This is a genomic window from Butyrivibrio sp. LB2008 (assembly GCF_000621565.1).
Lineage (GTDB): Bacteria > Bacillota > Clostridia > Lachnospirales > Lachnospiraceae > Butyrivibrio.
Window position 1 is genome coordinate 1 of the sequence record NZ_JHXZ01000024.1, and the last position, 40,402, is coordinate 40,402.

Sequence of the window (40,402 nt, forward strand, 5' to 3'; positions counted from 1 at the left end):
GGTCCCTATCCGGCGCGGGCGTAGGATATCTGAGAGGAGCTGTCCTTAGTACGAGAGGACCGGGATGGACGGACCGCTGGTGTATCAGCTGCATCGCCAGATGCATAAGGCTGGGTAGCCACGTCCGGACGGGATAAACGCTGAAGGCATCTAAGCGTGAAGCCCCCCTCAAGATGAGATATCCCTGCTTCGGCAGTAAGACCCCTTGTAGAGTACGAGGTTTGATAGGCACAAGGTGTAAGCATGGTAACATGTTCAGCTGATGTGTACTAATAGGTCGAGGGCTTATCCATAAAGTGGTATAGAAGAATCTGGAGAAAGATAGTTCAGTGTTCGGTTTTGAAGGTACAAATCCTTCAATAATTTGGCCCGGTGGCTCAGCTGGTTAGAGCGCCGCCCTGTCACGGCGGAGGTCAGGGGTTCGAACCCCCTTCGGGTCGCTCAAACTGAATATGGTTTGATTATAGAAAGAACGGGATCTTAGCTCAGCTGGGAGAGCATCTGCCTTACAAGCAGAGGGTCACAGGTTCGAGCCCTGTAGGTCCCATTTTTCTTCTTACACAATTCGTGTGTGTAAGCCGATGTGGCTCAATTGGCAGAGCAGCTGATTTGTAATCAGCAGGTTAACGGTTCGAGTCCGCTCATCGGCTCTATATGGATGGCTTCCCGAGTGGCCAAAGGGGACAGACTGTAAATCTGCTGCAAATTGCTTCGGTGGTTCGAATCCACCGCCATCCATTTTGTGCAGAGCACTTAACGAGTGTACGAGTTTAGTGCGAGCCATGGGTGAACACTTAATGAGGTATTTTCGAATTTAGTGTGAATCCCAATTTAATATGATTCGTACGAGGTACGGATTTTATAATGACGCGGGGTGGAGCAGTCTGGAAGCTCGTCGGGCTCATAACCCGAAGGTCATAGGTTCAAATCCTGTCCCCGCTACTACATGCCTAGATAGCTCAGTTGGTAGAGCAGAGGACTGAAAATCCTCGTGTCGTTGGTTCGATTCCGACTCTAGGCATCTTTTTTATTAATCTTATATGCTTTGAACATTGCTCAGTGGACAGATTGTTTACTGAGTTTTTTTGTGTATTTTAGGAGATTTTATTTTTTTTTAGTTTATTTGTGCTAAGATAAGTATTATTGCTATACGAGTTATATGTAAAGCAATGTTGGAGTTGTAATATTTTTTGAGGAAGTAATATGTTTCACCTTAACGAAAACGATAAGAAAGCAATTAAAACAGTTTTAGATATAAAAGAATATAACGAGGAGAACTTTGATCCGGCTATATTGGATCAGTTGGAGAATGATCCGAAGATCCTTTCTTTACTTAAAGAACATGGAGGTAAGCTGCTCAGCGATTCGAGATATTTGCAATTAACAAAGTTCATACAGCATGGTGACGTAACAGTTTATCAGCATTGTATCCATGTGGCGTTATGTGCGCTCAAATTTGATGCAAGATTCAATACAGGAGCTGATCTTGGGGCACTTGTTAGAGGCGCTCTTTTGCACGATTATTTTTTGTATGATTGGCATGACGGAAGTGCACCGGGGAATATTCATCCTAAGCTTCACGGATTCTATCATCCCGGAATTGCTCTTAAAAATGCAGTGAAAGATTTCAATCTCTCTTTAAGAGAGAAAGATATAATTAAAAAGCATATGTGGCCGCTTACAATTAATCCGCCCAGATGCAGAGAGGCATGGATAGTTTGTGTTGCGGACAAATATGCTTCTACACTTGAGACACTCAAGTTGAAGAAGGGAATTATCGCAATCGACTATGCAGAATCTTTATAATAAGCTCATAGAGCTTTCGGAGAGCCGGCAGTATCCGTTTCATATGCCGGGACATAAGAGAAATACAGACAGCACCCCTTTAAAGGGTGCTTTTCAATGTGATATAACTGAAATTGATGATTTTGATAATCTTCATGATGAAGAAGGGATAATACTTGAGGCTGAAGAGCGTGCCAATAGACTATACGGTGCGCACAGAACCTATTTTAGCGTAAACGGCAGTACGGCCGGAGTTCTTGCAGCAGTTTCGGCTTCTGTCAAAAGCGGTGGAACAATTCTTGCTGCCAGAGGCAGTCACAAATCTTTTTATCATGCAGCATTTCTGAGAAATCTTAATATCAAATATCTTCCCAATAAAACAGATAATGAATTAAAGATTCCCGGTGTATATTCGAAGGACGATGTGGAAAACTATCTAGATGACAGCGTTGAAGCAGTATTTATCACATCACCGACATATGAGGGAAAGTGCTCTGATATTGCAGGTATAGCGCGTATTTGTCATGAAAGGAATATTCCGCTTATCGTGGATGCCGCTCATGGTGCGCATTTTGGCTTTGGAAAAGAATATGATAAAGAGCAGGAGTACAGTTCTGTTCCGCAAAATGCTGTAAAGCAAGGAGCAGACATAGTTATCCACAGTATCCACAAAACGCTTCCCTCTATGACACAGACAGCACTTATCCACATTTCTGATTATAAAGGGCTTGCAGATGAGGTAAAAAAATATCTTAGGATTTATCAGACAAGCAGCCCGTCATATGTTTTGATGGCATCAATTGATCTTTGTATGGAGGAACTTGAGAAAAACTCAGATTCTTTTATAAAAAATCTTTTGGATTACAGAAATGCAATTTCCGTAAAGACAAGTGGTTTACATAATATTGCAATTGCAGGAGCAGATATCATCGACGATCCTGCCAAAGTCGTGATTTTTGACCGAACGGGGACAATGACAGGAAAGCAGATATATGGTATACTTCGTGAAGAATATAGTCTTCAATTGGAAATGGCGGGAGAAAAAATCGCTCTTGCCATTTTGTCAGGATGGGATTCGGAAGAAGGTATCGACAGGCTTATACAAGCAGTCTCAGAGATTGATGAAAAAATTCAAGAAACCAAGATAAATACAGAAACATCAGTAAATAATATAACCGATGGAAAAAAATCTGCAGAATATCCCTTAGCCGATTTGAAATTAAGTGAAGCATGGGATAAAACTTCCGAGGAAACTTTGCTTCAAGAAGCAAATGGGAAAATATCCGGAGATTTTATTAATCTTTATCCACCGGGAATACCGCTTATAGTGCCCGGAGAGGTGTTTTCAGAGGAACTTATTGAGGAAATATGTGGATATCTGGATGAAGATTTAAATGTTCAAGGCGTTGTATCAAAGCCCGGTGGGACGGGTTACTTCGTGCGAACTTTAAAATAAAAATATGGCGAACAAAGATTGGATAAAAGAAAGGAATTACATGCGAAGAACTAAGATAATCTGTACAATAGGACCGGCAAGTGAGAATGAAGATAAGTTAAGAGAGATAATGCTGGCAGGAATGAACGTGGCCCGTTTTAATTTTTCACACGGATCACATGAAGAACATAAGAGAAAGTATGACAGAATAAAGAAGCTTCGCGAGGAACTTAATCTTCCCATAGCAGTTATGCTTGATACAAAAGGACCAGAGATAAGACTTAAAGATTTTGCAAACGGTAAGGAAGAGCTTGTTGCAGGACAGAAGTTTACTCTGACTTCCAGAGATATACAGGGAACAAAGGACGAAGTTTCCATAACATATAAAGAGCTTACATCTGATTGTAAGGAAGGAATGACAATCCTCCTTGATGACGGACTTATCGAGCTAAAGGTTGATGAAGTTACCAAAGAAGACATCGTCTGCACCGTGGTTAACGGAGGACCTATTTCTGACAAGAAAGGTGTCAATGTGCCCGGAGCAAATCTTACTATGCCGTATCTTAGTGAGCAGGACAGAAGCGATATAGAGTTTGGTTGCGATCAGGGATTTGATTTTGTTGCGGCTTCTTTTGTAAGGACAAAAGAGGATGTTCTTGATGTCAGAAAAATTCTGGAAGACAAGAACAGCTGCATGAAGATAATTGCAAAGATTGAGAGTACACAGGGTATCAACAATCTTGAAGAGATCATAGATACAGCAGACGGAATCATGGTTGCAAGAGGCGACATGGGTGTTGAAGTTCCGTTTGAGGATGTTCCCGTTATTCAGAAAGAGATGATAAAGCTCGCTGAATCAAAGGGTAAATATGTTATAACAGCTACACAGATGCTGGATTCAATGATCCATCATCCAAGACCGACAAGAGCGGAAGTAACTGACGTTGCCAATGCGATTTATGACGGAACAACAGCCATAATGCTTTCAGGAGAGACTGCTTCGGGAGATTATCCTGTTGAGGCCGTAAAGACAATGGCGAGAATTGCCGAGCGTACCGAGCAGGACATTGATTACGTTGGAAGACTCAGGAAAAAAGATTATGCACCTACAGATTCAACAACAGCGATCTCACATGCAACATGTAATATCGCGACTGAAGTTAATGCAGATGCCATTCTTACAGTATCAATGTCAGGATTTACCGCAGCAATGGTATCAAGATATAAGCCAAGCTGCAGAATAATCGCATGCACCACAAAGCCTACAGTATGCAGACAGACTAACCTTATGTGGGGAGTAACACCTCTTCATATCAGACAGGAAGACACAACGGATGAGCTTTTCAAGGAAGCCATCAATTCCGCAAAGAACGCAGGACTTCTCAAGGAAGGTGACAAAGTAGTTCTCACAGCGGGTGTACCTCTCGGAATACCCGGAAGAACCAACATGATACGAGTAGAGGAGCTCTGATGGGAAGAATATTTCTTTTAATGGGAAAAAGCTCATCGGGAAAAGATACTATCTACCGTGAACTTATTAAGACAAAAGAACTGGGCCTGAAAAAGATAGTTTCCTACACGACAAGACCAATGCGTGAGGGAGAAACCGACGGTGTGCAATATCTTTTCAAAAATGAAGAAGAATACAAGCTGCTCAGAGCAGATAATAAGATAATCGAAGAAAGAGCCTATGACACTAAATGTGGTATATGGCGATATTTCACGGCCGACGACGGTCAGATTGATCTGAATGACGGTAATTATCTGATAATCGGGACGCTTGAATCCTACTGCTATATCAGAGATTATTTTGGAAAAGATAATGTGGTTCCTATTTACATAGACACCGATTCGGGAATCAGATTAAAGCGCGCCATGCATCGTGAGGAGAAGCAGGAAAATCCCAGATACGATGAGATGTGCAGGAGATTTCTTGCAGACGAAGAAGATTTTAGCGATGCAAAGCTGTCAGAAGCACAGATAGACAAGCGTTTTGAGAATAATGCTGAGATTGAAGACTGTATTAAGGAAATTACTGAATACATAGCGCAAAAAATACGATAAAATATATGTAGAAGTATTGTAGTGTGCTGAAACAACGTGACAGCACAACGGATTAAGAGGTGCGCGGCATGGATATTAAGGTAAACAATATCAGTCAGACAACTCAGATGACAGGGCCGGAACAGCCTAAAGAGGCAAACGGCGATTTTAAGTTTATGCTTACTTCCAAGCTCGAAGATACAGGGCTTGCGGAGCGGCTTAATCTTATGCTGCAGGATATTGTTCAACAGGGCGAGAGAATTGCGAAACGCAACGACATCAAAGACATGCAGCGTTACAGGATTCTTATAAAAGATTTTATGAATGAAGTAGTGTCAAGATCGCATGCTTTTTCACGAGAAAACTTTCTGGACAGAAGGGGACGTCATCGCGTGTACGGGATAATCAGACAGGTAGATGATGAACTGGATGCCCTGGCAAAAGAACTTGTTAAGGATGAAAAAGATAACATTGGCATACTTGCAAAAATAGGACAGATACAGGGGTTGTTGCTGGATATATTTACTTAAAGAGGAGTGAAAATGGCGGATTTTTCCGAGATCATCGATCAGGGGCAGTTAAAAGAACACATGCAGAATGCTCTTTTGGCTGATAAAATATCTCATGCATATATAATATCCGGAGAAGTCGGCTCGGGAAAAGAATTTGTTGCGCGAATATTTGCCAAGGCACTTCAGTGTGAGAGCAGGGAAGAACGCGGCGAGTACCTGGAAGCGTGCAATTCGTGCCCATCTTGCGTAAAAGCTCTTAGCGACAGCCATCCCGATATAATAACAATAACTCATGAAAAGCCGGGAAGCATAGGCGTAGACGACATCAGACAGAAACTTCGCGACGATGTTGTCATAAAACCTTATGAGAGCAAACATAAGATATATATTATCCCGGAAGGTGAGAAAATGACACCGGCAGCCCAGAATGCGCTTCTTAAGACGCTTGAAGAGCCGCCGTCATACATAGTCATAATCATTCTGACAAGCAATATCAATGCTTTTCTTCAGACAATCATAAGCAGATGCATAGTACTTCCGATGAAGCCCGCGCAGGATGATGCCATCAAGAAATACCTGATGGAAGAGTGTCAGGTGGTGGATTACAAGGCAATGCTCTGCGCCTCTTTTGCGAGAGGAAATGTTGGAAAAGCGCTTGAGCTTGCGTCAAACGAGCGTTTCGAAAACCTCAAAGAATCTGCAATTGAACTAATAGCAAAGTTAGAGCGGCTTGAGATTCACGATATAATGGACAGGCTGCATACTATGCTTGCGCCTTCGGAAGAAGAGGTAAAGACAGCCAAAAAAGGAATCGATCAGAAGAACTTTGAAGACTTTATGGACATTTTGGCATTTCTGTTCAGGGATATGCTTGTCTACAAGGCCACTGAGAATCCTGATCACTTGATTTTCACTGATAAGTTGTCGTATATTAGAAGTGTTACTGTTAACATTTCATATGAACAATTAAACGAAATAATAAAAACAATGGAGCAAGCGAAAAATCGTATAAACTCCAATGTTAATATAGATCTTGTACTTGAGCTTATGCTCATTACAATTAAGGGGTACATTTATGACAAGAGTAATCGGCGTTAGATTCAGAACAGCCGGAAAGATATATTTCTTTTCACCGGGGAAGTACGTGATTAAAAAGGGTGATCACGTAATCGTAGAAACAGCCCGAGGAGTTGAGTACGGAACAGTAGTCGGAGAGCCGAAGGAAGTGGAAGACAGCGAAGTTGTCAAGCCGCTCAAATCAGTGCTCAGAACAGCAAGTACTAAGGACGACGAGCAGGAAAAGGCCAACAGGGTAAAAGAAAAAGAGGCATTCAAGATATGTCTTGAGAAGATCAAGAAACATAATCTTGAGATGAAACTCATAGACGCTGAATACACTTTTGATAATAACAAGATTCTTTTCTATTTCACTGCGGACGGCAGAATAGATTTCAGAGAATTGGTAAAAGATCTTGCGGCTGTATTCAAAACAAGAATAGAGCTCAGACAGATCGGCGTCAGAGATGAGACCAAGATTATCGGTGGATACGGTATTTGTGGAAGAACACTTTGCTGCCATACATACCTTTCAGACTTTGTGCCCGTTTCTATCAAGATGGCCAAGGAGCAGAGCCTTTCTCTCAATCCAACCAAGATTTCCGGAGTTTGCGGAAGACTTATGTGCTGTCTTAAGAACGAAGAGGACGTATACGAAGAGCTCAACCGCATGATGCCCGGAGTCGGTGACTTCTGTAAGACAAAGGACGGCTACGAGGGCGAGGTTGCCAGCGTGAATATCCTTCGTCAGACAATCAAACTTCTCGTTGATGTTGATGATGAGAAGGAAGTACACGACTACAAGCTTGATGAGATCGAGTATACCAAGAAGAGACAGAAGAGAAAGAACAACATGAAAGATAAACTCAGCGAAGATGCTGATGTTAAAGAGCTTGAGAAGCTTGAGCGTATAGAGAAGCAGGAAGGAAAGTCAAAACTTGGGGAAAATTGATATTAAACCCGGAGAAAGACTGGATGATCTTCAGAGGAACGGCTATAAGATAATACAGGATCCCGAAAGATTTTGCTTTGGGATGGACGCGGTACTTTTATCGGGATTTGCGGATGCGCCCGAGAACGGCAGAGTGCTTGACCTTGGAACGGGAACAGGCATTATACCGATACTGATGGCTGCCAAAACGAAAGCAAGTGAACTTATAGGACTAGAGATTCAGACTGAAAGCGCCGAGATGGCGAACAGAAGTGTTGAACTAAACGACCTCCGAGATCGGGTAAAAATAATTCAAGGCGATATTAAAGAGGCAGGTCAGTTATTCGGAGCTGCTTCTTTTGATGTAGTGACAAGTAATCCGCCATACATGATAGGCGGGCACGGACTTCAGAATCCGGACGGGCCTAAGGCGATAGCAAGGCACGAAGTACTTTGTGAGTTAAAAGATGTCGTTGCAGCCGCAGCTAAGTGCCTTAAGCCGGGAGGCAAGTTCTACATGGTACACAGACCGTTCAGACTTGCCGAGATCATGGTCACAATGCATGAATACAAACTTGAACCTAAGAGAATGCAGATGGTTCATCCCTTTGTGGATAAAGAGCCAAGCATGGTGCTCATTGAAGGAGTCAGAGGCGGCAAATCCAGGATAAAAGTGGAAAAGCCCTTGATAATATATGAGAAACAGGGCAAGTATACCAAGGATATTTACGACATCTACGGATATTGATACAGGAATAAAAGGAATTACAGATGAGCGGAACACTATATCTGTGTGCAACTCCGATTGGAAATCTCGATGATATGACTTTCAGGGTTTTGGACACACTTAAGCAGGTTGATCTCATTGCGGCAGAGGATACGAGGAACAGCATAAAACTGCTGAATCACTTTGACATCCATACCGAAATGACAAGCTATCACGAGTACAACAAATATGACAAGGCGCAGTACCTTATAGAACAAATGCAGCAGGGAAAAGACATTGCGCTTATAACGGACGCAGGAACGCCCGCGATATCCGATCCCGGCGAAGTACTTGTTGCCGAGTGCCACAAAGCAGGAGTGCCAGTCACTTCTCTTCCGGGACCGGCTGCATGTATAACGGCACTCACACTTTCGGGACTAAGTACCAGAAGATTTTGTTTTGAAGGTTTTTTGCCCTCATCGGATGATAAAAAAGCCAGAAAAAGAATTCTCGAAGACCTCAAGACCGAGAGCAGGACAATCATATTGTACGAAGCGCCGCATCACTTAAGAGCGGTTCTGGATGACTTGTACGAAACGCTTGGGGACAGGAAGGTCAGCATTTGCAGGGAACTTACCAAAAAGTTTGAAGAAGTTAATGTGACTACACTTGAACAGGCGATAGCTTTTTATAAAGCGAACGAACCAAGAGGCGAGTATGTGCTTGTTCTTGAGGGCAAAAGCCTTGAAGAGCAGGAAGAAGAAAAAAGACAGAGCTGGAAAGAAATGAGCATCGAAGACCACATGAAATACTATGAAGATGAGGGATTTTCTCATAAAGATGCCATGAAAAAAGTTGCTGCCGACAGAGGTGTTGGGAAACGCGAGATATATCAAGCTCTTTTGGAAAAATAATCTGAAAAAACGGCTAGCATTTTTCAATTGACTTTGTTTTTTTTGTGCTAAATTCTTGTTAAAAGATAGACTTTGTAGTATAAAAGAAGTATCGGTCATAATTTGTTTTCTTTTCATGAGACGATTGAAAAGAGAGTACAATTTATTACATAAGATCAAAAATAAAAGAAGAGAGGTCAATCAGATGGCAGAGATTAATTTAAGTCAGTATGGTATCACAGGAACAACTGAGATAGTTCATAACCCTTCATACGAGTGCTTATATGAAGAGGAGTTAAAGCCTGAACTTACAGGTTATGAGAAAGGTCAGGACACAGAGCTTGGCGCTGTTAACGTTATGACAGGTATCTACACAGGACGTTCACCTAAAGATAAATATATCGTTATGGATGAGAACTCTAAGGACACTGTATGGTGGACAACTGAGGAGTATCCTAACGACAACCACCCTATGACAGAAGAGACATGGGCTAAGGTTAAAGAGATCGCAAAGAACGAGCTTTGCAATAAGAGACTTTTCGTTGTTGACGCATTCTGCGGTGCTAACAAGGATACTCGTATGGCAGTTCGTTTCATCGTTGAGGTTGCTTGGCAGGCTCACTTCATTAAGAACATGTTCATCCAGCCTACAGATGAAGAGCTTGCAGATTTCAAGCCTGATTTCGTAGTTTACAACGCTTCACTTGCAAAGGTTGAGGATTACAAGGCACTTGGACTTAACTCAGAGACATGTGTAGCATTCAATATCACAAGCCGTGAGCAGGTTATCATCAACACATGGTACGGCGGGGAGATGAAGAAGGGTATGTTCTCAATGATGAACTACTACCTTCCTCTTAAGGGCATGGCTTCTATGCACTGCTCAGCTAACACAGACATGGAAGGTAAGAACACAGCTATCTTCTTCGGTCTTTCAGGAACAGGTAAGACAACACTTTCAACAGATCCTAAGAGACTCCTCATCGGTGATGACGAGCACGGTTGGGATGACAACGGTGTATTCAACTTCGAAGGTGGTTGCTACGCTAAGGTTATCGGACTTGATAAGGATTCTGAGCCTGATATCTACAACGCTATCAAGAGAGATGCTCTTCTTGAGAACGTAACAGTAGCTGCTGACGGAAAGATTGATTTCGAAGATAAGAGCGTAACAGAGAATACTCGTGTATCTTATCCTATCAACCACATCGACAACATCGTACAGAAGGTTAACAAAGTATCTGCAGGTCCTGATGCGAAGAACGTTATCTTCCTTTCAGCTGACGCTTTCGGAGTACTTCCTCCTGTATCAATCCTTACACCTGAGCAGACTCAGTACTACTTCCTTTCAGGTTTCACAGCTAAGCTTGCAGGAACAGAGAGAGGAATCACAGAGCCTACACCTACATTCTCAGCTTGCTTCGGACAGGCATTCCTTGAGCTTCATCCTACAAAGTACGCTCAGGAGCTCGTTAAGAAGATGCAGAAGAGCGGAGCTAAGGCTTACCTCGTAAACACAGGATGGAATGGAACAGGTAAGAGAATCTCTATTAAGGATACTCGTGGAATCATCGATGCAATCCTTAATGGTGATGTAAACAAGGCTGAGACAAAGAAGATCCCGATCTTCGATTTCGAAGTTCCTACATCACTTCCCGGAGTTGATCCTGCAATCCTTGATCCCAGAGATACATATGCTAACGCTTCTGAGTGGGAAGAGAAGGCAAAGGATCTTGCACAGAGATTCAACAAGAACTTCAAGAAGTACGAAGGAAATGCAGACGGCAAGGCACTTGTTGCTGCAGGCCCTCAGCTTTAATCTGAAGCTTAAATACAGACATACAGAAAAGGCGCTGAGTTTTTCTCAGCGTCTTTTTTTTGATAGGAACCAATATGATATGCGTCATAGGTAATGAGAATAAAAAAGCTATGGTTTGGATGATAGAATATCAATCTCTAAACCATAGCTTTTATCTTTAAATCTTATTTGTTCTTGGACTCGTGCTCAAGAGAAGCCTTGATAAATCCTGAGAAAAGAGGATGTGGTCTGTTGGGACGAGACTTAAGCTCGGGATGAGCCTGAGTTGCGATGTGGAAATCATTCTCAGGAAGCTCGATCATCTCAACAATACGTCCGTCGGGTGACAAACCGCAAAGTTTCATACCGTTGTTTACAAGTACGCTTCTGTAATCGTTGTTTACTTCGTATCTGTGACGATGACGCTCTGTGATATTCTCTGAACCAAAGAGTTCATAAGCCATTGAATCCTTATCAAGTACGCAAGGATATGAACCGAGACGAAGTGTTCCGCCGATATCCTCGACACCGTTCTGATCGGGAAGAAGCGCGATCATAGGATGTGTTGTATTGGGATCGAACTCAATTGAGTGAGCATCGTTGTAGCCGATAACATCTCTTGCAAATTCAATGATGGCAAGCTGCATTCCAAGGCAGAGGCCGAGGAATGGAACATTGTTCTCACGTGCATATTTGATAGCGTGGATCATACCCTCGATACCACGGTCACCGAAACCACCGGGAACGATGATACCGTCAACATCTGAAAGAATTGAAGCAACATTATCTTCTGTAACTTCTTCTGAATCAACCCATTTGATATCAACAGCGGTCTGATTGGAGATACCGCCGTGCTTAAGAGCTTCTACAACACTGATATATGCGTCGTGGAGCTGTGTATATTTGCCGACAAGTGCAATCTTAACTTCATGACTGAGTGAGTAAAGCGTATCAACCATTGCCTTCCAATCTGTAAGATCGGGTTCGGGACAATCTAGGTTAAGGCATTCACATGCAACGTGTGCAAGGTGCTCTTTTTCCATAGCAAGCGGAGCTTCATAGAGATACTCAAGATCGAGGTTCTGAAGTACGTGGTTGCTCGGAACGTTACAGAAGAGCGCGATCTTGTCTTTGGTATCCTGGTCAAGTGCGATTTCTGAACGGCATACGATCACATCGGGCTGGAGACCCATTCCCTGCATAGTCTTAACTGCTGACTGTGTGGGCTTTGTCTTGATCTCCTGAGAAACACGAAGATAAGGGATAAGAGAAACAAGGATAAGCATTGCGTTCTCGTGACCTACTTCATGCTGGAACTGTCTGATAGCCTCAAGGAAAGGCTGACTTTCGATATCTCCGACTGTTCCACCGACTTCGATGATCGCGATATGTGTCTCATCATCTGTGAAGTTCCTGTAGAACTTACTCTTTATCTCATTGGTAATATGAGGGATTACCTGTACGGTGCGTCCGCCGTAGTCGCCGCGACGCTCCTTCTGAAGTACGGACCAGTAAATCTTACCGGTTGTAACGTTAGAGTTTTTATCAAGATTCTCGTCAATAAATCTTTCATAGTGACCAAGATCGAGGTCAGTTTCAGTACCGTCTTCCGTAACAAAAACTTCACCGTGCTGAACGGGGTTCATTGTACCGGGGTCGATGTTGATATAGGGATCAAACTTCTGCATCGTAACCTTGTAGCCACGCGCCTTCAAAAGCCTTCCCAAAGAAGCAGCGGTTATCCCCTTTCCTAGACCTGACACAACTCCGCCTGTCACAAAAATATACTTTACAGCCATTTCAAATATTCCTCCTGATCTTTTGACGAGATAAAAATTTTAATAAACAAAACAAGTTACTATTATATAATTTCATCGACCTAAAATCTATACATAACCGGAAATAATTTAATAAAACTTTCAGAATCAGCAATTGAAATAATAAATTGTACACTATATAATGGTTAAATGTGAGGGCAAAAACCCACAAGATGTCGACTTTTCAGAAAATTAGGTCGATTGAAAAAATATTACTACATTAGTATAGCATATTGAAATAAGGAATAAATAGAATGGACAACAATCAAAATCAGAGAAATAACAACCCTATGGGTGGAGGAGGACCTAACTCACCCAGGCGACAGAATATTATTTTGTTGCTCGTTGCGGCACTCGTCACAATGGTCTGCATGACATATTTTCTCAAGGCTTTTTCTCCGGAATCCAATAAAGAGATATCATATTCCGAGTTTATCAACATGGTAAGCGAGGGCAAAGTTGAGAAGATAGTTATCGAATATGACAGAATCAATATTTTCCCCAAGGAAGAAGAGGATAAGGATCAGCACGGCCTTGGCTATGCATATTGGGCAGGTGCGGATCAGGTAACTTACTTTACAGGTAAGGCTGAGGAAGATACCGACCTGACAAAGAGAATGCTTGATGCCGGAGTTCAGGTAAGCAGCAAAGTTCCCGACAATTCAGGACTTATACTCACATTTATTCTTCAGTATGTGGCACCTATCCTCATACTTTGGTTCATCCTTTCAATGATCTTCAGAAGAATGGGAAGAGGCGGCGGTCCGCTCGGAGTAGGTAAGAGCAACGCCAAAGTTTATGTACAGAAGGAAACAGGCGTAACATTTAAGGATGTTGCGGGTGAAGACGAAGCCAAGGAATCACTTGTAGAAGTTGTAGACTTCCTTCACAATCCGTCCAAATATGCCAAGATTGGAGCTAAGCTTCCCAAGGGAGCACTTCTTGTAGGACCTCCCGGAACAGGTAAGACACTTCTTGCCAAGGCTGTTGCAGGTGAGGCACATGTTCCTTTCTATTCACTTGCAGGTTCCGACTTTATCGAGCTTTATGTCGGTGTCGGTGCAAGCCGTGTGAGAGACCTTTTCAGCGAGGCGAGCAAAAATGCGCCTTGTATCATATTTATAGATGAGATCGATGCGATCGGCAGAAGCCGTGACAGTAAGTACGGCGGCGGAAACGAAGAGAGAGAGCAGACACTCAACCAGCTCCTTTCAGAGATGGATGGATTCGATTCTTCCAAGGGTGTACTTATCCTCGGAGCAACAAACAGACCTGAGATCCTTGATAAAGCTCTTTTGAGACCCGGTCGTTTCGACAGAAGAATCATCGTTGATAAGCCCGATCTTAAGGGAAGAGAAGAAATCCTCAAGGTTCATTCCAAGGACGTTAAGATGGATGAGACCGTTGATCTCAAGGAACTTGCTCTTGCGACAGGCGGAGCTGTCGGATCGGATCTTGCAAACATGATCAACGAGGCTGCCATCAATGCGGTTAAGGCCGGCAGAGAATTTGTTTGCCAGAAAGACCTTATGGAAGCCTTTGAGCAGGTTGTCGCAGGAAAAGAGAAGAAGGATTCAATCCTCAGCAAAGAAGAGCGTAAGGTTGTAAGTTACCACGAAGTCGGTCACGCTCTTGTAAGTGCGGTTCTTTCTAATACAGAGCCTGTACAGAAGATTACTATCGTTCCCAGAACAAAGGGATCACTTGGATATGTACTTCATCTTCCTGAGGATGAGAAAAATCTCAGAACGAAAGATGAGCTTATAGAACAGATTATTGTTTCACTCGGTGGACGTGCAGCGGAAGAACTTGTATTTAACACAGTAACAACAGGCGCAGGTCAGGATATTGAGGACGCTACTTCAATTGCAAGAAGTATGATCACACTCTACGGTATGAGTGACAGATTCGGACTTATGCAGCTTGAGTCGATACAGAACAGATATCTTGACGGAAACAGAGTTCTTCAGTGCAGTGACGAGACCGCTACACAGATTGATGAAGAAATTAAGGCTCTTCTTGCAGAGTGCTATGCTAAGTCTAAAGAGATCCTCAGCGAGCATCTTGATACACTCGATAAGATTGCAGAGTTCCTTATTGAGAAAGAGACTATTACAGGAAAAGAATTCATTAAGATATACAGAGAGGCTGAGGGCTTGCCTGAACCTGAAGAAGGCGATGAACCTGCAATGAGAAAGCGTATCTATGCTACAAGGCCTGAATCTGTAATGATCGGTGAAAATGTTCCTTTAAGAGAGAATAAGAAGAACGATTCTTCTGATTCTAAAGATTCTGCAAAAGAAGCTGAAGATGCCAAGGGCATAACTCTTTCAAAAGAAGCCGATGCAAAAGAGACTGAGTCGAAAGAGGCTGAAGTAAAAGAAACTCCCGCACCTGAAGATGAGCAGGAGAACAAGGACGAAAAGGCTACCGAAGAGAAGACTTCCGGCGGAAGATTTTCACATGTTCCCGATAATTTTGATACAAAATAAATGAATGTCCCCCGCTTTTACAGCCGGTGCCAATCAGATGGTATCAGCAGAGAAAGCGGGGGTTTTTGCATTAACGGATTGTCGTATTATCCCGTGTATATTATAATGTTAATGCGCTGTCAGTGTGAAATAGTCAGTGCTGTAATTACATCAGACAACATTTCGCGGTAATACAGACACAGAAAACATAAGGTAGAGCAAGAATGAATTATAAAGTTTGTATAAGTACAGATAAAGGAATAGTGAAACAGGTCAATCAGGATGCCACAATGGTCAAGGTTGCCAGCACCGCCAGTCACGGAAGGATCGTGATGGGAGTTCTGTGTGACGGAATGGGAGGATTGTCCCATGGTGAAGTTGCAAGTGCAACGGCGATTGAAGGCTTCGCAAATTGGTTTGTTACAGATCTTCCGAGAGCTCTAACAAGAGAGAATTCAACAGAGCGCCTTGATACAGTAGAGAAACCGGACATAATGACAGAAATAGAGCACCATTGGATATCTCTCGTCAGAGACATTAATTTAGACATATTGAGATACGGTGATGATAATAGATGCAGACTTGGTACCACAATAGTTGCTTTTATAGAAGTTGGTGGCGACTATCTGATCATGAATGTGGGAGACTCCAGAGTATACAGCGTGGAGAATAATCAGCTCAATCTTTTGACCCATGATCAGAGTGTGGTGCAGGATATGATAGACAAGGGACTCATGACCGAAGATGAAGCGGAGAAGAGCCCTCAGAAGAGCATACTTCTGCAGTGCGTAGGTGCGTCAGACAGAGTGGATCCGCAGTTTGTAAGGGGCAAGGTTTATCCGGGAACATCGATAATTATGTGTTCAGACGGATTTTGGAGAAAACTCTCTGTGGAAGAGATAGTAAACAAGATCGTTACGAGCAGAGCTTTATCTGAAGAGGAAATGAAGAAGGAGCTGGACAATATGGTGGATTTATTGAAGCAAAGAGGAGAGACTGATAATATTTCCGCAATACATATTGCCATAGAGTAAGGAAACATATGTTAGAAATAGGAAGCATTGTCGGCGGCAAGTATAAAGTACTGAATATAATCGGTCAGGGTGGTATGAGTACCGTTTACCTGGCTATGAATGAGCGCGCAAACAAGCAGTGGGCAATTAAAGAGGTCAGAAAAGACGCAGTTACCAATTACCGCGTCGTAAGACAGAGCCTTATTACAGAGACTGATCTGTTAAAAGAGCTCTCTCATCCGTATCTTCCGAGTATTGTCGATGTTATAGATGAGGACGGAAGATTCCTTATTGTAATGGACTACATCGAAGGAAATACATTGGAGAAAGCGCTCAGACTTCTTGGACCTCAGCCGCAGGAATACGTAATTGAATGGGGCATACAGCTCTGTGATGTACTTGGTTATCTTCATACCAGAAGACCGCCCATCATATACAGAGATCTAAAGCCCGGAAATATCATGCTTCGTCCCAACGGAACAATAACACTTATTGACTTTGGTACGGCAAGAGAATATAAGGAAGCAAATACAGGAGATACATCGTACCTCGGAACAAGGGGCTATGCAGCGCCTGAGCAGTTCGGCGGAATGGGACAGACGGACGCAAGGACGGATATATATTGCCTTGGAACGACACTTTATCACCTTGTAACGGGACATAACCCCGGAGAACCGCCTTTTGAACTGTATCCCATAAGATATTGGAATCCACAGCTTTCACCGGGACTTGAATATATTATTGCCAAATGCGTTCAGAACAATCCCGATGACAGATACAGCTCCTGTGCGGAAGTAATGTACGATCTCCAGAATTATAAGGAACTCGACAGAGGATACAAGAAGACAGCGAAGATAAGTATTGCGCTGTTCGTTGCTGTTGTTGTGCTGTTTATCACATTTCTTTCATCGGCGGTATCTTTCAAGGTAAAAGCAAATACGATCCAGAAAGAGAATTATAAGCACTTTATTACAGAGGCAGCAAGCGCACCGGATGATCTGACAGCAGTTGATATGTATACAAAGGCAATCCTGATGGAGCCTCAGAATAAGCAGGCATATTTGGATCTTTTGAATAACTACATTCTTGTAGATGAGAATCTGACAAAAGAAGAAGATTCTCAATTAAGAGCAATAATGATAACACCAACTTCCGACGGAACGGTTGAAGAGAGCCTTGCAAAGAACAAAGAAGCATATGCAGAGATCGCATATAGGATTGGAGTTGCTTACTTTTACTGCTATGAAGGCGAGGGAAATAAACCCATGTCATCAAAGTGGTTTACTATTGCGGCAGAAAGCGGGAAACTTCCTGAGGGTCAGCAACAAAGAGCAGAGAGACTCGGAAAGATTGCCGGTTATTATGCAACTATGGATAATATAGGCAAAGACGGAAGCTCCATAATAAGTGCCCGGGAATTCTGGGATGACCTTGTTGCGGTTGCATACGGAGATATTGCGGCGGTTGATAATGAAACAACGGCGCTTATAATCTACAAAGAGGTTGCTGTTCAGATATATAACAGAGCGGGTAAGTTCCTGAAAGCCGGTGTAACCTATGATGAAATAAATAATGAAATAAATTATATATTAAAGAACATAGATCAAATTGTTAATAACTATGAGCTTACAGACAGGACCAGAGACCTTGTTAACGCGAATCAGAGACAATTTGCCCAAGCTAAGACAGCGCTTGATACCGCTGCCGGAAAATAAAAGACGGTACAAAAAATGAACGATATAGAATTATATAATTTAATGGCTATCATATCCGCGGCAGTTGCGTTTATAATGCTCGTGCTCGCAATTGTCATGTGGATAAAGCTTGATATTAGGCATTATATTGCGGTGCTTACGGGAACCGAAGCCAGAAAGAGAATAGAGAATATCAGGAAATCATCCGAAGCAGGTAGTGTCCATGCCGATGTATACAGCAGGAACAACAAGGCCAAGCTTTCATGGAATACAACCGAAGGTCTTGCCAGAGTTGCGCAGATGGAGATTTCCGATGAAGACGGAACCGTTGTACTTGCGCCGACAGGTACAATACAGCGGGAAGGCACTACTGTGCTTGAGAGTAGTCAGGACTACGCAACAACAGTATTAAATGCAATAAAAGACTCAGAATTTGTTGTTGAAAGAGAAATAGTTAACAGAGGCGATGAGCGATTTTGACGTCAAAGAAGAACTAAAGAAACTGCCGGGGAAACCCGGCGTTTATATAATGCGTGATTCCAACGATACCATAATGTATGTGGGAAAGGCGGTGAACTTGCACAACCGTGTCAGGTCTTATTTTCGTGCAAACATCGGAAGAGGCCCGCAGATAGACAGAATGGTTGAGCAGATAGCACGCTTTGAGTATATAGTTACAGATTCCGAACTGGAAGCTCTTGTTCTTGAGAACAATCTTATCAAAGAGCACTGTCCCAGATACAATACCCTTTTAAAAGATGACAAAACTTATCCTTATATAAAAGTAACGGTCTTTGAAGATTATCCGAGAGTTCTTTTTTCAAGACTTATGAAAAAAGACAAGTCGAGATATTTCGGACCGTTTACAAGTGCGGCAGCAGTAAAGGATACCATAGATCTGATAAATAAGCTCTACGGGCTCAGAACCTGTAACCGCGTCCTTCCAAGGGATATAGGACTTGAAAGACCTTGCCTTAATTATCATATGAAGCAGTGCAGCGGCCCCTGTACCGGAAATATCACCAAGGAAGAGTACAGAGAGCGGGTTGATAAGGCGCTTGAGTTCCTAAACGGCAATTACGGGCTCATAATAAAAGAACTGGAGCAAAAGATGAATGATGCTTCAGAAGAGCTGGATTTTGAATCTGCGGCGAAATACAGAGACCTTCTTGCAAGTGTTCGGGTAGTAGCGCAGAAACAGAAAATGACAGACTCGTCAATGGAAGATAAGGATATAGTAGCCATTGCTTCCGATGAAAACGATGCGGTGGTACAGGTCTTTTTCGTAAGAGACGGAAGACTAATAGGAAGAGAACATTTCTATATGACTCACGTGTCGGAAAATCCCGAAAGTGAGATACTCCTTAATTTCGTAAAGCAGTTCTATGCCGGAACTCCTTTTATTCCACGGGAACTGGTGCTTCCCGAGGCTATCGAGGACATGGAGATAATACAGCAGTGGCTCAGTGAGAGGAAAGGCAGCAGAGTATACATTACCGTTCCGGAGAGAGGACAGAAAGAAAAGCTCATGGAGCTTGCTGCCCAGAACGCACATCTCATCTTATCCAAGGATAAAGAGAGGATAAAGCGCGAAGAAGGCAGGACTATAGGTGCGGTAAAAGAGATAGAAAAACTTCTCGGACTTAAGAATTTAAGCCGAATGGAAGCTTATGATATTTCCAATATCAGCGGCTTTGCAAATGTAGGTTCCATGGTGGTATACGAAAAGGGCAAGCCCAAGAAAAGTGACTACAGGAAATTCCGCATACAGTCCGTATCGGGGCCTGATGACTACGCCTGCATGCATGAAGTGCTGACAAGAAGGCTTCTTCACGGAATTGAGGAAAAGAAGGATCTCGAAGTCAGAGAGATTGACGCCAGATACGGCAGTTTTACCAAGTTCCCGGACCTTATACTCATGGACGGAGGACGTGGTCAGGTCAATATATGCCTGAAAGTTCTGGACGAACTTGGAATTAACATTCCTGTTTGCGGAATGGTAAAGGACGATAATCACAGAACCAGAGGACTCTATTTTAACAACGTTGAGCTTCCCATCGACACAAGATCGGAAGGCTTCAAACTGATAACCAGAATACAGGATGAGGCTCACAGATTTGCGATAGAATATCATCGTTCACTCCGCAGTAAAGCACAGGTTAAAAGTTCGCTAGATGACATTCCCGGAGTAGGACCGTCGAGAAGAAGAGCGCTGATGAAGCACTTTAAGTCGATTGAAGACATAAGAAACGCGTCAGTCGAGGAACTGTCGGAAGTTCCTGGCATTCCGGCTAATGTAGCAGCTCAAATTAAGGAGTTTTTAAGCAAAACAAAACAAGACAGTTAATTAAATTATCTTAAAGAATCCGAGCTTAAAAAGTGGCTAAAAACGCCACTTTTTTTAATTGAAAAAATTAATGCTTTTTTTGATATTTTTAGCGAAAAATCTATTGCCATTATCAAAAAAAAGATGTAATATTAGCGAAGCTGAATTAACATTCAATAACAAATCATTAACAGCTAGTATAACGTTTTTAACACATGTGCTTACGGATGGGCGTATGGAAGTTAGAATGGCTTGGAGGAAGGTATGAAGAAGGTCAAATTAAGGTCTATGGCGAAAAGATTGCTTCCGGTAATGATGGTACCGGTTCTTCTTATGGGAAATTATGCCACAATCACTGCTTCTGCTGAGGAGGTTGCTGCTGAGGAAAGTACGGCAGCAGAGAAGACAACAGAGGAGAAGACAGAAGAGAAAAAGACGGAAGAGAAGGCTTCAGAGCAGAAGACTGAGCAAAAGGCAGAGGAGAAGGTAACAGAAGAGAAGCCTGCCGAAGATAAAAAGAATAAAGATGAAAAGTCTTCATCAGATGAGAAAAAAGCCGCAGAAACCGGTGAAAACAAGTCTGAGACTGAAGAGAAGAAAGACGAAAAGAAAGACGAAAAGAAAGAAGAAAGCGATAAGAAAGAGGAAAGCTCTAAGTCTGACGAGAGCGCACCTGATGTGGTAGAGCCTGTTAAGAATGTAGATGACGTTCTTGAGAACAAGAAGGAAGCTACACCTGAGGAAACCGAGAAGGATAAGAAGGAAACTACCGATTCTACAGCTGTTAAGAAAAAAGATAGACAAGTAACAATCAAGTTTGATATAAAGAACGATTATAACAGCAGATTGAAGATTTCTGCTGAAGATAAGAGTGATATAGGAAAAAATTACTATTTTAGCGCCGGAAAAGAAGATTCTGCAGAGATAGTTTTCAATTATGAGATTGCAGATTTCTATGAGCTTTATGATATTTCAGGCGGCGACTTTACTATTGATACAGAGAAAAATACCATCACATGCAAATTTGAGAATTTGAAAGACGGTGAGAACAGGTTCACACTCTCTGCAAAAGTTGGCGTAACAGATAAAAGTTCACCCGAGATCTCAGAGCCGGGAACAACAGGACCTGTTGAGTATACAGGAAGTAACGGAGAAGCTGTTGTGGCTTCATCTGACAACTCAAAGCTCGCATTTTCTGTAAAGGTAACCGACGAGGGTTCGGGAGTTAAAGAAGTATACGCGGTTGATTCAACCGGAGCAAGACGTGAGATGTCAAGTGCAGGAGAAGGTGTCTACACATGGAAGCCTGACAATCACGGCAATTACAAGATTACAAAAGTAATCGCAAAAGATCACATGAACAACAAGGCAGAAACAGAAGTCGGCAATCAGCCTGTTATGTGCTACTATTCTGCAGATGAAGAGACAGGTATCAGAATCAGCACAAAGACTGACGACTGGTATTCACTTGCTGCACACAACGAGTCTGTTTACACAATGGATATAAGCGGAATAACAACTCGTGAGGTACAGGAGATCACAATTTCAGGTGTATCATCAAAGGTCGATCTTCGTAAGTCAACTCAGGGTGGCAGATATTCATTCAGAGCAACCGTTGTTCTTCCTGTAACAGAAGGCGAGACAGAATATGAAGTTAACTGCCTCTTTTACGGAGATACAGAAGCTAAGCCTGTCGGAAAGAAGACAGTAAAAATCGATAATACAGCACCTTCAGCAGAGATCAAGGTTGACGGTGACGAAGAGAAATTGAGTCCTTTGGACAGATTCATCCGCATGTATGACAGATTCGGATGGTTTGCTTCAAACAAAGACATCAATGTACTTATCAAGGTTCCCAAGAACTGTGACGGAGAATCAAAAGATAAGAAAACCAGCGGATTCTACAGCATTTCTTATACCGTAAACGGAAAGAGAAAAGACAGAACAATCAATGAAGCAAGCAACAAGAGCAATGACGAGTACTACGTATTTGAGGAAAAAGTACGTGATACCAGAGGCTCTGTTGAGAGTAAATACAATGTACAGGTAATCAGCATCAGTGACGCTGCCGGAAACGTAGCAGATCATGTTGAAGGCGGACAGGGATCATTCGTTATTGATAAAGCAGCTCCCACAATCGTTTATGATGTCGAAGGAATGGTAACACAGGACGAAGACAGAATGTACTTTGGCGGAGACGCTCACGGAACAGTAACAGTTGAAGATATCGATCTTGATATCGATTCGATCAAGTTCACTGAAGGTGAAGAAAAGAACTTTAAATATGCCGTTCCCACATACAATGAGAAGAAGGGCGACGGAAAGCATAAGGCAGTATACGATTTCAAGCTTGAAGGCGACGGTTCATACAAGATCGAGACATATGCAAAGGATACACTCGGTCAGGAAGATACAGCTCTCAGTACAGAGATGGTTGTTGATACAACAGCTCCCAAGATTGAGATCTCTTACAGCAAAGAGGCTCCTTCAACAGAAGGAAATACATATTACGCATCAAACGTTCAGGTTAATGTAAAAGTAAATGATAAATGGCTTGATAAGAGCAAGTCTTTTGTATACATCAAAAAACTCGATACAGCAGGAACAGAAGTAGGTGTGGCACCGCTTAATGACTGGAGCGGAAATCTCGGTGATGATGAGCATGATATCACATTTACAACAGACGGCGACGGAATGTATCAGATCACAGTTGAAGCTTACGATATGTCTGACAACCACGAGAAGGCAGAAGGAAGTAAGTTTGGTATAGATACAACAGCTCCTGTGGTAACACTTGAGTTTGACGAGAACGAACCTAAGAACGAGAAGTATTACAACAAGACAAGAACAGCAACACTCACAGTTACAGATTTCTCTTTCTACGAAGAAGGAGCAAAGCTCGTAGTTAATGAGGAAGTTGGCGGTGCAGGAGTAGATGCCTGGACAAATACAGGTGTAAACACATATACACGTACCATCAAGTTTGCTGAAGACGGAATGTACAGCATCAAGTTTAACTGTCAGGACAGAGCAAAGAATGAATCAAAAGAAGTTACGGAAGCAGAATTCGTAATCGACCGCACTGCACCTGATATAAACGTTACATACAATAAGATAGTAGTAGGAAACGAGAAGTTCTACAAGGACACAAGAGTTGCAAATATTGCTATCAAAGAGATGTCTTTTGCTGACAAGCTCGTGGAAGTAGTTCCTCAGAACATTCCCGATGTGGCAGCAGTACCGGGACATACAGGATTTACATCAAGCAATTTCAACAACGTTTCACAGATTTCATTCAGTGAAGACGGAACATACGGATACATCATCAAGTGCTCTGACCTTGCAGGAAATACAGCAACAGAGTTCACATCAGATGTATTTATCATCGACAAGACAGCACCTGAAGTAACATTCTCAGGAGTTGAGAACTACTCAGCTAATAACGGAGTAGTAGCACCTTCCGTAGTATACGGAGACAAGTACATTGACATTGAAGCTTCCAAAGTAGCTCTTAAGGGAGCAAACAATGGCGGCGTAAACGTAGATTGCAGCATTAAGCCTATTGAGAACGGCTTCTCAGTTTCATACAGCGACTTCTCACACGACAAGAAGATGGACGATCTGTATGTGCTTGAAGCAACTGTTCGCGATAAGGCAGGAAATGAGACCAAGGACAAGCTCGTATTCTCAGTTAACCGTCACGGATCAATTTTCGTTATCGGTGACGTAGCTAAGCAGTTCAACGAGAAGTACTACATCAACGAGCCCAAGGACATCACTATCACAGAGATCAACATTGACGAACTCACACAGAAGAGCGTATCGATCAGCCGTGACGGAGATATCAAGGACCTTAAGAAGGGCAAAGACTTCTCTATTAAGCAGCAGGGAGACGAGACATCTTGGAAGACATATACATACAAGATTTCCAAGAATAACTTCGATTCCGACGGAATTTATGCAATAACAGTTTATTCAAAAGATAAAGCTACAAACGTTCAGGATAATAAGTCAAGAGACGCAGAAGTATCATTTGCGATCGATATGACAGCACCCGGAATCGTTACAGCCGGAATTGAGAAAGATAAAGAGTACAACCAGGCTTCACTCGACTTCAACTTGAACGTAACCGACAACATGGGTGTTACAAAGGTAACAGTATGCAACAACGGAGAAGAAATTGACTCCTGCACAGGCGAAGAGCTTGAGAGCAGCGGCGGAGTAAGAAAGATCACTCTCAAAGAGTCAAAGAAGAGACAGGAGATCACGGTAATCGCAGAAGACTTTGCCGGAAACCAGGAAACTCTGGCACTTGGCGGAATCCTTGTATCAACAAAGGGAGAAGAGGTAGATCCTGTTAAGGATAAGATCCTTCCTGAACCCACTCCCGAGCCCGGTCCCGCACCAGGCCCTGTCAACAAGTCACTCTTCATGTTTGCACTTGCAGCCGTAGCAACATTGTCAGTAGGCGGCGGAGCGATCTGGTTGATCAAGGCGAAGAAGTAATAAAATTAGTTTAAATGTCAGTAATTGCAGAAGTGGCGGGCATAAGCACGAATCACTTGACTTCAATGTTCACGTAACAGATAATATTGGTGTCGAAAATCTTACAAAATGTTAAGACGAAAAAGTGATAATACTAAAAAATAACATAAAAAGAGGTATCAGATGAGTACAGCTGCAAAACGTATTTTGACATTGTTTTTGGTAATGGGAATAACGGTTACACCGCTTAAAGTAAAAGCAAGTGAGGAAGCTCCTTCAGATAATTCGGGTTTAGGATTTTCCGTTTCAGAAAATATTACGGAAGATAGTGCAACAGAATTAGATTCTGAGAATATAGAAGAGGCAGAATCTGAAAAGGAATCCGAAGAAGAGGAAACAAAGAAGTTATCAACCGTTCAGGAAGCGCGAAATGGCGTTTTGCAGGTGAATTGCATCTATGAAGACGATCTGGGAAAGTCATCAATCATTCTTGGTGGAACAGGTTTTCTTATAGGTGATCCTGAGGATACTGAGTATGTTATTACCAACAATCATATAGTTAATCCTGACAAGAAGTTCAGAGATAAAGCGTTTAAAGCTTTGGGAGTTCCCAAGGAAAAAGATGAAGATTGGGACAAGATAAATCTTAAGGTACAAGTTGTTGTTGAGAACGATGTTGTACTTGAAGCATCTGTAGTTAAGGCGAGTGTAGCTTTGGATGTGGTTGTTCTTAAACTTGAGCAACCAATATATACAAGGACTCCATTGACTATTCTGGCAGCAGAAAATAAGTCGGCTGAAAGGCCCTATAAGGTTGCTGAAAAGATATTTACACTTGGTTACCCTACAGGAATTTCATACGAACTACCTGTATACTATTCAAATGACAAAGTGTCTATGACATCAGGAGCAATTGCGAACTTGACGACTTTGGATAACACAATGGTTATTCAGCATGACGCTAAGGTTGATTCAAGCAATTGCGGCGGACCGCTTATAAATGAAGATGGCTTGGTTATCGGCATGAATGAACTTATCGATGACGGAAGCAATTATTATACTCTTGATGCAGCAGAGATAACAGCAATTCTTGATGGACTTGGAATAGCTTACAACAAGATGAATGCTGCTGAATATGATGAACTCAAGAATGGTGTGCCTGCTACAACAGAAAGTAGTACAGAGGCAAGTACTACCGGTGGAAGTGTTGAAAAGCCGGTTGATACGGTTGATACTAAGAAAATCTTTATTATTGTAGTAATTGCAGGAGTATCAGTCGTAGTGCTTGCCGCTATCGCATTAACAATCATTCTGGTTAGTAAGAAGGTAAAAACAAATAAAGAAAAAGCTAGACAAGCCGAGGCAGAACAGAATAGAAACAGATTTGAAACTCAAAATAAAGCAAATTCAGGACAGTTCAATACAACGGTAACTAAGGTTCAAAGCAATGATGGAGCTTTTGCAAAAGGGGTAGAGACTACATTATTGAACACACCTGTTCCTGATGCAGGAACGACTGTATTATCAGCTTCGACAAGGCCTGATTTCCTCGGAACATTAATCCGTAGGAAAAATGGTGAAAACATAATTATAAATAAGAACAATTTTTCAATCGGAAAAGACAGCTTAAATATTGATTTCAGAATTTCAGACAACAGCGCTATCAGTAGACGGCATGCAAGTATAAAGATTGAAAATGGTCAGGTTGTACTGGAAGATAATTTCTCTACAAATGGAACATTTGTAAACGGAAACAAGATCCAAGGAGGCCAGACCAAGCAGATTAAGAGTGGGGACGTTATTAAGCTTGCAAACGAGGAATTCGATTACCGAGCTTAAATATAAGTAAAAGGAAATTTGTTTTATGGGAAAGAGTAACAATTCATCGGGGGATAATATAGGCAAGTACAGAAGCTATTGCCAGAAAAGTAAATGAATATAGAAACCAATCTCGAATAAATGCATATCTTAATCCAGATGGTAGTATTAAAGATATCACAGGATATAACAATGCGGTGGAACGTGCAAAATTAAAATCATACAAAAATTTAATAAAAGCAGGAAAAACACCAGAAGAAATTATTCAAACAGCAACAAAAGGATGCCCAGGAATGGATGCATGTACAGGCTTGTATGATGAATATTATGATACATACTAAGGAGAGAAGAGCGTATGTTATGGGATAAAATCGAAAAAAAAAGATGATTATGTTTTATATGTAACAAAAGTTATTGACTTGAAAATACGAGTTTATGAAATGGAGGATAAAAATAAAGTATACATAAATTATAAAGGTTATAATGTTGCAACGGCGATGCTCATATGGGAGTTTGGAACAGATTTGAATTTAGCATCTTTATATGACGTTGAGCTTAATTACGGAAATGAAGGTGAAAGAGATGCATATTTTGATGTAAGTAAGAATAATACAGATAAATTATTGGAAGAAATATATTTCTTTTTAGCGGATAATAATATGGATTCTGTATGTAATGATAGGCGTCGCGTGAATTGGGGAGAATAGCCGTTATAAAAAGCTGAATTGATAATAATGGACTGGTTTTTACCGTATTTGTAGAAACAACTGGAGACTCTGCATATAGTAGCTATAGATGCTGCACAGACGGTTTATTAAGTGAAAAGGTTTGGAGATTCATTTTGAGATATGGAAAAAACAGCAACTACTGCTGTAAGTGTAGTTGCAAATGCAGGAAGTTGGAAATATAAAAACGACAGATTTTGAACCTCTCAATGGGAAATTTAATTTGTAACACATGTCAGATTGTCCGACGGCACATTGTTGGAGGTGAAATTCGCAGATTATTGTAGCCGTATTTCATGAGGTGCTTTGCGCTTCACGGAATACGGCTATATATCTAAAATTTTGTATATGCAAATCTGGTATATCTTATTGGCATGGAGGCACCAGCATAAGTGTCTGACGACGCATTGAAGTCGGTAAATTAGTGATAACGACGTTTGTTACAAAAGGATTAAAAATAATACATAAAAACAGAAAAAAGTTATTGCGAAATGGTGACAGATGCAGTAAAATTTCACTTGTTAAGAATACTTAACATTAAAATGGAATTGTTAAATTGTAATGTAAAAAACGTGCAAAAAGGATACTTGCGATGAACATATCAAACTACCAAACACATATCTCATTCAAGCTTGATACTGATGAGAAGATGTCAAGTTTTGGAATGAAGATGATAAAGCAATTAAATAACCGAAGCATAATTGATATTGCTCTTATCAAACAAAATGGAAGCAATAGACTGATATGCAGGACGGAAGGTCTTGAGAATATTGATGCCATAGATAGACTTCTGACTGCTGAGAGCAGAAAAGATCTCATTATACGATTGGCTCAGCTTATAAATATGTTTGAGGATAATGCCTTCCTTAACAAAGAGTTTATTGTACTCGATCCGGATAAAGTGTTTATTAATCCGGAGGATGGTAATGCCAGATTTATAGTTCTTCCGGTAGTATCCAATGCCACAGGGGCGCTTGGAAGAGAGTGGCTTGAGAAATTATATGAATATCTTAAGACTATAGTTTACAATTTCGAGGCGGGAATGGATTCTTCGATAGATAGCTTAAGGGGGATTCTTATCGCTATGGATGAAGACAGAACAGATAGCGGAGAACTTGCAATCAATGGGCTTCTCAATTTAAATCGATACATTGTTGAAAATTTCGCGAGTAGTGCCGCTGATATGCCAAAGACGGTAACAGCAAGGGATAAAAAGATTACTGTCGATCTTAAATATCATGGCAAATACGGAAACTTTTCTTTATATATCATGAAGAGAGAATTTTTGATAGGAAAAGCGGATAGCTGTGATGGAAGAATACCTTTTAACAATGCAATAAGCAGACAACATGGAATGGTATATATAGAAAACGGTGAGTGCTTTTACGAGGATCTTGGAAGCAGTAATTATTCAAGGGTAAATGGAAAAGTGCTTGAACCAAATAAAAAAGTAAAGTTAAACGATAAAGATAGTTTAATGCTTGCGGATATGGAATTCAAAGTAGAAATACTGGAAAGTGTCGGATAAAACTGATGAAAGAAAAAAAGATTCTTTTGATAAGTTTTGACAAAGAATATGTTGATAATATCCTTTCGGAATTGCCGTTTGTGTTAAATGACAGTTCTGAGCTGATAGTGATTTCGAATGAAGAATACTATGTAGAATACTGTAAGCAAAGTCATCCCAAGGTTGACGTGCTTATAGTTGATGAGAATATCAGCCGTGAGTCTTTATTCTCACAGCCGGCGGATACAACATATTATCTTGTTGAAAACACTGAAGAAAAAAATACTATAAGTAAATATGACGCAGCAGACGGCATTGTGAATAAGCTCGGAGAAGATTACGCAATAACAATGCAGGATGATGCAGGGAAGACCAAGGTTATAGATGTTTGTGCTGCAAGCGGAGGCTGTGGAAAGACAAAAGCCGCAATTGGAATTGCAGCCAGATTATCTCAGATGGGATATGACGTTTTATATGTAGATGCAGAGGAAGTTCAGAATTTTTATGAATTTTTCCCGGACAGTCTTAAATCAGATTGGGCAGAGTCAGCCTTGGCAATTGCGTTTATGAATGGCGGTGCCCCGGATGTACTGATTAAAGGGATCAGGAAATTAGCGTTGGATTATGTTCCTGCATTTAAAGAACCGCTGTATGCCTACAATATATCTCTGCAAGCTTATTATGACATGATCAACGAGATAGCAGGCAGAGAGATATATGACTACATTGTAGTTGAACATGTCGCCGGGCTTACGAAAGAACTTGCTAAATATCTTTCGGACAGCAAGATGATAGCAATGTGCACTAATGATATTGCCGGTGAACCGAAAAGAGTGCGCAAATTTATCGGAAACATTGCAGGATTTGTCGGACAATGTGTTGTGATCTGTAACTCTGATGAAGCAGGTGCAGATGCTGATATAAATATCAAATCGGATGAATATCGGTACCCGGTATGCGAGATGGTGGCTTTCGATAGAAAAACAGTTCTTGATGCTGCGAAGTTGATTGACGGAAATAGATATTTGGCAACGGTAATAGCTGTTAAATAAAAGGTGCTAAACATGAGTGATAACATAATTGTTTTATTCAGAAACAGCAAAAATAAAAAAGAAATCGATCTTGAGGTTCCCGGGAACCTCACGGCCAATGAACTTATATATGGGCTAAATGAGAGCTTTAAACTTGGGATTAATATGGATAAACCCACACAGTGTTATCTTAGGTCGGATTACCCCAAAGCACTTATAAGAGGTGAGAAGACTTTGGAAGAACTTGGAATAAGAGATGGCACAATAATATATTACGATGAGCGATAAAGACTATGAACTATAAGCTGACTATTTACAACAATAAAGTTTATAAAGAGCTAAGCCTTACAGAATACATGGATCATGTCACTGTCGGTACCGGTAAGAACAGCAAAGTGTGCTTTTTTACAGAGGACATTGGCAGAGACTTTGAGATAGAAGTCATAAAGCAACAGGGCGAATATATTGTTTCATCTTCTCAGGATCTGTTCTTTAACACTGATTCTGTAAAAGAGAAGATTCATGTGCTTAGAACCGGCGAGAGCATAGATATATGTGACGGAAGAACGGAAAGCGTTATCCTTTCGCTTGAATTTGGTGAGGATTTTGGCGATGTTCAGGATAATTACAATCTTGATATCAATATTTCCGGAATCGGGGCTATGTCGATCGGAGGAAGAAACGATGCAGATATATTTATTTCCGATAGTGCGCTTGCGAACGATATCATTGTGCTAAGCAGAAGTGCCGAAGGATTTTTTGTTGACCTATCCGCAAGTCGTTATGGTGTTAAGATAAACGGCGTTAATTTAAAGAAAAAGGCCAACATTATCCTTAAAAACAAGCAGTTTTTGGAATATTGCGGTAATTTCTTTTATCTGGAAGGGGATCACTTATTTACTTCAGATAGCGGAGAGATAAGAACAAGACTCCAGCATGTGGACAACTTGCCACAGAAGAACCATTTTAAATATCCGCAGTTTATTAGAAGTGCGAGACAGCAGTACGCAGACCTTGAAGATAAACCGGAAATTCTTCCGCCCAAGACGGCTCCTACGGAACCGAAGAAGAACCTTATCAGGATATTACTTCCGGTAATTTTGATGCTTGTTCTCATGGTGTTTGTCAGAGGTATGCTTATGCCGGGCAACAAGCTCTACATAGTGTATTTTGCAGCATCAATGATTATAAGCGGAAGTATGTCGGTTTGGAATTACTTTGATAATGGCAAGGACTACCGCAAGAAAAAAGCAAACAGAATAAAAGTTTATAACGAGTATCTCGATAAGAAAGAAGAAGAATTAACCAAATTAAGAAACGATGAGAGAACGCTTATTTCCGAGAGAAACAGATCGGTTGAAGAAACCGTAAGAAATATAAGCGATTTCAGCGCAAGACTGTTTGAAAAAGAGAAAGATCATGAAGACTTCCTCGATATCAGAATAGGAACGGGAAGAGTTGAATCAGAGTGCCAGGTTTCTTTCAGAAAACAGGAATACCTTGAGACTGAAGATATGCTCATGGATTATCCTGAGAAGATACATGATAAATACCAGTACATAGATGGTATGCCGGTTGTACTTCAGCTGGGCAAAGTCAATGCCGTAGGTATTATCGGTATCAGGGACAAGCTGTATCAGATGATGAAGAATATGATCATTACGGTTTCCGGGCAGCACTTTTATGATGACGTAAAAGAATTCCTGATAGTAGGCAAGGAAGATGTAAGGTATTTTGAATGGACAAGATGGATCAAGAACTTTAATGAGGGTTCAACGGGAACACGCTTTATCATTCACGATGATGAAAGTTCCAAGTCAGGTCTTGAATTCCTGTATGCTGAACTTGCTGCGAGAGAGGCACTCAAAGAGAAGGAACTTGAAGAATTTGCGCACTTTGTAGTGTATGTTTATCGCTCGGACAAATTCATGGAACACCCTGTTAAGGAATATGTCCATAATGCAAATAAACTTAAGTTTACATTTGTATTCTTTGAAGAATTTGAAGAGCTTTTGCATAAAAATTGTGATAAGAGAATATTTTTGGAGCCTGATAAGAATCATGGATTTATTCAGGATACGGAAGACGGAAATAAGATTCAGTATTTTGACTATGATCATATCTCAATGGATACGGTCAAGCAGTGTGCAAGAAAACTTGCACCGGTGTATGTAAAAGAGCTGAGTCTTGAGAGTACTCTTACCAAGAATATATCTTTTTATCAATTGCTTAATATCATGAATGCTCATGATCTGGATCTTGGAAAAAGATGGAGCGAGTCAAAGGTTTACGAATCAATGGCTGCGCCGCTTGGAGTAAAGAGTGGTGATGAGATTATCTCACTCGATCTGCATGAGAAATATCACGGTCCTCACGGACTTGTTGCAGGTACTACCGGTTCAGGTAAATCTGAGATTATGCAGTCATATATTTTGTCTATAGCGACTTTGTTTCACCCTTATGATGTGAGTTTTATCATTATCGACTTTAAGGGTGGTGGTATGGCGAACCAGTTTAAAAACCTGCCACATTTGAACGGTGCTATTACGAATATTGACGGAAAGCAGATTAACAGATCGCTTAAATCAATCAAGGCGGAACTCATAAAGAGGCAGGAGCTTTTTGCCAAGTATGAAGTTAACCAGATTGATAATTATATAAAGTTGTTTAAAGAAGGAAGAGCGGAGGTTCCGCTTCCGCACCTGATTCTTCTTGTCGACGAGTTTGCGGAATTGAAAGCAGAGCAACCTGATTTCATGAAGGAGCTTATCAGTACTGCGCGAATAGGACGAAGCCTTGGTGTACATCTGATACTTGCGACCCAGAAACCTTCCGGTGTCGTAAATGATCAGATCTGGAGTAACTCCAAGTTCAAGCTTTGCTTGAAAGTACAGGAGAAGAGCGACAGTAATGAAGTACTTCACTCCCCGCTTGCTGCAGAGATCAGAGAACCCGGACGAGCTTACCTTCAGGTTGGTAACAATGAAATATTTGAACTTTTCCAATCTGCTTATAGTGGAGCTCCGGCACTTGTACAAAGTACAAATGCAAAGAGAAAGTTCAGTATAAACAGTGTAAGCCTTTCAGGAAAACGAAGAGTTATCTATGAGCAAAAGCCTGAGAAGAATGAAGCTTCCCTGACTCAGCTAGAGGCTATGGTTGACTATGTCAATGAGTACTTTACGGAATCACATATCAAGAAGCTTGATGACATTATTCTTCCACCGCTTCCTGAGATGATACCTTATCCTCGTAAACTTGAGAAAAAAGGAACCGACATAACTGTTCCGATTGGAATATATGACGATCCCGACAGACAGGCACAAGATCCGTTTGAGATCAATCTGTCAAAGAGTCATTACTATATACTCGGATCATCGCTTAGCGGAAAAACTGCTATGTTGCAGAGCATAATGATGGGAATAACCGCTAAGTATTCTCCAAACGAAGTAAACATCTACATTATAGATTTTGCTTCTATGATGATGAAGGTATTTGAAAGTCTTAACCATGTTGGAAGCGTAGTTACGATTGCGGATGAGGATAAACTTAAGAACCTTATCAAGATGCTTTTGGAGAAGATCGGTCGCAGAAGAAAGGCTCTTGCCGATAAAGGACTCAGTTCTTTTAGTTCATACAGAGAAGCGGGCTATAAAGATGAACCGCAGATAATAGTATTCATAGAGAACTACACAGTCTTTAAGGCTACATTCCCTGATTATGAGAATGATATCCTGGCAATATGCCGAGACGGTGTGGCGAATGGAATATCGGTTGTCTTTACCAATCAGCAGATGTCCGGAATCGGGTATAAGCTCATGTCGAATATCGCAGGAAAGATTGCTCTTAACTGTAATGATAAAGGACAATATGTATCCTTGTTTGACAGATGTAGGATTCATCCTGACGAAGTTCCGGGAAGAGGAATTACAAAGTTCGGAACAGAACTTAAGGAATTCCAGGCATATATGGCATTTTCATCCGAGAAGGAAATTGACCGAATCAATAAGATCAAAGAGTATATTAAGGCTTGTAACCAGAAATATGCTTCGGAAGTTGCCGAGAGAGTCAAATTTGTTCCGGCTGAACTATCAGAACAGTATCTAAGAGATACTTGCGGAAATACAAATGTCGATAACGGCAAGCTGCTGTTTGGTCTTAATTATGCAAAGGTCGATCCTGTATATCTTGATCTTTTGGCAGGAAGAGAGATTGCAATATCAGGTAGAGAGGATCTTGGAAGAAAGAAGTTTGCAGACTATATTATCGGCAAACTCATAAGTGCGGACAGAGATGCGGCATTAAGACTGTATCTGCTTGATACTGAGCAAAGAGAATTCGAAGCAACCGCACATGATAACAACATAATGTACTATTCATCAAATGCAATGGATGCTATCGAGGTCATCGAAGACCTTTATGAAGATATAAAGCTTGAAAATGACGATGACAGCGGATCAGAAGCTGAACCGCTCAAAGTGATAGTATTTGCAGATAGAAAAATAATGGGAATTATTGGAAAGGAGGAGAGAGTTCTTGAGAAGTATTTAGAAATTGTAAAGAATGCAAAGAAAAACAAAGTATGCATTATGTACACCGATGTGGAAAATGTTTCGGTTACTCCATTAAGTAATCCGATTAGCACACACATCAGAGATGAAGGCGAAAAGATATTCTTTGAAGGCATAAGAGATATTACGCTTGTAAAAGTACCGCCTCAGATACTAACTACGGTAAAAGTTGCTATGAACATCGGCGATGCATTTTACATAAATAACTCAAAGATCAAGAGAGTAAAAGTACCTCTTGGATAAAGAAAAGGAGAATAATATGAGTAAAAAAGGTGTAAACGTAGAATTTCTTGATGACAAGTCTCGTCTCTTAGAGGCCGGAGCACAGGATCTTGATGATTTAACATCACAGGTTGCAGGTCTTCAGGGACCTCTTGAAGAGTGCTGGCAGGGATCAGAAGGAGAAGCATGTATCGAATTCATCAACAATCTGTCAACTAAGATGGGTAAGATGTCTGAGCAGATTCGTAAGATCAACGAATGGGTAAACAGTGTTTCTAAGAGCTACCAGGAAGATGCAGAGAACGGACGCAGAGCGTACGAATTTTAAGATAGAAAAAGGAGAACTAATATGGGTGCAAATGGTATGATCGCTGGTGATAGCGGAATAATTTCAGAGAATGGTGCGAAGTTGGTAGACTTTGCTACAGATTTAAGAGAGAAGCTTTCTTCAATCAAGGGTGAGGTTGATGAGATTACTGAAGAGGGTATCTTCGGAGATGCAGCAGCAACACTTCTTAGCGTATATTATGATCTTGATACTGATCTTAATAAGTATGCAGATACATTGGAGGCACTTGGAGGCAATGTAAAGGCTTCAGCAAGTAACTTGGAAGAAATTGATACAACACATTCTTCAGGACTTTCATACGAAGGATAATGTTTTATCGACCTATGACAGTGTCAAAGCTGTCTTAGGTCTTTACAAAAATAGCGTAATATTAAAGGAGGAATATAAATGTCTAGAAAGTCAGATATAAAAAATAAAATTGATTCACTTGAAGGAAAGAAGAGTGGATATGAAAGTCAAAGGGATGATTTAAAGGGATTACAAAAGGATCTTATGGCAGATGAAAAAGATCTGAAAGAAAATATAGCGGATCCTATCGCAAAATATAAAATTGGGGGAGAGTCCGGAGATGATTGGATAGGCCTTAACTTCAATATTGCAAAGGATAAGAGAAAAGAAATTGACTCGGCTCTAAAAACTTATGATGGAGAAATTTATACATTAAATGGTGAGATAACTGAAGCAATAGCGCAATTAGATGCAAAAATTGAGGAGCTCGAAAGTGAAATAGCAAATTTATGGGATGAATATGAGAATGCATCCGATGATGATGATAATAATAACAATGGTAATGAGAGTTGATAACAGGAGGAATATAGAATGTTTATAAAGGCTAGAAAATATAGGCAAGTAGAAGGGACTCCTTCCGCAAGTGTTGGGACAAGTAGTTCATCAGAAATAAAGATTGATATAGAAGAATACAATAAGAGAGTTAATAATATATCCACTCAGACAGATAAAATAATACAGACTTATTCAGGGTATGTTGAACCGGATAGTGTTTGCAAACTTAATTCTGTTATTCCTGATTATGAACAGGCAGATCATGAAGTGGAAGATTTGCTTAGGCTCTTAAAAGTAGAATTGAAGAAGGTAGTTAAGGTTATGAATGAAATAAGAGCGGATTATGAAAAAGTTGATGAAGAGAAATCTCAGGAAGCAGCAACTAATTTAAGTGATCCGTCAGGAAGAGCTTCCGGTGGCAGTTCAAACTAGTGAAATCGCTATATGGCAAATATAATTATGTTGATATTTCTGCATAATTATAAGTGGAGAGTAATGAACTGAGGGATTTAACAAAAAACAATGCTTATGTTTAAAAAGGAAAAAGTAAGATGGGAAATACACAAGGATTTAATGGGGAGAACATAGAATGGCATCAGGAGAAGATAAGGGAATACTTTAATGAGTGTTTTAAAGAGATATATAACCCTTTTCTTCATATGTCATCAGATCTTATGCAGGCACTGAATGCATTTGTAAATAATGAGACACATACAGGACCGGAAGCGGATTCTGCAAAACACTTTATAAGTGAGAGACAGGCGGCACTTGTACAAGATACTATATACTGCATCCAGAAACTTCAGAGTATGATGCAGGGAGAAGGATTTGGAAGTGAAGTTGCACTTTTGGAAGATTTTATTGCCGATCTTTCAGAGGAGGAGCATGCAGTAATCAAGAAACAGCATCTAGAAAAGGTCATAGAGGACTTTGCCGGTTACAACAATGCGTTTCTTGAACTTCATCCTAAAATTTCCACTATACATAGAAATGTTGAAAGTATCGCAAACAGTTGCGATGCTATATCAAGGAAAGAATATACCAAGCCTCAGCCAAGAAATCCTCATCTTACAATGAATGCTTTCACAAATACTGATAAGAGCGAAGGATGTGTTCCTAAATTTTTAAAGGATTTTCTTGCATTTCATGAAGAGCATTCAAATGATATAGAAGGCAGTGCATTCAAGCTTACTTTGGATGCAATTGTAGAAAATCTTCATGCGATAATAACCGGTATGGAGAAGGGAACATTTGATGTTACAAAGTATGATAAGACAAGGGATAACATCAAATGGAAGGATCCCAAAGATATACTGCCTCCTGAGGATGCTGAAGAGTACCTTAAGTATATGGCACTATATCAAGCATATCTTAAGGGAATGATCCCAAGATGTCAGGTTTATTGTTATGATCCCGTAAATCTTAATAACGGAAATTATATAAATGACAGGGAAGACCTTAACATTTCCGGAGTTTATCCGTTAACTGTAAGGCGTTTTTATAATGCACAGAGTGACAATAGCGGCTATTTCGGCAAGGGCTGGACCGGTCTTTTTGACATGCATCTTTCAAAAGAGGGCGAAGACGATGATAGCAAGATAAAGCTTGTCTTTTCCGACGGTCATGAGGGAAGCTATGTAAGATACTTTACCAAGGCTTCCACAAAAGAGAAGAAGCGCAAGGATAACGCGGCTGTAAGTGACGCTGACAGTAAGAAGTATGATCTTGCTGATCTGGAAGAGGTTGAGTTTGTAACAACAGCTGATGGAAGAACTCTTGTAAAAGAGGACTATGAGAACGAAGAGAAGGAATATATAGAAGAACACGGTGAGAGCGGAAGACTCATTGAGTGCAAAGACTATTACAGACTTGTTCGGGATGACGGATCTTATACAGAGTTTAGAAAAGATGGAAAAGTATCAGCTTTTGGTAACGAGAGGACAGAACTTGCAAGAGTAGAGTATGACGGCGAGCGTCCACTGGGAATCAGTGCTGATTCAAGATATATAAGACTGTACTTTGACGGAAACGGATGCATAAGTGCAGTAAAGGATAATACAGGAAGGACTGTAAGATATGAGTATGAGGAAAAGAATGGTTCATATCTTCTTACAGTTGTCACATATCCTGACGGAACAACAAGAAAGTACCATTATGATGAAAATGGAATAATCAATGAAGTTGATACTCCAAGCATAACAAACTTCCTTAATAATGAGTATGACGATAAGAAGCGTGTAACAAAGCAGAGTTTCCCTGATGGCGGAGTCATCACATACTCATACGATGAAGAAAATCATATTACAACAGCAACAGAACAGAACGGACTTAAGGTCGAGTATCTTTCTGATGAGTTTGGCCGTCATATAGGAACAAGATACCCTGGACAGGGAATTGGTGAGAGATATACTTATAACGATAAGAATCAGAAGACGACAGTAACTGATAAGAGAGGATATACTACAAGATTCAGTTATGACAACAGAGGTCATCTTACAAAAGTAATTGATGCAAAAGGCAATATAACAAATATCACTTATAATGCAGCAGGAAAACCTATAGTTGTAAAGGGACCTGATGGAGCGACTTATAAGTATTCCTACAATGAGTTTGGAGAACTTACAAATGTTCTTAATCCCCTTATGGAAGAGAGCAGACTCTATTATGATGAAAACGGTCAGGTAGAGCGTATAAGGGATGCAGAAGGAAACTATACATACATTAAGTATGATGATAATAAAGATATCTGCTATGTAAAAGACAATAAGGGCGTAGAGACGTTCTATGAAAGAGATAGCCTTGGAAGGGTTATCTCTACAAAGGATGCCCTTGGAGCTAAGACATCTTATAATTATGATCTCATGGACAGGATCAGTAAGGTAATAGATCCTCTTGGAAATGAGACGAGATATTTTTATGACAAGGCCGGAAAACTTATAAGAGTAGTAAATGCTGACGGAACAGTAAAAGAATGGGCTCATAACAGCATAGGAAAAATATCGGAATATACTGATGAATCCGGAAGGATGACACAGATAAAATACAACAACGTCTGGAATGAAGAAGAGGTAACTCTTCCTAACGGCGGAAAGATAACATATGAGTATGACCTCTTAAAGCGACTTGTAAGGGTAACAGATCCCGAGCATAGGGTAGTTTCCTACGATTATGATGAAAATGACAACGTTATAGCGCAGTATAACGGAGATATAAAAGTAAGAAGCCTTACTTACGATTCAGTCGGAAATATTATTACAGAGACAGATGCTCTCGGACATGTAATGAAGTATGACTATGACGTAAATGGCAATCTAATCGCAATAACAGATGCCCTTGGAAATAAGTATACTAGGGAAATAGATCTTCTTGGAAGAGTAATAAAAGAAACAGATGCCCTTGGAAACAGCATAAGCTGTACATACACAAAGCTTGGCGATATACAGAGTGTGACAGATGCAGTGGGACGAGTAAGAAGATTTGATTACAGAAAAGGTCAGCTTATTGCTACATATTTCTGTGACAGACTTGAGCAGAAGCTTAGTTATGACAGGTTTGGAAGAGTAGAAAAGAGAAGCTTTGCTGACGGATATGAGATCAGCTATTCTTATGATGCACTTAACAGAGTGGAAAAAGTAGAAGGTTCTGACGCAAGATGTGTAGCCTATGAGTATGATTCAATGGGCAGGGTAATAAAGGTAGTTGACGGAAATAGCACAACTCTCTATACCTATACACCTACAGGTCGTCTTAAGAGCGTTATAGATGCACTTGGAAATGAGACAGCCTATACTTATGATGCTCTTGATAATCTTAAGAGTGTCCACAGGGCAGAAGGCCTTGTAAGTGATGAGGAAAGAGCAGGGGACGTATTCCCTACAGTTGGAAAAGACGGTCATGTAACAATCTATGATTACGATCTTTCGGGTCAGCTTACGAACATGACAGATGCACTTGGCCAGTCAGAGCGCTATGAGTATGACCAGTACGGCCGCCTTAAGACAAAGACTGACAGGGATAACTATGCTACTACATATGAGTACAACAATGCAGGTGCAGTGACAAAGGTAGGATATGCTGACGGAAGAAGCGTTGCATTTTCTTATAATGCGCTTAACCAGCTGGATCAGATAAATGACTGGTATGGAAAGACAATCCTTGAGAATGATATCTTAGGACGCCTTACAAAGGTAACAGACTTTAAGAACAGGACAGTAGCATATGAGTACGGTGCTACAGGAGAGAGGACAAAGCTTGTCTATGCTGACGGAAGGGAAGTAATCTATAACTATGATGACAAGCTTCAGTTAAAGAGCATCATAGGAAACGGCGAAGAGACAACCTATGCTTATGACGAGATTGGACGCCTTGTAAGCAAGAACTTCGCTAACGGAGTAAGTCAGGCTTACACATATATGCCGGGTGGAAACCTTG

Annotated in this window: 29 protein-coding genes, 6 tRNA genes and 1 rRNA gene; 35 read left to right on the forward strand and 1 reads right to left on the reverse strand. The window is 40.9% G+C overall.

The features are described 5' to 3' along the window. From T356_RS0108970 to pckA, 17 genes are all read left to right on the forward strand, one after another. Positions 1–293, forward strand: a 23S ribosomal RNA gene (locus tag T356_RS0108970); the annotation flags it as partial. A gap of 73 nt (positions 294–366) precedes the next feature. Next, positions 367–440 (forward strand) — tRNA-Asp (locus tag T356_RS0108975). A 34-nt stretch (positions 441–474) separates the two neighbouring features. Then, positions 475–547, forward strand: a tRNA-Val gene (locus T356_RS0108980). Between the two features lie 30 nt (positions 548–577). Next, a tRNA-Thr gene (locus T356_RS0108985) sits at positions 578–650 on the forward strand. 6 nt (positions 651–656) lie between these two features. Then, positions 657–738 (forward strand) — tRNA-Tyr (locus tag T356_RS0108990). 130 nt (positions 739–868) lie between these two features. Next, a tRNA-Met gene (locus T356_RS0108995) sits at positions 869–942 on the forward strand. Positions 943–948: 6 nt separating this feature from the next. Then, positions 949–1,021 (forward strand) — tRNA-Phe (locus tag T356_RS0109000). Between the two features lie 182 nt (positions 1,022–1,203). Further along, entirely contained in the window at positions 1,204–1,806 is a 603-nt protein-coding gene (locus T356_RS0109005) for an HD domain-containing protein (RefSeq protein ID WP_026514204.1), read from the forward strand. Further along, positions 1,790–3,241: an aminotransferase class I/II-fold pyridoxal phosphate-dependent enzyme gene (locus T356_RS18960; protein ID WP_051563317.1), complete on the forward strand. Its 1,452-nt coding sequence runs from the start codon at positions 1,790–1,792 to the stop codon at positions 3,239–3,241. Before T356_RS0109005 ends, T356_RS18960 begins: the two co-directional genes overlap by 17 nt. Before the next feature lie 40 nt (positions 3,242–3,281). After that, complete coding sequence (pyk, locus tag T356_RS0109015; RefSeq protein ID WP_026514205.1) at positions 3,282–4,691, forward strand: pyruvate kinase; 1,410 nt, start codon at positions 3,282–3,284, stop codon at positions 4,689–4,691. Beyond that, positions 4,691–5,284: a guanylate kinase gene (locus T356_RS0109020; protein WP_026514206.1), complete on the forward strand. Its 594-nt coding sequence runs from the start codon at positions 4,691–4,693 to the stop codon at positions 5,282–5,284. The genes pyk and T356_RS0109020 overlap by 1 nt, the downstream gene beginning before the upstream one ends. A 68-nt stretch (positions 5,285–5,352) precedes the next feature. Next, positions 5,353–5,793, forward strand: a complete 441-nt coding sequence (locus tag T356_RS0109025) for a YaaR family protein (protein ID WP_026514207.1) — start codon at positions 5,353–5,355, stop codon at positions 5,791–5,793. A gap of 12 nt (positions 5,794–5,805) precedes the next feature. Continuing rightward, entirely contained in the window at positions 5,806–6,873 is a 1,068-nt protein-coding gene (locus T356_RS0109030; protein WP_026514208.1) for a DNA polymerase III subunit, read from the forward strand. Continuing rightward, entirely contained in the window at positions 6,851–7,783 is a 933-nt protein-coding gene (locus T356_RS0109035; RefSeq protein ID WP_026514209.1) for a PSP1 domain-containing protein, read from the forward strand. The genes T356_RS0109030 and T356_RS0109035 overlap by 23 nt, the downstream gene beginning before the upstream one ends. An 82-nt stretch (positions 7,784–7,865) precedes the next feature. Then, entirely contained in the window at positions 7,866–8,510 is a 645-nt protein-coding gene (locus T356_RS0109040) for a tRNA1(Val) (adenine(37)-N6)-methyltransferase (protein ID WP_442856034.1), read from the forward strand. 23 nt (positions 8,511–8,533) lie between these two features. Continuing rightward, a complete protein-coding gene (rsmI, locus tag T356_RS0109045) occupies positions 8,534–9,382 on the forward strand; it encodes a 16S rRNA (cytidine(1402)-2'-O)-methyltransferase (RefSeq protein WP_026514211.1) in 849 nt (282 codons plus the stop codon). 184 nt (positions 9,383–9,566) lie between these two features. Beyond that, positions 9,567–11,180, forward strand: coding sequence for a phosphoenolpyruvate carboxykinase (ATP) (pckA, locus tag T356_RS0109050; RefSeq protein WP_026514212.1), 1,614 nt, complete (start codon positions 9,567–9,569; stop codon positions 11,178–11,180). A gap of 164 nt (positions 11,181–11,344) precedes the next feature. Here the strand turns inward: pckA and T356_RS0109055 are convergent, their stop codons facing one another. Further along, positions 11,345–12,958: a CTP synthase gene (locus T356_RS0109055; protein WP_026514213.1), complete on the reverse strand. Its 1,614-nt coding sequence runs from the start codon at positions 12,956–12,958 to the stop codon at positions 11,345–11,347. 272 nt (positions 12,959–13,230) lie between these two features. Here T356_RS0109055 and ftsH point away from each other — a divergent pair, with 272 nt between their 5' ends. The 18 genes from ftsH to T356_RS0109140 all read left to right on the forward strand — a co-directional run. Further along, positions 13,231–15,468, forward strand: coding sequence for an ATP-dependent zinc metalloprotease FtsH (gene ftsH, locus T356_RS0109060; protein WP_026514214.1), 2,238 nt, complete (start codon positions 13,231–13,233; stop codon positions 15,466–15,468). 203 nt (positions 15,469–15,671) lie between these two features. Next, complete coding sequence (locus T356_RS0109065; RefSeq protein ID WP_026514215.1) at positions 15,672–16,481, forward strand: PP2C family protein-serine/threonine phosphatase; 810 nt, start codon at positions 15,672–15,674, stop codon at positions 16,479–16,481. Positions 16,482–16,489: 8 nt separating this feature from the next. Then, positions 16,490–18,175 carry a serine/threonine protein kinase gene (locus T356_RS18965; protein ID WP_081777802.1) on the forward strand — a complete coding sequence of 562 codons (1,686 nt, stop codon included), beginning with the start codon at positions 16,490–16,492 and terminating at the stop codon, positions 18,173–18,175. Positions 18,176–18,190: 15 nt separating this feature from the next. Further along, entirely contained in the window at positions 18,191–18,634 is a 444-nt protein-coding gene (locus T356_RS0109075; RefSeq protein WP_026514216.1) for a hypothetical protein, read from the forward strand. Next, complete coding sequence (uvrC, locus tag T356_RS0109080) at positions 18,621–20,501, forward strand: excinuclease ABC subunit UvrC (RefSeq protein WP_026514217.1); 1,881 nt, start codon at positions 18,621–18,623, stop codon at positions 20,499–20,501. The genes T356_RS0109075 and uvrC overlap by 14 nt, the downstream gene beginning before the upstream one ends. A gap of 243 nt (positions 20,502–20,744) precedes the next feature. Beyond that, the gene (locus T356_RS0109085) at positions 20,745–24,986 is read left to right on the forward strand and encodes an Ig-like domain-containing protein (RefSeq protein ID WP_026514218.1); all 4,242 of its coding nucleotides are present in this window, start codon (positions 20,745–20,747) and stop codon (positions 24,984–24,986) included. 162 nt (positions 24,987–25,148) lie between these two features. Then, positions 25,149–26,804 carry a trypsin-like peptidase domain-containing protein gene (locus T356_RS20355; protein ID WP_026514219.1) on the forward strand — a complete coding sequence of 552 codons (1,656 nt, stop codon included), beginning with the start codon at positions 25,149–25,151 and terminating at the stop codon, positions 26,802–26,804. A 176-nt stretch (positions 26,805–26,980) separates the two neighbouring features. Continuing rightward, complete coding sequence (locus tag T356_RS21100) at positions 26,981–27,124, forward strand: hypothetical protein (protein WP_155839010.1); 144 nt, start codon at positions 26,981–26,983, stop codon at positions 27,122–27,124. 99 nt (positions 27,125–27,223) lie between these two features. Further along, positions 27,224–27,490 (forward strand): hypothetical protein, encoded by a 267-nt coding sequence (locus tag T356_RS0109095; protein WP_026514220.1) that lies wholly within the window; start codon positions 27,224–27,226, stop codon positions 27,488–27,490. A 610-nt stretch (positions 27,491–28,100) separates the two neighbouring features. After that, positions 28,101–29,036, forward strand: a complete 936-nt coding sequence (locus T356_RS0109100; protein ID WP_026514221.1) for an FHA domain-containing protein — start codon at positions 28,101–28,103, stop codon at positions 29,034–29,036. Between the two features lie 5 nt (positions 29,037–29,041). Continuing rightward, positions 29,042–30,067 carry a hypothetical protein gene (locus T356_RS0109105; protein WP_026514222.1) on the forward strand — a complete coding sequence of 342 codons (1,026 nt, stop codon included), beginning with the start codon at positions 29,042–29,044 and terminating at the stop codon, positions 30,065–30,067. Positions 30,068–30,079: 12 nt separating this feature from the next. Continuing rightward, the gene (locus tag T356_RS0109110; RefSeq protein WP_035780855.1) at positions 30,080–30,334 is read left to right on the forward strand and encodes an EsaB/YukD family protein; all 255 of its coding nucleotides are present in this window, start codon (positions 30,080–30,082) and stop codon (positions 30,332–30,334) included. Positions 30,335–30,339: 5 nt separating this feature from the next. Then, a complete protein-coding gene (gene essC / locus T356_RS20360; RefSeq protein ID WP_051563319.1) occupies positions 30,340–34,860 on the forward strand; it encodes a type VII secretion protein EssC in 4,521 nt (1,506 codons plus the stop codon). A gap of 16 nt (positions 34,861–34,876) precedes the next feature. Beyond that, entirely contained in the window at positions 34,877–35,167 is a 291-nt protein-coding gene (locus T356_RS0109120; RefSeq protein WP_026514224.1) for a WXG100 family type VII secretion target, read from the forward strand. 21 nt (positions 35,168–35,188) lie between these two features. After that, complete coding sequence (locus tag T356_RS0109125; protein WP_026514225.1) at positions 35,189–35,497, forward strand: WXG100 family type VII secretion target; 309 nt, start codon at positions 35,189–35,191, stop codon at positions 35,495–35,497. A 78-nt stretch (positions 35,498–35,575) separates the two neighbouring features. Further along, entirely contained in the window at positions 35,576–35,989 is a 414-nt protein-coding gene (locus T356_RS0109130; protein ID WP_026514226.1) for a hypothetical protein, read from the forward strand. A gap of 18 nt (positions 35,990–36,007) precedes the next feature. Then, the gene (locus tag T356_RS0109135) at positions 36,008–36,403 is read left to right on the forward strand and encodes a hypothetical protein (RefSeq protein WP_026514227.1); all 396 of its coding nucleotides are present in this window, start codon (positions 36,008–36,010) and stop codon (positions 36,401–36,403) included. A gap of 119 nt (positions 36,404–36,522) precedes the next feature. Beyond that, the coding region (locus tag T356_RS0109140; RefSeq protein WP_026514228.1) for a DUF6531 domain-containing protein at positions 36,523–40,402 on the forward strand (3,880 nt) is incomplete at its 3' end.

Coding starts and splice junctions, on each gene's coding strand:
- pyk (WP_026514205.1), top strand. CDS start 3,282: ATGCGAAGAACTAAGATAATCTGTACAATAGGACCGGCAAGTGAGAAT.
- T356_RS20355 (WP_026514219.1), top strand. CDS start 25,149: ATGAGTACAGCTGCAAAACGTATTTTGACATTGTTTTTGGTAATGGGA.
- T356_RS0109095 (WP_026514220.1), top strand. CDS start 27,224: ATGGAGGATAAAAATAAAGTATACATAAATTATAAAGGTTATAATGTT.
- T356_RS0109005 (WP_026514204.1), top strand. CDS start 1,204: ATGTTTCACCTTAACGAAAACGATAAGAAAGCAATTAAAACAGTTTTA.
- T356_RS0109035 (WP_026514209.1), top strand. CDS start 6,851: ATGACAAGAGTAATCGGCGTTAGATTCAGAACAGCCGGAAAGATATAT.
- T356_RS18965 (WP_081777802.1), top strand. CDS start 16,490: ATGTTAGAAATAGGAAGCATTGTCGGCGGCAAGTATAAAGTACTGAAT.
- essC (WP_051563319.1), top strand. CDS start 30,340: ATGAACTATAAGCTGACTATTTACAACAATAAAGTTTATAAAGAGCTA.
- T356_RS0109125 (WP_026514225.1), top strand. CDS start 35,189: ATGGGTGCAAATGGTATGATCGCTGGTGATAGCGGAATAATTTCAGAG.
- T356_RS0109135 (WP_026514227.1), top strand. CDS start 36,008: ATGTTTATAAAGGCTAGAAAATATAGGCAAGTAGAAGGGACTCCTTCC.
- T356_RS0109025 (WP_026514207.1), top strand. CDS start 5,353: ATGGATATTAAGGTAAACAATATCAGTCAGACAACTCAGATGACAGGG.
- T356_RS0109055 (WP_026514213.1), bottom strand. CDS start 12,958: ATGGCTGTAAAGTATATTTTTGTGACAGGCGGAGTTGTGTCAGGTCTA.
- T356_RS0109075 (WP_026514216.1), top strand. CDS start 18,191: ATGAACGATATAGAATTATATAATTTAATGGCTATCATATCCGCGGCA.
- T356_RS18960 (WP_051563317.1), top strand. CDS start 1,790: ATGCAGAATCTTTATAATAAGCTCATAGAGCTTTCGGAGAGCCGGCAG.
- rsmI (WP_026514211.1), top strand. CDS start 8,534: ATGAGCGGAACACTATATCTGTGTGCAACTCCGATTGGAAATCTCGAT.
- T356_RS0109105 (WP_026514222.1), top strand. CDS start 29,042: ATGAAAGAAAAAAAGATTCTTTTGATAAGTTTTGACAAAGAATATGTT.
- T356_RS0109100 (WP_026514221.1), top strand. CDS start 28,101: ATGAACATATCAAACTACCAAACACATATCTCATTCAAGCTTGATACT.
- T356_RS0109130 (WP_026514226.1), top strand. CDS start 35,576: ATGTCTAGAAAGTCAGATATAAAAAATAAAATTGATTCACTTGAAGGA.
- uvrC (WP_026514217.1), top strand. CDS start 18,621: ATGAGCGATTTTGACGTCAAAGAAGAACTAAAGAAACTGCCGGGGAAA.
- T356_RS0109030 (WP_026514208.1), top strand. CDS start 5,806: ATGGCGGATTTTTCCGAGATCATCGATCAGGGGCAGTTAAAAGAACAC.
- T356_RS0109120 (WP_026514224.1), top strand. CDS start 34,877: ATGAGTAAAAAAGGTGTAAACGTAGAATTTCTTGATGACAAGTCTCGT.
- T356_RS0109065 (WP_026514215.1), top strand. CDS start 15,672: ATGAATTATAAAGTTTGTATAAGTACAGATAAAGGAATAGTGAAACAG.
- T356_RS0109020 (WP_026514206.1), top strand. CDS start 4,691: ATGGGAAGAATATTTCTTTTAATGGGAAAAAGCTCATCGGGAAAAGAT.
- T356_RS0109110 (WP_035780855.1), top strand. CDS start 30,080: ATGAGTGATAACATAATTGTTTTATTCAGAAACAGCAAAAATAAAAAA.
- pckA (WP_026514212.1), top strand. CDS start 9,567: ATGGCAGAGATTAATTTAAGTCAGTATGGTATCACAGGAACAACTGAG.
- T356_RS0109085 (WP_026514218.1), top strand. CDS start 20,745: ATGAAGAAGGTCAAATTAAGGTCTATGGCGAAAAGATTGCTTCCGGTA.
- T356_RS0109040 (WP_442856034.1), top strand. CDS start 7,866: ATGGACGCGGTACTTTTATCGGGATTTGCGGATGCGCCCGAGAACGGC.
- ftsH (WP_026514214.1), top strand. CDS start 13,231: ATGGACAACAATCAAAATCAGAGAAATAACAACCCTATGGGTGGAGGA.